Origin of the sequence: Enterococcus sp. LJL51, from assembly GCF_049894025.1 — a bacterium.
Classification (GTDB): Bacteria; Bacillota; Bacilli; order Lactobacillales; family Enterococcaceae; genus Enterococcus_L.
In genome coordinates, this window is the sequence record NZ_JBNEQE010000017.1 from 1 (window position 1) to 57,671 (window position 57,671).

General features: G+C 40.1%; 52 protein-coding genes and 1 pseudogene (1 of these 53 running past the window's edge). 16 read left to right on the top strand and 37 right to left on the bottom strand.

Going from position 1 to position 57,671, the window contains the following annotated elements; genetic code table 11:
* Positions 1–341: transposase (locus ACPWSO_RS14170; RefSeq protein ID WP_426084232.1), on the top strand; the 341-nt coding region annotated here is incomplete at its 5' end.
* 25 nt (positions 342–366) lie between these two features.
* On the opposite strand, the pseudogene ACPWSO_RS14175 reads toward ACPWSO_RS14170, so the two are convergent.
* Positions 367–909: pseudogene (locus ACPWSO_RS14175) on the bottom strand (peptidoglycan amidohydrolase family protein); the annotation flags it as partial.
* Between the two features lie 137 nt (positions 910–1,046).
* The gene (locus tag ACPWSO_RS14180) at positions 1,047–1,547 is read right to left on the bottom strand and encodes a hypothetical protein (RefSeq protein WP_426084233.1); all 501 of its coding nucleotides are present in this window, start codon (positions 1,545–1,547) and stop codon (positions 1,047–1,049) included.
* Positions 1,548–4,217: 2,670 nt separating this feature from the next.
* Here ACPWSO_RS14180 and ACPWSO_RS14185 point away from each other — a divergent pair.
* Positions 4,218–5,081 carry an RluA family pseudouridine synthase gene (locus tag ACPWSO_RS14185; RefSeq protein ID WP_426084234.1) on the top strand — a complete coding sequence of 288 codons (864 nt, stop codon included), beginning with the start codon at positions 4,218–4,220 and terminating at the stop codon, positions 5,079–5,081.
* Positions 5,082–5,409: 328 nt separating this feature from the next.
* Here the strand turns inward: ACPWSO_RS14185 and ACPWSO_RS14190 are convergent, their stop codons facing one another.
* From ACPWSO_RS14190 to ACPWSO_RS14260, 15 genes are all read right to left on the bottom strand, one after another.
* The gene (locus ACPWSO_RS14190) at positions 5,410–6,141 is read right to left on the bottom strand and encodes a hypothetical protein (RefSeq protein ID WP_426084235.1); all 732 of its coding nucleotides are present in this window, start codon (positions 6,139–6,141) and stop codon (positions 5,410–5,412) included.
* The gene (locus ACPWSO_RS14195) at positions 6,128–8,818 is read right to left on the bottom strand and encodes a YfhO family protein (protein WP_426084236.1); all 2,691 of its coding nucleotides are present in this window, start codon (positions 8,816–8,818) and stop codon (positions 6,128–6,130) included. Before ACPWSO_RS14195 ends, ACPWSO_RS14190 begins: the two co-directional genes overlap by 14 nt.
* Before the next feature lie 88 nt (positions 8,819–8,906).
* Positions 8,907–9,560, bottom strand: a complete 654-nt coding sequence (gene lepB, locus ACPWSO_RS14200) for a signal peptidase I (RefSeq protein ID WP_426084237.1) — start codon at positions 9,558–9,560, stop codon at positions 8,907–8,909.
* Between the two features lie 17 nt (positions 9,561–9,577).
* Positions 9,578–10,402, bottom strand: coding sequence for a signal peptidase I (gene lepB / locus ACPWSO_RS14205; protein WP_426084238.1), 825 nt, complete (start codon positions 10,400–10,402; stop codon positions 9,578–9,580).
* A gap of 12 nt (positions 10,403–10,414) precedes the next feature.
* Complete coding sequence (locus ACPWSO_RS14210) at positions 10,415–11,080, bottom strand: hypothetical protein (RefSeq protein ID WP_426084239.1); 666 nt, start codon at positions 11,078–11,080, stop codon at positions 10,415–10,417.
* A 23-nt stretch (positions 11,081–11,103) separates the two neighbouring features.
* The gene (locus ACPWSO_RS14215; RefSeq protein WP_426084240.1) at positions 11,104–12,204 is read right to left on the bottom strand and encodes a DUF916 and DUF3324 domain-containing protein; all 1,101 of its coding nucleotides are present in this window, start codon (positions 12,202–12,204) and stop codon (positions 11,104–11,106) included.
* 82 nt (positions 12,205–12,286) lie between these two features.
* Positions 12,287–13,024, bottom strand: coding sequence for a WxL domain-containing protein (locus ACPWSO_RS14220; RefSeq protein ID WP_426084241.1), 738 nt, complete (start codon positions 13,022–13,024; stop codon positions 12,287–12,289).
* A gap of 35 nt (positions 13,025–13,059) precedes the next feature.
* The gene (locus ACPWSO_RS14225; RefSeq protein WP_426084242.1) at positions 13,060–13,854 is read right to left on the bottom strand and encodes a WxL domain-containing protein; all 795 of its coding nucleotides are present in this window, start codon (positions 13,852–13,854) and stop codon (positions 13,060–13,062) included.
* Positions 13,851–14,207 (bottom strand): LPXTG cell wall anchor domain-containing protein, encoded by a 357-nt coding sequence (locus tag ACPWSO_RS14230; RefSeq protein WP_426084243.1) that lies wholly within the window; start codon positions 14,205–14,207, stop codon positions 13,851–13,853. Before ACPWSO_RS14230 ends, ACPWSO_RS14225 begins: the two co-directional genes overlap by 4 nt.
* A gap of 14 nt (positions 14,208–14,221) precedes the next feature.
* Positions 14,222–17,950, bottom strand: a complete 3,729-nt coding sequence (locus ACPWSO_RS14235) for a pectate lyase-like adhesive domain-containing protein (protein ID WP_426084244.1) — start codon at positions 17,948–17,950, stop codon at positions 14,222–14,224.
* Positions 17,951–18,177: 227 nt separating this feature from the next.
* Positions 18,178–18,897, bottom strand: a complete 720-nt coding sequence (locus ACPWSO_RS14240; protein WP_426084245.1) for a winged helix-turn-helix domain-containing protein — start codon at positions 18,895–18,897, stop codon at positions 18,178–18,180.
* An 810-nt stretch (positions 18,898–19,707) separates the two neighbouring features.
* Positions 19,708–21,222, bottom strand: a complete 1,515-nt coding sequence (locus ACPWSO_RS14245) for a phosphomannomutase/phosphoglucomutase (RefSeq protein WP_426084246.1) — start codon at positions 21,220–21,222, stop codon at positions 19,708–19,710.
* A 43-nt stretch (positions 21,223–21,265) separates the two neighbouring features.
* Complete coding sequence (gene argR / locus ACPWSO_RS14250) at positions 21,266–21,727, bottom strand: arginine repressor (protein WP_426084247.1); 462 nt, start codon at positions 21,725–21,727, stop codon at positions 21,266–21,268.
* A gap of 233 nt (positions 21,728–21,960) precedes the next feature.
* Positions 21,961–23,478: an ABC transporter permease/substrate-binding protein gene (locus ACPWSO_RS14255; RefSeq protein WP_426084248.1), complete on the bottom strand. Its 1,518-nt coding sequence runs from the start codon at positions 23,476–23,478 to the stop codon at positions 21,961–21,963.
* Entirely contained in the window at positions 23,471–24,433 is a 963-nt protein-coding gene (locus tag ACPWSO_RS14260; protein ID WP_426084249.1) for an ABC transporter ATP-binding protein, read from the bottom strand. Before ACPWSO_RS14260 ends, ACPWSO_RS14255 begins: the two co-directional genes overlap by 8 nt.
* 218 nt (positions 24,434–24,651) lie before the next feature.
* Here ACPWSO_RS14260 and ACPWSO_RS14265 point away from each other — a divergent pair, with 218 nt between their 5' ends.
* The 3 genes from ACPWSO_RS14265 to ACPWSO_RS14275 are packed head-to-tail and all read left to right on the top strand — an operon-like array spanning position 24,652 to position 26,493.
* Complete coding sequence (locus tag ACPWSO_RS14265) at positions 24,652–25,335, top strand: DUF1538 domain-containing protein (RefSeq protein ID WP_426084250.1); 684 nt, start codon at positions 24,652–24,654, stop codon at positions 25,333–25,335.
* Positions 25,332–26,108, top strand: a complete 777-nt coding sequence (locus ACPWSO_RS14270; protein ID WP_426084251.1) for a DUF1538 domain-containing protein — start codon at positions 25,332–25,334, stop codon at positions 26,106–26,108. The genes ACPWSO_RS14265 and ACPWSO_RS14270 overlap by 4 nt, the downstream gene beginning before the upstream one ends.
* A 4-nt stretch (positions 26,109–26,112) precedes the next feature.
* The gene (locus ACPWSO_RS14275; RefSeq protein WP_426084252.1) at positions 26,113–26,493 is read left to right on the top strand and encodes a P-II family nitrogen regulator; all 381 of its coding nucleotides are present in this window, start codon (positions 26,113–26,115) and stop codon (positions 26,491–26,493) included.
* Between the two features lie 247 nt (positions 26,494–26,740).
* Here ACPWSO_RS14275 and ACPWSO_RS14280 read toward each other — a convergent pair whose 3' ends face one another.
* Positions 26,741–27,142 carry a hypothetical protein gene (locus ACPWSO_RS14280; RefSeq protein ID WP_426084253.1) on the bottom strand — a complete coding sequence of 134 codons (402 nt, stop codon included), beginning with the start codon at positions 27,140–27,142 and terminating at the stop codon, positions 26,741–26,743.
* Positions 27,143–27,435: 293 nt separating this feature from the next.
* Positions 27,436–28,131: a DUF1963 domain-containing protein gene (locus tag ACPWSO_RS14285; protein ID WP_426084254.1), complete on the bottom strand. Its 696-nt coding sequence runs from the start codon at positions 28,129–28,131 to the stop codon at positions 27,436–27,438.
* Positions 28,132–28,440: 309 nt separating this feature from the next.
* Between ACPWSO_RS14285 and ACPWSO_RS14290 the strand changes: the two genes are divergently transcribed.
* Entirely contained in the window at positions 28,441–28,809 is a 369-nt protein-coding gene (locus tag ACPWSO_RS14290; protein ID WP_426084255.1) for an iron chaperone, read from the top strand.
* A 272-nt stretch (positions 28,810–29,081) separates the two neighbouring features.
* Here ACPWSO_RS14290 and ACPWSO_RS14295 read toward each other — a convergent pair whose 3' ends face one another.
* A complete protein-coding gene (locus ACPWSO_RS14295) occupies positions 29,082–29,975 on the bottom strand; it encodes a diacylglycerol/lipid kinase family protein (RefSeq protein WP_426084256.1) in 894 nt (297 codons plus the stop codon).
* 260 nt (positions 29,976–30,235) lie between these two features.
* On the opposite strand from ACPWSO_RS14295, the gene ACPWSO_RS14300 reads away from it, so the two are divergent.
* Positions 30,236–30,943, top strand: a complete 708-nt coding sequence (locus ACPWSO_RS14300; protein WP_426084257.1) for a GntR family transcriptional regulator — start codon at positions 30,236–30,238, stop codon at positions 30,941–30,943.
* Positions 30,944–30,977: 34 nt separating this feature from the next.
* On the opposite strand, the gene ACPWSO_RS14305 is transcribed toward ACPWSO_RS14300, so the two are convergent.
* Positions 30,978–32,177: an enolase C-terminal domain-like protein gene (locus ACPWSO_RS14305; RefSeq protein ID WP_426084258.1), complete on the bottom strand. Its 1,200-nt coding sequence runs from the start codon at positions 32,175–32,177 to the stop codon at positions 30,978–30,980.
* A gap of 270 nt (positions 32,178–32,447) precedes the next feature.
* Between ACPWSO_RS14305 and ACPWSO_RS14310 the strand changes: the two genes are divergently transcribed.
* Complete coding sequence (locus tag ACPWSO_RS14310) at positions 32,448–34,277, top strand: glucose PTS transporter subunit IIA (RefSeq protein ID WP_426084259.1); 1,830 nt, start codon at positions 32,448–32,450, stop codon at positions 34,275–34,277.
* A 192-nt stretch (positions 34,278–34,469) separates the two neighbouring features.
* On the opposite strand, the gene pepV is transcribed toward ACPWSO_RS14310, so the two are convergent.
* Positions 34,470–35,882 (bottom strand): dipeptidase PepV, encoded by a 1,413-nt coding sequence (pepV, locus tag ACPWSO_RS14315; RefSeq protein WP_426084260.1) that lies wholly within the window; start codon positions 35,880–35,882, stop codon positions 34,470–34,472.
* Between the two features lie 143 nt (positions 35,883–36,025).
* On the opposite strand from pepV, the gene ACPWSO_RS14320 reads away from it, so the two are divergent.
* Positions 36,026–36,865, top strand: coding sequence for an NAD(P)H-hydrate dehydratase (locus ACPWSO_RS14320; RefSeq protein ID WP_426084261.1), 840 nt, complete (start codon positions 36,026–36,028; stop codon positions 36,863–36,865).
* A 185-nt stretch (positions 36,866–37,050) separates the two neighbouring features.
* Here ACPWSO_RS14320 and ACPWSO_RS14325 read toward each other — a convergent pair whose 3' ends face one another.
* A complete protein-coding gene (locus ACPWSO_RS14325; protein WP_426084313.1) occupies positions 37,051–37,782 on the bottom strand; it encodes a pseudouridine synthase in 732 nt (243 codons plus the stop codon).
* Between the two features lie 94 nt (positions 37,783–37,876).
* Complete coding sequence (locus tag ACPWSO_RS14330; protein ID WP_426084262.1) at positions 37,877–39,526, bottom strand: putative polysaccharide biosynthesis protein; 1,650 nt, start codon at positions 39,524–39,526, stop codon at positions 37,877–37,879.
* 502 nt (positions 39,527–40,028) lie between these two features.
* On the opposite strand from ACPWSO_RS14330, the gene ACPWSO_RS14335 reads away from it, so the two are divergent.
* The 4 genes from ACPWSO_RS14335 to ACPWSO_RS14350 all read left to right on the top strand — a co-directional run bounded on the left by ACPWSO_RS14335 (position 40,029) and on the right by ACPWSO_RS14350 (position 43,961).
* Complete coding sequence (locus ACPWSO_RS14335) at positions 40,029–40,211, top strand: hypothetical protein (RefSeq protein ID WP_426084263.1); 183 nt, start codon at positions 40,029–40,031, stop codon at positions 40,209–40,211.
* Positions 40,212–40,698: 487 nt separating this feature from the next.
* Entirely contained in the window at positions 40,699–40,881 is a 183-nt protein-coding gene (locus ACPWSO_RS14340) for a hypothetical protein (RefSeq protein ID WP_426084264.1), read from the top strand.
* Positions 40,882–41,256: 375 nt separating this feature from the next.
* On the top strand, positions 41,257–41,940 hold the full coding sequence (locus ACPWSO_RS14345) for a DUF3862 domain-containing protein (protein ID WP_426084265.1): 684 nt from the start codon (positions 41,257–41,259) through the stop codon (positions 41,938–41,940).
* A gap of 500 nt (positions 41,941–42,440) precedes the next feature.
* On the top strand, positions 42,441–43,961 hold the full coding sequence (locus ACPWSO_RS14350; protein WP_426084266.1) for a UDP-N-acetylmuramoyl-L-alanyl-D-glutamate--L-lysine ligase: 1,521 nt from the start codon (positions 42,441–42,443) through the stop codon (positions 43,959–43,961).
* A 163-nt stretch (positions 43,962–44,124) separates the two neighbouring features.
* Here ACPWSO_RS14350 and ACPWSO_RS14355 read toward each other — a convergent pair whose 3' ends face one another.
* On the bottom strand, positions 44,125–44,700 hold the full coding sequence (locus tag ACPWSO_RS14355; RefSeq protein WP_426084267.1) for a DUF6434 domain-containing protein: 576 nt from the start codon (positions 44,698–44,700) through the stop codon (positions 44,125–44,127).
* A gap of 146 nt (positions 44,701–44,846) precedes the next feature.
* On the opposite strand from ACPWSO_RS14355, the gene ACPWSO_RS14360 reads away from it, so the two are divergent.
* Both ACPWSO_RS14360 and ACPWSO_RS14365 read left to right on the top strand, forming a co-directional pair.
* Entirely contained in the window at positions 44,847–45,263 is a 417-nt protein-coding gene (locus ACPWSO_RS14360) for a hypothetical protein (protein ID WP_426084268.1), read from the top strand.
* A gap of 34 nt (positions 45,264–45,297) precedes the next feature.
* A complete protein-coding gene (locus ACPWSO_RS14365) occupies positions 45,298–45,870 on the top strand; it encodes a GNAT family N-acetyltransferase (protein WP_426084269.1) in 573 nt (190 codons plus the stop codon).
* A 129-nt stretch (positions 45,871–45,999) separates the two neighbouring features.
* On the opposite strand, the gene ald is transcribed toward ACPWSO_RS14365, so the two are convergent.
* The 12 genes from ald to lacD (ACPWSO_RS14425) form a co-directional block, all read right to left on the bottom strand.
* Complete coding sequence (gene ald, locus ACPWSO_RS14370) at positions 46,000–47,115, bottom strand: alanine dehydrogenase (RefSeq protein WP_426084270.1); 1,116 nt, start codon at positions 47,113–47,115, stop codon at positions 46,000–46,002.
* 128 nt (positions 47,116–47,243) lie between these two features.
* Positions 47,244–48,182 carry a hexose kinase gene (locus ACPWSO_RS14375; protein WP_426084271.1) on the bottom strand — a complete coding sequence of 313 codons (939 nt, stop codon included), beginning with the start codon at positions 48,180–48,182 and terminating at the stop codon, positions 47,244–47,246.
* Between the two features lie 104 nt (positions 48,183–48,286).
* The gene (gene lacD / locus ACPWSO_RS14380; protein WP_426084272.1) at positions 48,287–49,285 is read right to left on the bottom strand and encodes a tagatose-bisphosphate aldolase; all 999 of its coding nucleotides are present in this window, start codon (positions 49,283–49,285) and stop codon (positions 48,287–48,289) included.
* A 26-nt stretch (positions 49,286–49,311) separates the two neighbouring features.
* The gene (gene nagA, locus ACPWSO_RS14385) at positions 49,312–50,463 is read right to left on the bottom strand and encodes an N-acetylglucosamine-6-phosphate deacetylase (RefSeq protein ID WP_426084273.1); all 1,152 of its coding nucleotides are present in this window, start codon (positions 50,461–50,463) and stop codon (positions 49,312–49,314) included.
* A gap of 179 nt (positions 50,464–50,642) precedes the next feature.
* Positions 50,643–51,806: an SIS domain-containing protein gene (gene agaS / locus ACPWSO_RS14390; RefSeq protein ID WP_426084274.1), complete on the bottom strand. Its 1,164-nt coding sequence runs from the start codon at positions 51,804–51,806 to the stop codon at positions 50,643–50,645.
* Positions 51,807–51,839: 33 nt separating this feature from the next.
* Positions 51,840–52,562, bottom strand: coding sequence for a GntR family transcriptional regulator (locus ACPWSO_RS14395; RefSeq protein WP_426084275.1), 723 nt, complete (start codon positions 52,560–52,562; stop codon positions 51,840–51,842).
* Positions 52,563–52,879: 317 nt separating this feature from the next.
* Positions 52,880–53,923 (bottom strand): PTS system mannose/fructose/sorbose family transporter subunit IID, encoded by a 1,044-nt coding sequence (locus ACPWSO_RS14400; protein ID WP_426084276.1) that lies wholly within the window; start codon positions 53,921–53,923, stop codon positions 52,880–52,882.
* Positions 53,913–54,716 carry a PTS mannose/fructose/sorbose/N-acetylgalactosamine transporter subunit IIC gene (locus tag ACPWSO_RS14405; protein WP_426084277.1) on the bottom strand — a complete coding sequence of 268 codons (804 nt, stop codon included), beginning with the start codon at positions 54,714–54,716 and terminating at the stop codon, positions 53,913–53,915. The genes ACPWSO_RS14400 and ACPWSO_RS14405 overlap by 11 nt, the downstream gene beginning before the upstream one ends.
* A 21-nt stretch (positions 54,717–54,737) precedes the next feature.
* Positions 54,738–55,214 carry a PTS N-acetylgalactosamine transporter subunit IIB gene (gene agaV, locus ACPWSO_RS14410; protein WP_426084278.1) on the bottom strand — a complete coding sequence of 159 codons (477 nt, stop codon included), beginning with the start codon at positions 55,212–55,214 and terminating at the stop codon, positions 54,738–54,740.
* 125 nt (positions 55,215–55,339) lie between these two features.
* Complete coding sequence (gene yajC / locus ACPWSO_RS14415) at positions 55,340–55,636, bottom strand: preprotein translocase subunit YajC (RefSeq protein ID WP_426084314.1); 297 nt, start codon at positions 55,634–55,636, stop codon at positions 55,340–55,342.
* 2 nt (positions 55,637–55,638) lie between these two features.
* Positions 55,639–56,079, bottom strand: a complete 441-nt coding sequence (locus ACPWSO_RS14420) for a PTS sugar transporter subunit IIA (protein ID WP_426084279.1) — start codon at positions 56,077–56,079, stop codon at positions 55,639–55,641.
* A gap of 391 nt (positions 56,080–56,470) precedes the next feature.
* Positions 56,471–57,457, bottom strand: coding sequence for a tagatose-bisphosphate aldolase (gene lacD, locus ACPWSO_RS14425; protein ID WP_426084280.1), 987 nt, complete (start codon positions 57,455–57,457; stop codon positions 56,471–56,473).
* Between the two features lie 155 nt (positions 57,458–57,612).
* Here lacD (ACPWSO_RS14425) and ACPWSO_RS14430 point away from each other — a divergent pair, with 155 nt between their 5' ends.
* Positions 57,613–57,671, top strand: the 5' portion of a protein-coding gene (locus tag ACPWSO_RS14430) for a hypothetical protein (RefSeq protein ID WP_426084281.1). The gene runs 223 nt beyond the window's last position; the window shows 59 of its 282 coding nt (coding positions 1–59); the start codon lies at positions 57,613–57,615; its stop codon lies off the right edge, out of view.

Consider the following 57,671-nt stretch of genomic DNA (forward strand, 5'->3'; position numbering starts at 1 on the left):
CAGAATGCAAGAAGAAGCTTTCAGATGAAAAAACAGGTTCGATTTATCGACAACGGAAAATCGATGTAGAACCAGTGTTTGGGCATCTAAAGGCTCATTTGGCGTTCCATCGTTTCCATTTACGTGGGAAACAAGGAGCGAAGATTGATGTTGGTTTGGCTCTCATGGCACTAAATCTAAGAAAATTAGGAAAATATATGGAGAGAAAGAGAAGGGAAGAAGAAAAAACAAGCCCGATTTTGACATTCATCATCAAAATCGAGCTTGTTTTCTTTTTGAGAGTGGATTATGTCCCAGTCTCTGTTCTATTTTCTAATTTTAGAGATTTTGAAAAGTACTAAAATAGATATTTCCTTCTATTTTCAATTATGTCAAGTCTTGCTCAAGAACCCAACTACTGATTTCCTTCAACAGATACGCCTTTTTAGAATTTGGATTATTTACATTTTTTACTTGCTGAACTGTATAGGTCTTATTCTTAACCCAAGACGGAATACGTTCTAAAGTTTGGTATTGTGTTGCGTGATTAAGTAGTTTCACTTTTTGCCCTACTTTAAAGCCTTCCGCAATTTCTCCAGTTGTGTTTCCTTGATACCAGTAAATTGTGTTAGCCGGTCCACCATTATATGACCAGATTTGATCATGGTTATTAACAGTTATCCCGTTATATCCGAAATTACAATGAATAATCTTCTCGGAATCTACAAAGACACCAGTATGTCCCGCAGCACCACTTGAAGCACCTCGGTTACCCCAAATAAAGATATCCCCTCGTTTTGCATCAATATAGCCATTTACTTCAGGAAGAGCTTTCCACCCATTTGCTTCAAGATGATTAAACAAACTATCTGTATTTCCCATTGTCCCCACTGGAAGAAATCCACCAGCCTGTAAAGCATAGTAACCGGCACTGGAACAGTCATCCTATTCTTAGTTTATTTCAATCCACAAGCGATAATCAGTTAAACATCAGCATGAAGCTTTCCTGTTTTGTGTGTCCTTCTCTGTGATGATTAACCTTCTATATGTTAGTGGGTTTTGGATAGTTAGCAGAAACTAAGCTGATACCCGACATTATTATATTCATCAATCTTAGTTTGGATACGCTTCTTGTAATACTTCACTGCTGATTTAGTCATATCAAGATATTCTGCTGTTAACTCTTCTGTGTTCTGTTCACCATAGATAGACATAAAAACATCTTTCTCCGCTGTATCCAATAACCCTATGGCTTCGGTCAAAACTCTTTTCTCTTCTTCATCAAGTTCTCTAATTTCTATATTCCCTGTAGACAGTTTATGAAATGATTCCATTTCTCGGATATCTCCCCATAGCTCTTCCCGCTGCTGCTCAGATAAATCAGTTACTTTGCTTGTATCATCAAACGTTCTTTCCCTTCCTTCAATCAGCCAGAAAAGAGCGTACTCACCAAAAGGAAAATTACTTAATTCAGCGGCTACAACTTCAGCCATCAGGCAGCCATCGGAATTTCGAACGCGGACTACTGTATATTCACCTAATACTTTACATAAATCTTTGAATTTCATCGCTTCGCTCTCCGTTCAAAGAAATTTCTGAACGGTTAGGACATTCAAATATAAAAACTACAATGGATATATATACCCATCTGTCAGACAATCAAAGAGAAAAGACTTTGGAAAAATTCATAAGTCATGTGAATTTTTAGTTGTACTGGGTCAAAAACTGGGTCAAAATTTATTTTTATATATTTGAAACAGGCTGGATGCCTTTAACGTAAGGATATTCAGCCTGTTTCTGGTTTCTGTGTAGAAATTATTAAGTTTTTGCTGTGATGTATTAATCCTCAATTCAGCTTACGATAAAATTCCATTTCCATATTTCGTAGGCTTCCTTCAATTTTTGCTTAAATATGTACTTTAACCTCTTTGCTCCAACTGCTCTCTTATAACAAAGAAATCATAGCATCCGTCCTTTCAGAATTTTATTTCCTTCCAATTTTTATGCTATATTTTGCTTACTCAAACTTCCTATCTAATAAATACAAACCATTCCGACAGCCATTCTTAGTTAATCATTCATTTAAAAATAAAAAACTTCCATCATAAATAATTTTAAAATTATCAAAGAATCCGTCATAGAAATTTCACAACTTCCTTGTATTATTAACTCATACCAATAAACAACCCTAACAAACACTTTTTCATTTTTAACTCCTTTTCCCGCCCTCCCCCAAAGGGCGGGTCCTTTTTTATTTTCACTTCAAAAATCATCTTAACCCTCTCTTAATTTTAAAACCTTACGGAATTTTGTGTACTCTTTCATTAACTGTGCTTATTTAAGTAGAACTAACTTGTAATGATATAAATTCTGATGCATCTAAAAGTCACTCCCTACAAAAGTAAATCACATACAAATAGACGGATATAACTACTTTTAACTTTATTTCAAATGCTCAATGGGAGGAAATTCAAAGAAAACAGCTTCTATTTTATAAGCCTTAATGTCTTCTTTACCTTTTTTTACATTTAAAGAAAGATTCCTACATAAAAAATTCATATTTCCCTTGTATTATTAACTCATACCAATAAACAAACCCTAACAAACACTTTTTCATTTTTAACTCCTTTTCCCGCTCTCCCCCAAAGAGCGGGTCTTTTTTTGTAGTTTATTAAACTAAAGGCTGTTTTTTCTAAAATAAACTACTCCTGATTTAAAGCTTCTATGAGCTTACCGTAGAAACTATTCCAAGGTTTGGCATTTGTGGAAAATGAGTGAGAGATAGTTTTTGCTGCTATCCTCAAATGAAATCCGCCTTTTTATCGATTCTGACTAGGTTCATCTTATTAAGTAGTTAGAGCAAACTCTTACTTAGTGTTTAACCATTTCCTAAAAACTTCTCTTCAATTCGAAAAAAAGATTTTGGCTGGAGGATAAATATATTTATAAATTTAAAACTTTTTTTAGTGAGAATCCGTAAATTGTAGCTTTACTACTTGAAGATGAAATAATCTTTATGGAGCATCGAAATAAATCCTTAGATTATATTCAACAACTTGGTATAAACCGCTATCCTCGGTAAAAAGAGCTGAAAGTGTTCATTATTACTACTAGAAAAAAATACAAAAAGCTAATCTTCTCTCTAATTCAGTTCAGAAAGCAGCCTAATTATTGCTATAATTTCAGAATAAAAGATACGCTATTTCTTTTACTTTTCATTGAATAGATTGGCTGTACAGCTATTTCTTATGTTTTCGTTAGTAAATCTTTTACACTTTTGAAAAGATTCCTACACAAAAAATTCACATTTTCCTTGTATTATTAGCTCATACCAATAAACAAACCCTAACAAACACTTTTTCATTTTTAACTCCTTTCCCGCTCTCCCCCAAAGAGCGGGTCTTTTTTTTTCTTTATTCAACATTAGTATGCTCAGTCCCTTAAACTCGGATAAACGGTGCTTCAGAAGTAACTACTAGCAGCGAGCTGCATCGATGTCCGCTCAACATCAGTGGTAAACCACTGTGTTTCAAGGCTCTTCGACAATAAGGCGGAAATTCGCAAAAATTTGGGAAACACCAGGTAGGAAGCAGTCAACATCGAATGGTTTACCTTCGTGTTTCCTGTCATTTTCGGAATTTCCGCCTTATTGCTTAGAATCACTGTAATTGCTCTTTTGAGCAGAACAGATGATGAAAAGTACCTACTTGGTGTTTGAAGCTAACCACTTCTGTCACAACCTTAGCTTTTAATCCAGCATGATTTTTTCTTATAGGACATATTTCCGCTTTCTATTAATTCAATTTGATGTCTTTTGTATTTATCTTAAAAGCCTGTTTCTTTTGTTCTAAAAGATAGACTGATTAATAATACTTAACCCGTTTAAAGGATTTCTTAATCATTCGTTAGTAAATTTTTTACACTTTTGAAAAGAAACATCCATAAAAAATTCATATTTAACTTGTACTATATAGACATACCAACAAAACAGTTTATTTGTTAAAAACATTTAAACTACTAACCCTAACACAACACTTTTTCATTTTTAACTCCTTTTCCCGTCCACCCCCAATGGACGGGTCTTTTTGTATGTTCCGAAAGGGTTCGAGGCAATACGCAGAAAATTTCTGCGTATTGCCTCGAACCCTTGATTTTGTATTGACCTTCTCTATGGATTTGTTACACTAAAAAAACAGAGTATTCATTTATTTTACTAACTACATAAAGGAGAACCTGCTATGGATATTTCAATTACTTTACCAGATAATTTTCAGTCTATGACCATTTCAGAGCTTCTGGACAAAGAGTGGCTAGTGCCCAGAAAAGTACGTCATTTTCTGCGTACTCGAAAAGGGGTGTCTATTAGTGGGCAGCCTGTGTCATTTCAGCATTCACCCCAAGCTGGCGATACCTTGATCCTACATTTTGAAGCAGAGGATTATCCTGCACCAAAGAGTCAGATTGGTGAAGCAGTTTCTTTAGATATCTTGTTTGAAGATGAACACTTAATTATTTTGAATAAGCCTGCCGGGCTTAAAACGCATCCTAATGAGCCAGATGAAACGGATACCCTATTGAATCACTTGGCGGCCTATCTTGCGCCTAAGGGAGATTTTCCCTTCGTTGTCCATCGCTTGGATAGAGAGACTAGCGGCTGTATTGTTTTCGCTAAAAATCAGTTTATTCTTCCGATTCTTAGCCGCATGCTGGAAAACAAACTAATCTATCGGCGTTATCAAGCAGTCGTTGCAGGTGAAATTCCTGAAAAGCACTGGATAATCCGAGATAAGATTGGCCGACATCGTCATGACCGACGCAAACGAGTGATTGACAATCGTAAAGGCGATTTTGCTGTCACTCATGTCGAGAAAGCTTTTTATAATACGAGAACGAATGAAACCTCAGTTTTTTGTACACTGGAAACAGGACGCACCCATCAGATTCGTGTTCACCTGAGCGGCAATGGTTATCCTATTATTGGCGATTCGCTTTATGGAGGAGCAGCGAATCAGCGGCTTATGCTTCATGCTTTTGAACTTCATTTGATTCACCCTTTTTCAAAAGAAGAAATCGTTGTTCAGACCGAGCCGGGCTTATGGTAGTATTTTCATAGAATATTTATATAAAAAACTAATCTCATAAAACAGCAGCAGCTCGTCACACTTGGTTGACAGTACAAAATTTGGAATATGCTCGTAAAGCTTGAGGGTCTGGAATAACAATAAATTCCAGACTCTTAGTATGCCTAAATTCGAATAAGCGGTGGTCGAGATTACGCTCTTCACAGCTTCTTTTCCCTTGTAATTAAGCTTTGACGACATATCTTCTTATTCCATCCTCATAATAATCCATTAAAAAACCCTAAGTTAGACTTTTAGTCCAACTTAGGGGCGCATCTCAATCTGTCTAATTTCTACATCCAAACTTTATCTATGTTCGATGATCAATGACATCGGCATAAATCTTTTCCGGCAGCCCTTCTTCTTTACTGAAAGTTACTCGGATACTACGACTAATGATGCTCGTTTCTTCCTCATCATTGTACAGTTCTATTAACTGTCCTTTTAATTTCTCTTTGTCCGCCAGCTTTTTTTCAAAGTCCGACATCACTTGGTCCAGTCCCTTAATCTCAAGAATTTCTCCAATTTTACGAACAGTTCCTTCCAATGATTTGCCATAATACTGACCCTCCCCTGTCCAGTTCACCAGCTCCAGCTGCTGACTCATTAGGCGAACCAATTTCTTTTCAGAGTCATAACTATAAACTGCCTGCAGGATACCTGAAGCTGCTAACTCTTCGGTACCCTTTTCGCGAAAACCTGTTCCGCTTACTAACGTCAGCTGATTTTCTTTTGCTGTAATCTGTTCTTCATTTAGCTCCATCGCTAAATTTTCCTTAGGAAACTCCTGTTGGATAACTGCCTGCAAGTCATGGAAGACAGGCGTTAACTCTACACTGAACCGCTCCGCTAAGTCCTGATCCAGTTCACTGGAAGGGATACTATATGTATACTCCCCCCAGTTTTTTTCACGTTTGGCTTGCCAGATAAAACCTGCTTCATCCTTAGGTACATCATTCAAGTCCTCTTTTGCTTTTTCCTGAGTACAGCCGCTTACTATGAATAGTGCCGCTAGGATAAGCCAGCTACTAATTTTCTTCATCTTTTATACCCTCTCCTTGTCCTTCTAATACATTCGGCTCTTGACCAGCCTCTATGCGTGTGCGCCTCCGATACAGCCAGAAACTGTACCCAAGAAACAGAAGCATACAGCCTACAAATAGGACCACACCCAGCACAAAGCCCTGAGGCATAAAGACAAACTCAATCGTGTGCTTGCCAGCTGTCAACGGCAACGTTAGCAAGGCCTCCTTAAATAAAGGAATTTCGACTTCCTCCCCATCTACATACGCCTTCCAGCCTTTATCATAGGGAATCGTAGTGAATAGCACCTGATCTTCTGAAAGATTTACTTCCCCGCTAACCTTTCGTCCTTCGGTTTTCAAGTTCACTCCCTTATCCTGCATCTTCTCCATCGCTTGACCAAAGACTTCTGTATCTAAAAAGACAATGTTCGGATTTAACATCTCTACATACCAGTTTTCTTCCTCTTCATACAATTGATTGAAGAATTCTGTTTTAAAGGTCACTGTGGTTTCTTCCTCATAGTAACCTAGGCGGTAAAATTGTCCAGTGACATTAATCGTTGACGTATAGTCCTGTCCGGCAACCTCCAACTTCACCTCTGTCGAGCCTAGCTCATCATGGTAAGTAGGATACAGACTAAAGTAAGCTTGTGTTTTTGCGGGAACCTTCACCTGCCAAGTAATTACCTGACTCTGATTTTTCTTTTTCGGTTTAAAAATGAAGGTTTCATTGCCTTTAATCTCACCTGTTGTTTGTTCAGAATTTTTTATACTCGTTATTTCAGGCTTGGTAAAATCAAAGTATTCGGTGGACTGACCAGATAATTGATTGAAGAGTAAGGTCTGATTTGCCACCGCATCTTCTTCATATATCGTATCATTTGTTAAAATCCCTAACGGCATAGCATACGCATTCTCATAAAGACCATATTCACCGCTGGTTGCTTGTAAAGTATAACCGTATTTTAGTGGGTCCTCTTTTGAAATATTGTACTTAATGCCGGTCAGCGCATCCATTAAAATCGTATTGTTATCATAGCGGACACTCAGCTGCGTTCCCCAAGAACGAAAGCCTAAATCGGCCATATAAATGGAGGAATGACGGTTCCGAATGGAGGAAAACATGGAAACTCCACTGTATCCAAAATTAAAGCTTTCATTTTCTGACAGCTTGTCCAGATTTTCCATACGATAAAAGCTGTCGTTTGCTTCCTTCGTCTGGTCGACTAGCTCCTTTAGTGGTGCATAGGGCTCTTCATATAGTGATGTCATGGGATAGCCCCACTCCTCTCCTAACCCGATAATCATATTCCGGGTATTGAGAAATAGCTCACCCATCGTTAGACCGACCAAGCCAACCGCAACTACTTTCTGCCAGCGGTTCTGCTTATAAAACAGAGTCAGCAGCACCAAATAGGCAATCAGAAAACCAAAGGTATAGATAAAGGAATCTTTATAGATATAGGTATAGCTACTGCCGCCAAACATCAGACGCCAAAAGTTAAAGGCTGCTAATAAGCCAATCCAGATAAAGAGCAGCATGGACAGTTTGTCTATATCTGCTTTTTCCACCTTTTCCCAAGCATAGCCAGCTAAAAGAATAACAAGAAACGAAAATAGGAAACTAAATCTAAAAAGCAGCATATTCGGCGAATGCATTCCATGCCAGAATAAGTTCAACGGTTCAATGTAGAAGCTGGCAACCAAGACCCCCAGCAGCCCGCCATAAGCTAGCTTTTCCCGTGAAGAAAACTTCTTGGAAACAAAATAGAAAAGAGCAAAAAGTAACGGCAATAGACCCGCATAGATAAAGGGAATCCCTTGATATTGCGTAGTATCATATACACCCACCATATTTTTTACAAGTAAATCCCACCAGCTAGTCGCATCTGTTTTTAATGTCCCAGCTTGGCTTAGGGCTTCTCCGTTGTTTTGCAAGTCCATAATGGTTGGTAAAATGACAACCATTGAAGCACCTCCTGCTAAAAAGGAGGTTACAAAATAGGAAAGGATACTTCCTTTGTATTCTCTGGGTTTGATAGAAAAGCGCGCCCAATAATAGAGAAATGAGAATACTCCCACAATAAAGGCCATGTAGAAATTCGATACAAACAACAGAAAATAAGAAACAAAAAGAAGCGTCGGTTTCTTTTGATCCATTAAACGATGAATTCCTAAAATAACTAAAGGCAGATACATGACCGCATCCAGCCACATCAAGACTTCTGAATAGACCAATGTAAAGGACATCAGCACATAACACTGACTTAGAATCAGTTGTACCCACCGAGGAACCTTGAAGGTTTGGCCTGCAAAAATCCAGGCTGAAAGACCGATACAGCCAAACTTCAACAGGGTTAATAAATAATATGTATCAGTCATTGACGCATTGTCAAAAAAGTACACTAGCGGGGTAAAAATCCCGCCCAGATAATAGGCCGCAAATGCCCAATAGTTTAATCCTAGCGAGCCATACCATGTATACAATAGGCTGCCTTCCCCTTTTAAAACATTGTGAAACCCAGCTAAAAAATGGGAATACTGTGTGAAGCTGTCACTAGTTAACACACTTCGTTCACTTCCAAGATAAATATCCGCCTGCCAATAGACAAAGGCTAAAATGAGCACCGGCAAGACGAAGCTCGCTACGCCGAACACTCCATTTACTTTTAATTGCTGCTTGATTTTTCCCATAGTACACCTCAATTTCTTTTGATAAAAAACGGCTGAAAATCAATCGATTCCAGCCTGTTCTTCTTTGTTTAGTTCTAGTTCTTTTTCTTTAGTTTACGCGGCCCAGCTTCGTAAAAGGATAATAACGATAAAGGACAACCCCTTCAAGCTGTTCTTCCTTAATAAAACCCAATGCTCGGCTGTCTTTGGAATGATTGCGGTTATCCCCCAAGACAAAATAGTGTCCCGCTGGTATAACTGACAGAGGTTGGATAGCACTAACTAAAGACTCCGACAGATTGACCTTCAAGGTACCATCCGGCATTTCCGTTGCCGAGCCATCTGTCAATACGGTTCCTTCAGTAATCTGTTGGTTGATAAACAGCGATGTTCCTTCCACCCAAATCGTATCTCCAGGCATGCCAATCACTCGCTTCACATAGGATTCCTTCTTATCTGCACCTGGCTGAAAGGTCACTAAGTCATAGCGATTCGGCAGTTGTTTCTTAAAAACAAAAATCCGATCCTGATTTTCCAATGTGGGAGACATTGACTGGCCATCTACTTGATGGGTTTTTATTCGTAAAAAAAAGAAGATGCAGCACAAAACAAACACTAGAAATAGGGCATTAGATACCCAATTTACCGACTGGTGTTGCTGCTCCGGGCGTTTGGGCCGTTTTCTATTTTTCTTTTTTTGTTGCAGCTGCAGCTGTTTGTTTGGTGGTCCGTTCTTTCTTCTTTGTTTTCCTTTTGATTCCATCTGCTGCACTACTTTCTTTAAAATTGTCGAAGCTTATGGAGTGGTAACAGACGCATGGTTACAACACCCACAATGTCTTTTGCCTGAATTACCCCATAATGCCGACTGTCTGTAGAAAACTGACGGTTATCCCCCATCACAAAGTATGATTTTTCGGGAATAATCCCTTCGGATAACTCAGGCAGCTCAGTGGTTGAAAAGTCATCTGTTAAAAAATAACCTTTTTCATTCGCAAGCTGTCGGGCATCGGCAAGAAAGAATTCAGATTTTAACTCTGTATTTATGTACAATTCATCCTCTTTGTAAGTAACCGTTTCCCCTGGAAGACCGATTATCCGGCGAATCGACAGCTCCTTTTTTTGAGGTTCTCGAAACAACACCAGGCTATAGCGACGCGGAACCCCCAATCGATTGACAAACAGCTGGTCTTTATCTCTAAGTGTTTGTGTCATAGAGTAGCCTTCTTGCTTATATACAGAAAACACTGTCAGACTGCCGATAAACAGCAATATCAAAAATACCGCTCCTGTAATTGTCAGCTCTTTCCTAAGATTCTTCCGCTTAGCACGCCTCTTCTTCTTTGAGAGGCCGATTTTTTTTGAGGAAAGCCTTTTCTTCGCTGGTACAGAACTGTCGTGTGCCTTCTTAGAAGCGGCTTCAGACCTTCTTTGATTCTTCTTTACGCGTTTTCTGCTCTGTCCACCACGTGCCGGCGGCTTTGCACCTGTATGTTTCTGCACTTTCTTGTGCGGAGTCTTCTTTTGGGGTTTAGCGGTAGATAGCGACTGGTTTTTATCAGTTCTCCTGCGTTTTTTCTTAGCCTGGGTCTCTGCTTCTACCATGATGATTCCACCTTATTTTTTCTGCTGTAATGCAGACTCGTTAATACCAAAGTAATCAATGACCTTCTTTTGCTGCTCCGTTATTTTTGTAATGTCCTTTAAAAATCCGTCATATGTTTCCTGATGCTGTAACGTATCCTTCGTCTGACTGTTTAAGTTCAACCCTAGCTCCTTGACAGAGGTATAGTAGCGATTTAACAAAAGCTGACCTTCCGTCGTAATCCGTGTACTGGAACGAATCCCGCCATAGCTTGCTAAGCGGGCTGCCAGTTCCCGTAAGGTTTTCTCAGCTTTGACCTGATTTTCCCCATCCTTTACCTGAGTCATAGCGCCTTCTGTTTCACTCATAAGATAGTATGCCTGCACCACATTTTCCGAGTCATAGTCACTTAGATTTGTTGCCTGATAATACTGGGCATAAAAGGCACCTCCGGCCAAGACACCGGCAGTCAAAAGTAATAGAATCCCGTTGCGAAGCTGCTTTTTCTTTTTCTTCTCTAAATGACGTATTTCCCGTTTCAGGCGTTTCCGTTTCCGCTTGTTCTTTGGTTTTCGTTGTTTTAACAGTTTGACTTTTTTTCCAGTTCCCATAGACAAAACTATCAAAAACAAAGTAACTAATAAACAGAGGATAGCGGCAGACAAGACGCCGACAAATAACCAATCCAATACTCCCATGTTTTCCTATCCTCCTCTAGTGATTAGGCCTTCTTCCGCCCATTTTTTTTCTTTCTTTTTTGTAGTTGCTTCTTCTGCTCTTTCTTCTTGTTCACTATACGTACGATGAGGAAAATAATCAGTAGTAATAGAAAAACACCGCCAGCGATTAAAACAATCAGCAGCCAGTTAATACCTCTTTCTTGGATCTGCCCTACATCTTGACTATTAAATTTTTCAGCTTCTTCATCAGTAATTGTAAATTTCTGGTCCCACTCCCAACGGCCTCCCGCTTTTGTCGTTACCAAAATATGTGCGTTATAGTCGCCCGCAATCATCGCTTCCCCATTTAATGAAACCGGAAAGTCAAACATCGAATTAGGTGCCATCCGCATATCTGCCTTCTTCGTATCATAAACAACTTCCTCTGACCCAGCTTTCATGATTTGAACTTCCGTAGTCATATCATCTGTATATACAGGCTGAATATTGGAATAATTAACAAAAATAGCATTTCGACCATTGTTCAGTTCAGGATAGACCTTATTCAGCTTCATATCCGGATCAATCACTGTATCAGTTTCACTCAACAGCATACCAATGACATAGGCATACTTATTGACCACCATTCCATCTTCCCTTGGTGCATCTTCACCTTCAATTTCCTGCAGTTGGATTCCACCAGCAATCACTCCATCAAAACCTGCCTCCGGCATTTTGATTGCTAAATCTACCATGATACTACTCTCAGCAGGAATGGTTACTTTTTCAGGACCAGTCACGATTTTCTCGAAATCATACTTCAAGGACGCATCGTTTTCGAGTTCATTGGGACCATATTCAATAACACCATTACTATTTGTTTTAGCACCGCTGAGATTTACAGCTACATCAATCGGATTTTTCCAAGGATTGCGTAATTCAATCTGAACGGTTTGTTCCTGCCCCGGCGTCATCCGTAAGTCAAAGTAGCTGGCATCGCTATGTTGGTTCTCTGGGAGAAGACTTTCATAGGAAAATCCAGACGCACGCTGGGTTGTTGAGGTACTGCTTTCCTCTGCCCACACCCGTAATCCGCCAAATACCCCAAAACTGATTATGTATAAAAATGCTATTAATTGTGTGATTCTCTTTGTGTTCTTCATGTATGTATCCTTTCTTAAAGAGGAAACGAGGTCTGCCGGCAGTTTAACCGACAGCCTCATTCCAGCTTACTCTTTTACTTAATTATCTAGCGTCTTCGATTTTCCAAGTAACTTCTGCTTGGTATTCGCCGTCACGTAAAATAACAGCACCTGGAATTTCCAATTGAACAGATTTATCTGCATTTGTTCCTAAATCACCAAATTGGATGTCATGTGTACCGAAACCTTTTCCAGCTTCTTTGTTTGTCAACACTGTAGATTCAGCACCATAAGTTAAAGCAAAGTTCGCAATTGCACCTGTAGGCATTGTTGCACCGTTTGTAGCAGATACTAATTTAGCATTTGAGTAGTTCAATTTTGCATTTGCCATTACATGACCAGATGTGTGTGTGAACTGTTTAGAAATTTCTGCTTTGATTGTGTAGTGGTTTTCCAAACCATCTGTACGGTGGTCTTGGAATTTCACGTAGTTAGGCATAGAAATTGCTGCACCGCTGCCATCTGCGCCTTCGTTTGTTTTGTATACATCTGCATCATAAGTTTTCAGATTTCCGTGAGTTAGCAACTCATTTTGTTTGAAATCTAAATGGCTAACAAAGATGATTTTCAAATCTTCATCGGCTGAGTTTACTGGTCCAGGGATAACTGGTCCTGTTGTTCCCGGAGGTGTATTAGTAGTACCTGTGTTGTTCTTCGTGAAGACGATTTTACCTTTACCTGTGTAGTCTCCTGGTGCTGCTTTTGTTGCGCTTGGCACTACAACTGCAACGCCTGCTGCTGCGATTAGTGCAGCTCCGATTAATTTGTGTGAAGTTTTCATTTGTGTTTCCTCCTAATAATATGTGTGTGTTTTATTTATGGCAACTCAGATAATATCCAAGTTAACACCGTTTGGTATTGGACCGGATCTTTTTTCGTTTTCCCCGGTACGAAGAGTGTTACTGCGCTGTTCTCATAAATTGGCTGGCCGCCGAAATCCGCATCTGAAATGGGATTGCCGTCTTTATCCAGCCTTGGACTCAAGGTATCTGCCTGACCGCTCTGGTTCTCAATTGAAGCCCCAAACTCGAGTGACCAAGTACCTTCCCCTGTTCCTTTTTTCGCTTCAGCCAGCGTATAAGTCTGACCGATATTATCAATACGGATGACATCCTTGGAAACTGCTGGTCCATTGGCCAAATCAAAGGTAGAGTTTACCCAAGATTTATCCATGGAAATCACTGCTCCTGTCAATTCCTTATTGGTTGTCGTTTCATTTTTAAATTGTGTTTCCTGCCGCAGCTGTAGTGTCCAGCCAGCACCTGTTCCCCGATAATCGGACACTTGAACAAAGTTTCCTCTCGGACCAGTATCACTGTGGAAAAGCTGAGCATTCGCTGCATACGTTTGATCTTCTGAAGAAATCTTATTGTTCCAGAAATTCAGTTGAGGAACAAATTCAATTCTCAACAGTCCATCGGTGCTGGGACTAGGTCCCGGATCAACGATATTCCCTGGATTTTCTGGGTCCAATACATCTTTTCCATACTCCCCGTCAAACGAAATCGTTCCATCACCCTGCCAGTTGCTTTCTGCCGAAACAGCGGTTGTACCAAACAGCAAACTACTGAATAAAACGAAAGGGACAGCGTATAAACAATGTTTTTTCATCGGCTGCCCTCCTCTTTCTCTTTCCTGCGCTTCCACAAGAAGAAAATCAGTACCAGCAGCACGAGTGCTGCTCCGCTAATGCCTAGGCTTTTCTGAATCAGCTCACCTGTCGACGGATATTTTCCCGGCGGCTTAGTAACTGAACTGGACGGGGTGGTACTAGATGACGGTGTTGTACTTGATGATGACGGTTCTGTCGTACTAGACGGCTCTGTACTGTCCTCATAAAATCCAACATTTCCGTTCGTTTGAACCGCGCCGCCTTCAGCCGCTAGAACCGGCTGTGTAAACAGCGTGAATGCCAGAGCAAGGAAAGAGACAATAAGCAAATGAAACCAAGTATTCTTTTTCATTGTGTTCCTCCTCATCAATTGGCATCCTGCAGTGTCCAAAGAATCTCTGCTTGATACTCACCCATTGCTTGAACACGGCCAGCCGGGATTTGTAATTTGAACCCATCTCCAGCCTCTGACCAGTTATCACTAATAACGAAGTCGCCGGCGGTCCCTGAACTATCTCGATAGATTTCTTGAGGAGAGCCGTTTAACGTCAATTCCGGCCTACTGCCGTATTTGTAGCGAAGTGCTCCCGGCAAGGTCTTACTTGTATCAGTTTGATGTGTTAAATCTTGTGTTACTTCAACCATCAGCTTCCAGCTATCGCGTTGTGCCCGTGTATCTGTAACAACCAACGGTTCTGTATACTCTGCTTTATTTACACGAGTATCTGTATTATTACTTCTTACCCCGAAGTTCAAAACTGATGGGCCGGAAGTAATTTCCAGTACACCAGCGATTGTTCCCGGTGTTTCCACTTGTGCTGTAGCAGTAATTTCTTCGTAGGTCGGAGTAGGATTTACACCTGGTACAAATGGATTATTGCTTTCCCGCGGCGAATAACCTAATGCTGTTGCTTCATTTTTCAGCTTAAAGCCAACTGCATTTCGATTGATGACTGCATCAAACGTAATAACTGCTTCAGTAGAAGATGCTAAACTGCCAGCGTTCACTGTCAGTGTCCGCGTACCTTCGTCATACGTTACAGCACCAGCAGCTGGGTCAGTATTATTAATTTTTAGATTAGCTGTTGCCAGTTCAAAATTAATACCTGTTGGTAAGACATCTGTAATTGCAACGTCTTTCCATGTGGTGTCTAAAGTTGCTGCTTTGGTATTTCTAACAGTCAGCGTATAACGGACTACATCATTTACCTGAATACCAGAAGTAATTTCTGTCCCTTTTCGGTAGAATTTTTGTTCCTTTGTCAAACTTGACTCTGGAATAGAATCGCTCACAGTATATACTGTTGCTTTTGTGAATGTTGCATCCCGATAGGACAAATCATTTGGCGAAGGATTAATGTTTCCGTTTGCGCTATTCGTTGATGGTGCGGCTGGATCAAATGGCAGTTCTCCAGCCTGACCCGCTGCAACACCTGCATTATCCTGCAGATAAATGGTTACAGTGTCACCTGTATTTAGGTAAGCAGACAGATTATGTGTCCATTTGCCATCTGCACCAACTGTTCCAGCCGGAATCATTGTTCCCGCATTAGCAGTTGTTCCAGTAATTGTCAGGAAGACTTTCGCGCCTGCCTCCAGATTTTCAGCAATCAGCTGCTTCGTCGCATTTGTTATTTTGTCATCGACAACTTTTGCCGGTTCCGGCGGAGTTACATCGATGACTGTTGTTGACTTATCATCACCAGTCCACTTATTCGGTTCAGCTGGACCTCGTTCAGCATGTGCAGTAACCTGCTGTCCAGCTTTCTGGAAGTCCACAGGAACACTCGCATATCCATTGGCGTCCGTTAAGATTGGTCCATAATTGTTGCCGTAAGTGTCTGTAAAGTACACTGAGGCTTCTCCTTGACCCGCATATACCGGCACCAAAATCGTATTCCCGTCCTGATCATAGCCTGTCGGTCTTTCACCTAAATAAACACGAACCTTCAACGTTTTATCGGCATCCGTTGTTGGATTCCAGATAACCTCCGGCGGTGTATTTCGTCCAGCAATTCTTTTGACAACTGGCGGATTAAATTTCCCTAAGGTTGTTGCAAAGTTAGCATCAGTTGCTACAGGATATGGATTGGTATTAGCTGCTGCATACGTATCTGAGTTTTGGCTGTTCATTTTAAACCCGCCAACCTTCACATATTCCTCTGAAGCTAAGCCGTCAATATCAACATTGCTTGACCCGCCTGCAGCACCATTCCGCCATAAACTGATATCTGAATTGATGATCTCAAAGCTGTTACTGTTTCTTCCATTTGCAACAGATAATCCATTGTACATATTGACTGCTCGATAACTACCATTATTACTAGCTGTATTATTGGTCGAGTTTCGAATGTCAAACGATTTTGGACTGTCCAATACAAAAGAATTATTAGTAGAGCTTGCTTGTGTTTCAATTGTTCCCGTGTTAGTACCTGTTTTCCCATAAGCAAAGAAACTTGCTTCTGGTTCTACAATAAAAGTATTACGGTGCGTAATAGCATTATAGCCATCTGCAAACGGACCAGGTCCGCCTCCATAAGTTAAAACTGCACCAGTCCCTCTACTAATCAAGTTAAGCGTTGCATCTTTTTTCACTCGAACAGTAGAATCATAGGTGTCAAAACGCCAGGCATTTCCCTGCATATCGATGTTTAATGTTGCTCCTTCATCAATTACTGCGTCGCCGTAATCCCCATAAAACCCAGGATATGAAGCACCTGTTGTTACGTTTTTCAGGTAGACAAATGAATCTTTACCTATTGTCAACTCGCCAGTTGCTCCGGTTGTCTTCTTATCAATTCGGTCTACAAACCAGACAACTGAATAATTAGAGTATTCAGTAATCCCTCTAAATGAGGTACCTGGCTCAACAATCAGACTTCCTAAATAGAACGGCTCACCTGTCACACTTAAGGTTACTTTTCCTGCCAGGGTTACTTCTGCTTGATAGCCTACAACTGCACGAGCTACACCTGTATAAGTTGCATTGTTATCATCGATATCCGTATTGACATTAGTAAAACGGAAATACCAATTTCGAGAATATGGTGCATTGGCATTTTCTCCAGCAACTGTTGTATCTACACCAGGAGCACCAACAAAACCATAGGAATATCCATTTTCTGCACCAGGTTGTGCAATACTCAAATCCTTCAAATGAATCATTGACCGAGTTTGTTGGCTGCCGTCAGCTGCGGTTTCGGTAAAGCCAGTTGGCGCATCACTTGTACGCAGCATTTTAGAACCTGAAAGTGTTAAGCCGTACTCCTTTTTAGCTCCAGTCCCATCTACATAACCTCCATCAATCACGACAGATGCTTTACGGTATTCATCTGCGTTATCTCCGAAAATTGTTGTTGATACACCATCTACTGAAATATTCTCACTGGCAATGCTTGCAGTCAGCTTAATTTTAGTTACAGCATTGTTCTTATACGCACGAACAAATTCTGTCCAGTTAGATACATAAGCTATATTGGCATCAGGATTAAAGTTGCCTTTTGCAGCATAGTAGGCTGCATCAGCCAAATCTAATTCTGAATCTGTTGAAGGAACATACGCCATTGGCGCAACTTCCAAACTTTTAGAATATTCTTGTCTTTCAAAATCTTCCTGTGTGGGTGGTGTCATCAGATTTTCTGTTAAATCAACTGATGAATCTGCAAATGCCAGCTTTGCTTCAGCAAGCGTTGTTTGCTTACTACTTACTAGTTTTAAATCTGCAGAAGCCGCTTCCTCAGATTTTTCAACTAAGAATGTTGTTTCAAAAGCTTCAGTTCCTTTTTTAATTTCTAGTTTTTTACTGCCTTCATTGATTGTTGATACGATAAGCTCACCATCAAAAGATTTGGATAAACCTTCTTGAATCACTTCCTCGCTGACATCTTTCAACCCGCTATAATTCAGAACTAATTCCTCATCTACAGGATTTTGAACCTTCAGCGTGACTGACTTCGTCGTTTCAGAAACATCTGATACTTCAAAACCATATTCTTCTTCTGAAGCTTTTATATAAGAAGCTCTAAAGACTGAACCTACAATCAAAATCGCGGAAAGCAGCACTAACCAAAAATAAGACTTTTTTCCGATTTTCATTTATTCATCTCCTCTCCCGTAATATTTTTATGTACTTGTCTTAAAAGAAGTACATATTTATTTCAATCTCCTTCAAATCATTAGTGAGCAAAGATTTCATATTGTGTTATCGCCCGCTTCTATTTTGTTGGAAAATGAAATACCGTATGTGTGTCACCGTCACTCCTGATAATCAGACAAAGCCGCCATGACAATCCCCATTCATATCTTCGACTTTCCTAAAATAATCATTCTTTGATAACCAGCATGTAGCCTTTCGAACGAACTGTTTTAATATAGACGAAAGGAGTAGACTTTCCTTCAAGCTTTTCTCTTAAATGGAAAATTAAGTTAGCAACTTTGTAATTGCTGTTTTTTTCATCGAATTCTCCATCCCAGACCTCTTCATACAGCTCTTTATAAGTAACAGCAGAGTTGATGTATTTATATAAGGTTTCCATCGCATGGTATTCTAAGCGTGTTAAAGGAATTTCTCCCTTACCTTTTACATTAATGCTGAAGTTTCGAGGAATCAGCTCTAGTGTTTTATCACTAGTCGGAGTAACAGATACTGATTTTTCAGTGCGTTTTCCCTCATTATTATCAGGATGTTCTTGTTTCCTATATAAGCTATTTGTAATGGTCAAGCGAAATTCTTCACTATCAGAGTCCTCAGGTATAATTCCTACCGCTCCCAACTGCAGGTAGACAGAGCGCATAATTTTAGCAGAATCAGATGAAAAAACCCAAACGAAAATCCCTGAATATTCTTTAAGCTTTAACAGTAAACTGCAAGTATTACTTACGTCTTCTGCCGGGTTCTCTCTAATTACGACTGCATCCAGACTATTGATATATGTATTAAAGTTTTCATCTGTCAAAGAAACAACGTTTATTTGATTCTTCTTAAGATTTTCTACATACTTATCTGATATATCCGCTGATAACGTTATTACTCCTAAATTCATAGGATTTTCCCCCTTCATTCAATTTACATCGCTCGTTTTTCTACAGATTTCTGTTTTCTTGAAATCCAATAGATTTATGTATTAAAAGTATTAAGTTTGAGAAACTAATTAAAAACATTGAATTTATACAGGTTAAAGACGCTTTTTTTGAAGCGACGGCTTAAATGACGGCTTAATATTTTCAACTAAATATGGATATAGCTGCCTTAAATTGTTGATAAATAGGGAGGAAAATCATTGAATATTTGTGACGGCATTTGCGACGGCTTAAACTGTTTATAAATTTCTGTTTTTTTTTTAAAAGGCTAGTTATACCTGTTGATTGTATGAAAAAAATTACTATTCATTGTTTTTTTATCATTTTTTTGCGAAAAAAATTAAAAAATTGATAAAAAACTAGCTAGACTATTCTTTGTTTTTAATTTAGAATTAACCAAGAAATGAATTTGATTTATTTTTTTGTATTTAAAATAAAAAAAGTTTCTCAAACTTAATACTTTTGAGAAATCTTTTTTTACTACAACAGCATGAATTCTTACGTTCATATATATTTTCGCTGAAAGAGTTTTGATTTTATTTTGTTCATGAAGACAAATTAACCATCATTAAACAAAAATAAATACTTCTTCACACGTTATCTTTTTTTCATCGTCTTATTTTTTTTAAAAAACAGTGAGATTTTTATTTTTGTTTTCACTTTTTTATTAAAAAATAATTTTATATTCAGTTTTTTAAACTTCTAACTAAAAAAACATCGGAAATAACGACTTTTGTCGTTTTCCGATGTTTTTCTATCGTATATATTCTTATTTATAGTAACTGATTTAAGCTTTTACAATCTAGAAAGCTATAATTCTTAAAAAACTCAGCTAATTTAATCAACACAGTCTGATTCTTACCTTTTAAATCGTTTTCTATCTGTAGAACGAGTAAAGGTTCATGGAGACTCATGCGAAGTAGAAACCACCCTGAGCCATACTTTTCTAAAACATCCACTCTAATTCCTTCATAATTCTCCTGATCAATAGCAAATCCTGCTGTGTTCTTGGCAAAAACCTGCATGTCGTAAATCACTTGGTTTCCATAAGTCTGAACATCTTCTGTCTGAATCTTAAAGCGCAGCTCTTGAGTCTCCACAGGTTGCTTTAAGGTCCCTATCAAGTCGCTCAGTGTCTTTCCTTCCTGCTTTAATCTCGGCAACAGCATCAGCAGCTTAGCGATGACATAGGCCCCGTCATCCAGATTGTAGTTCTCTTTAAACGCTGCATGACCACTAGTCTCTATTGCTAGTGGCGTTTCTATCCCTTCGCTGTTCAGTTCAAGCATCTTGTTAATAACATTGCGGTAGCCGGAAATATAGCGTACCTGTTTTCCGCTTTTTTCTTCAATAAATGTCTTCAAATGGCTGGAGGTCGGTGAGTTAGTGACAATATTGCTGCCTGGGTATTCTTCCAACACAATGGTTGCCAGCAGTGCAATTAAATTATTTCGATTAATGACTTCTCCACTTCCGTCAACAACTGCTGAACGATCGACATCTGTGTCAAAGATTACGCCTAAGTCTGCTTGATTATCCAGTACTGCCTGACGAATGCTTGCCATGGCTTCCTTATTATCAGGATTGGGGATATGATTTGGAAATGTTCCATCTGGTTCTAAAAACTGCGAACCCGAAATATCAGCTCCCAGTTCAGCTAATACTTGTTCTGCAAAAAATCCGCCAGCACCATTGCCGGCATCTACAACAATCCGAAAGCCTGCTAGCGGCTTAGCTTCCTCTGTTTTCATCCCTTTGCGAATTTTCAGCACCATATCCTTCGCATAGGTTTGGATAATCTCAGTTTTTTCTATTTTACCTGTTTCTTCTATTAAAGGCTGCTCACTGTGTTCAACAATATAAGCGATATCTTCTTTTTCTGCCCCGCCACTTCTTGTAAATAGCTTTAAGCCGTTAAAATAGTAAGGTAAGTGGCTAGCCGTAATCATAATTGCTGCATCGCAGTCATACTGAGGAAATTGTGTTGCCATAAACATTGCTGGCGTAGTAGCTAGTCCCAGGTCCAGCACTTGTATACCATGACAGACAAACGAGTCACTCAATGCCTGTTTCAAGATATCTGCAGTAATCCGGCTGTCATGACCAATCCCGATTTTTAATTGACCTGCTTCCTGTTTTTCTCGAAGCTCCTTCTTATCCCTTAACCAATGAATCATACCTACTCCGATTTTTTTCACTTGTTCAGGGGTTAAATTCGCCTGATATTCTTCTGTACTTACTGCAATCCCTCGAAAATCAGACCCATTTTGCAGCGCTTTCAAATCCATGTAGCAAAACTCCCTTCATTTGTTTGGTTATTGTTAAACTCTTTTATTCGTTTCTCATCATTGCTTCCAGCCGCTGAACAAGTATCTGTGCTTCCTGCTCTGACCTAGTAATGATAATAATCGTATCTACTCCTGCAACAGTTCCGGCCACTTCACTATAGTTCACCTCATCAAGAAGATTGGTTACCACATCCGCTCTGCCCATATCTGTGCTAACGATAACTGTAAACTGAACTCTTTCAATACGGATAACAGAATCCTTGACTGATTCCTTTAGCTTGCTTTCTAAGCTTTCCGTTTTCACCTGTGAAAAGATGGCATATTTTACTTTTCCATCTGAATCATGGGTTTTAACAATGCTCATTTCTCTAACATCTCTAGAGACGGTCGCCTGAGTCGCCTTAACGCCGGCAGCCTTCAAACGTTCAATTAGCTCTTCTTGTGTCTCTATTTCATTCTCAGTAATAATCTGACGAATCAAACGCTGACGATCTACTTTTTTCATGTTGCAACGCCCCTGTTTAGTATTTTCTTACATTATAACGAAAGTCTTAAAAAAAATCAGTTCTTTTTGGTAAATTTTACTCTTTTTACAGAAATGGATAAAAGTAAAGAACTGGAACAAGAGGTTCCAGTTCTTTACTTGTGCTCTGCCGCTGCTCCATATTTCAAATAATGGAGAGCGGGTATCGTCTAATCAACATGGTAGCTAGAGTACTCTGCTGATGAAGCAAAAAGCTATTCTTTAATCATTTGGTGCTTCACTAAATAATCATGGGCTACCTTTTGCGGGTCATGTCCTTCTACGTTTACTTGGTAGTTCATCTCACTCATTTCTTCTTCTGTGATTTTATCAGTCAGCGGAGACAGCCATTCTTCCAGTTCAGGATATTCCTTTAGCGTCTCTTCCCTCAGCAACGGAGCTCCCTGATAGGGAGGAAACAGCTGCTTGTTATCTTCCAAAGTAACCAAATCATATTGTTTCAGCTCACTGTCAGTGGAATAAGCATCCACAATATTCACATCACCATTATTGATTGCCTGATAGCGCAGAGAAGGCTCCATCGACTGAACCTCCATTGTCAATCCATAGACGCTTTGAAGTCCCTTATATCCGTCTTCACGGTCAATAAACTCAAGAGTAAAGCCTGCCTTTAGCTGTCCGCTGACCTTTTTCAAATCTTCTATCGTCTTCAAGCCGTTTTCTTCAGCAAAGCTTCTCTTAACAGCTACTGCATAAGTATTTTGATACTTCATCGGTGCCAAATAAGCCAGTTTGTCCTGTTTTGCGATTTCTTCTTTTGCATACGTATAGACCTTCTTCGGATCATTAGATGTATTTGTATTTTCCGGTAAAAATGTTTCCAGTACTGTACCAGTAAATTCAGGATAAATATCAATTTCACCAGATTTTAACGCATTATATAGGAACGTCGTTTTTCCGAAATTCGGTTTTAGCTCTACATGGACATCACTATTTTCTTCAATTAATTCTTTATACATGTTGATGATAATATCAGGTTCAGCACCTAATTTTCCTGCAATAGTTATTGTTTGCTGCTGACCGCCGGCATTAGAATAAATAAATGAACCTCCTAGCAGTGCAAATAATAGCACAAAGGAACCGACAATTCTTTTCACGCTGGACTTTTCCAACAGATGAATTCCGTAATTGAACAGCACTGCCAGAACCGCAGAAGATATTGCCCCAATCAGAATCAGCGAAACATTGTTTCGGTCAATCCCCAGAAGGATGAAGGTTCCCAAACCGCCGGCACCAATCAATGCCGCCAAGGTGGCCGTCCCAATAATCATTACCGCGGCTGTCCGAATCCCTGAAACAATATACGGCAGCGCCAACTGCAATTCAAATTTTATCAGCTTCTCTTTTTTGGTCATTCCAAAGGCTTCTGCCGCTTCTTCTAGAGAAGGGTCAATTTCCGTTAATCCTGTATACGTATTCTGGAGTACCGGAAACAACGCATAGATTACCAGTGCAATGATTGCCGGAGGAGTGCCGATACCAATCAAAGGAATTAGCAGACCTAAAAGAGCTAATGAAGGAATTGTTTGAAAGATTCCAGTAATCTGCAAAATAACTTCTGCAATTTTTTTGTATTTAGTCAGTAAAATTGCCAAAGGTATGGCAATCAAGATAGCAATTAACAAGGATAACAGCGATAGCTGAATATGCTCCAACAATGACTGGAGATACTGATCTTTACGGGATACGAATGTTTCAATCAAATTATTCATCTACCTGCTCACCTGCCTTCAGCCGTTTTTCAAGAAATGCAACAATTGTGTCGGAGGTAACTGCGCCAAGCACTGTTTGATCATTTTTCACAATCAGCCTGCCTTCAACAGCAAGCAGCTCAATTACATCAGTTAAGCTGGTGGCTCCATCAATTTGGCGGACACCAGAATTTCCGGCTGCTTCCAGCAAGCCCATCTCATGTAAATCTGTCGCATTGTAATCAGCTAGTCCCAATGTTCCGTTTTGGAAAAATTGTGCTACAAACTCATTTTCAGGCGCTTTTCTAATTTGTTCAGGCGTATCTACTTGAACAATCTTTCCATCCTTCATGATACAGATTCGATCGCCCAGCAGCATCGCTTCATTCATGTCATGGGTGACAAAAATAATGGTGCTAGCCAGTTCTTTATGCAGCTCCTTAATCAACAGCTGCAGCTGGCTTTTGGAAATGGGGTCCAGTGCACTAAAAGGTTCATCCATCAATATAATATCCGGCTTCGCTGCAATAGCACGTAAAATACCGATACGCTGCTGTTCTCCACCTGAAAGTTCTGCCGGTTTCCTATTCATATATTCTTCAGGAGGCAGTCCTACCTTTTCAAGGAGCTCCTTCGTCCGCTGCCGGCGCTCTTCTTTTTTCCATGCTTTTAGTTCAGGAATCAGTTCAATATTTTCAGCAACTGTCATATTAGGAAATAGAGCAATTTGCTGCAGCACGTAGCCAATACGCAGACGCAGCTCTCTTAAATCATAATCAATCAGCCGTTTTCCTTCAAAATAAATATTCCCATCTGTGGGTTCAATCAGTCGATTAAGCATTTTTAATGTTGTTGTTTTCCCGCTGCCGCTTGGTCCTACCAGGACAAAAAATTCACCGTCTTCAATAGACAGATTGTATTCTGTCAAAACCTGCTGACTACTGTATTCCTTTGATACCTGTTGAAATTCAATCATTCTTCCACCTCTTTTTTCAAAATCAGCTACTATACATTATTTAAGTATACGGCATCCTTTTTCATCTTACGAATATCTTGTTTTTAAAAAAAGAACGTACGTTCTTTTAATGGTCATTTCATTCTAACATTTGTACACAGTAGGATGTCAACCCTGAATTTTAATTTTTTTTTAGGTTATACTATATAAGTACACTGAAAAATAAAGGAGGAGGATACATGCGAAAATCTTTTCAAGATGTATTAATGGCCATTGCGCCTATGACACTGCTGATTATTATCCTGACCTTTGCTTTTGCCCCTTTACCGTGGGAAGATCTGGTCGTTTTTCTGATTGGTGCAGGTATTATGATTATTGGAATGGCACTATTTTTATTTGGAGCCGATCATTCTATGATGGCCGTTGGCGAATTGGTCGGAAAGTTTATGGTTAAGAAGCGAAAGTTGTGGATTATTGTCGGACTCGGCTTTGTCATTGGAATTGTTATCACAATCGCAGAACCATCCGTTCAGGTATTAGGACAACAGGTTAACGAAATTTCAGACGGAGCAATCTCACGCTCCCTGATATTAGCGGTTGTTAGTGTAGGAACAGGAATTTTCCTTGCACTGGCTCTACTACGGGTTGTTTTCAAATTTTCTTATTATAAAATGATGCTGATTGGCTATCTATTTGTTCTAATCGCTTCATTCTTCACCAGTCCGGAATTTATGCCGATTGCCTTTGATTCAGGCGGTGTTACAACCGGGCCCATCACTGTCCCGTTCATTCTTTCCCTAGCTATTGGCGTTACCTCTATGATTAAACAGAAACCACATGAGAATGACAGCTTTGGTATGGTGGGTGTCGCTTCATTAGGTCCCATTCTAGCTGTTATGGCTTTGGGGGTGATCTTCCGATGACGATTATCGAACGCCTATTTACAGGGCTGGATACAGTTATTTGGGAAGTACTGATGGCTGTATCGCCTATCATCATCATTTTTGTAGTATTGAACTTCACTAGTTTCAAACTGCGTAAAAAGCGTTTCGCTAAAATTATGATTGGTTTTCTAATTACGATTGTCGGACTTATTTTGTTCCTTCATGGCGTCAACATCGCATACGTACCTGTTGGACGACATTTAGGAGCATCCTTAGCTGCTTTAGACTACAACTATATTTTGATTCCTCTGGGCTTTTTCATGGGGTTCTTAGTTGGTTTTGCGGAACCGGCTATTCATGTGATGGTAAAAGAGATTGAGAATATCAGCGAGGGGCGAATTCGTAGCAAAATCATGCTGCTGTTTGTTTCCTTCGGCGTCGGTGCAGCCGTTGGTTTGTCTATGTGGCGTCTATTGGCTGGATTTTCTCTCTATTACTTTTTAATTCCAGGTTATATTTTAGTCTTTCTTTTGGGACGCAAAGTGGATAAAATGTTCTTAGCGATGGCCTTTGATAATGGGGGCGTGGCAACTGGACCTATGTGTTCTACGTTTATTTTGTCAATGTGTGTCGCAATCGCCTCTCAGATAGAAGGTCGAGATCCACTGGTTGACGGTTTTGGCGTGGTGGCAATGATTGCTCTGGCACCTATCTTGTCAACACTGGTTTTAGGGTATATTTACAAGAAAAAAGATGACCGTGACCATCAACTGAGACTGGAACGGCAAAGATTAGCAGAAGAAGAGGGGTAGTATAATGAAAAAATTAGTTGCTTTGAATCTTGAACTGATTGTCACGATTGTTGACGGAGGTAATGGTTCTGATGTCATCGACATCACTAAAGAAGCTGGCGCTACAGGAGGAACGATTCTCCATGGACGCGGTGCAGGTGTTCATGACGCCGGACGCTTTTTAGGTATTGATATTGAACCGGAAAAGGATATTGTTCTAACCCTGGTTCCCGAAGCGATGACCAACAAGGTATTAGATGCACTGAGTGTAGAGATGAAAATTTGTCAGCCTGGAAATGGGATTGCTTTTGTTGTTGATCTTGATAAAGTTATCGGAATTTCAAAAATTGCTGAATACAGTAAAGTTGTTGAACTGGACAATCTGCTGGATGAGGACAAAAAATAGCAGCTTAACAAATGCAGTATACAGTTTCAGCCACTTCTTGTGACGGCTGAATTCAGGAAGTCAAGATGAGATTGGGACAAGCTCTGCTGTTTCTCTCTAATTAAACAAAAGAACTGTTCGATACTTAGTTATCCCAGGTTTATCTTGATTTCTTTCATTCTATGGATAGTCTAAAAAAACAGCTGCTCCGTTAAGCGGAGCAGCTGTTTTTTGATTGGAGCTCATTAAAACTATCCATTTGGCGGTTTCAGTTAGATAACAGATAACGGCTGATCAGAAAGCTGAAATACTCTCTTATTCGAACCCTTAGGGAACGATATTCAATAAAGACAATTTTTACAAAAAAAAAGTTTTTATCCCGCTCTATTACCTTTAAATTCAACCCTTGGATTCGACAATAATTTTTTATGTACTTAAATACTTTGTTAAAGCCCTGCTCATTCAAATACTTAGCATCAATCCGCAGTATTGAAAATAAGTTATTGGATGCCAAACAAATGTAGCCGTCTCCGATAACTTCAGGGTCATCTAATTCTTTTGAAAGATAGTTGTCAAACTGCATATCTAGAATCCTTAACGCCTGCTGTAATGCTTTTTTCTCTCTTTCCTGAATATCATTTTTTATAGTTACTACCTTATTCTTAATCATGATTCGTTTAATAACCTTTCTTATTATCCAGATCTGAACATTAGCTATTAGTTTTTAGAGCCATTCCATATCTTGACAAAAATACTAGTCTATCTTTGACAGATACTTTAAATCTATTACATCTATTCTACGTTTTCAATCATAATGAATGTTTTTTAATTAATAAAATAGATAAATAAAACACAGTCATTAACTGACAAAATGATTAGAAGATAACCAGAATATTTTAAATAAACGTTATATAATTCAGCAAAACGCTACTATCCTTTCTCATACTTAACTTTTTACTGGCTTTAGAAAAAATCACAGTCTACATACCAAGCTCCTGAATTTGAATTTCTTGCAAAATAGAGACGCCCATTACTGACAATATTTAAATTAGCTTTTTCGTCGGAAGATATCTGAAAAGCAAAATCAAAGCCCTCGGGAAAACCTAAATGTCCTTGTATATAAGAACCGTAGCCGCCAACTTTTGTTTCATAATGATGCACTGCTATATCTTCTTCGTAATCAACTTCTTCTTGCTCTTCCAATAATAAAATTTCATCAGAAATATCAGTTGGTATATCAGCAGAATCCCACATAGGACGATCCTCTTCTACTAAATGAACAGACATTGGACAGGGCTTGATAAATGAATCTTCATTTTTATAATCAGTAAAAATCAACTTATTTAAGTATGCATATTCGCGAATACAAAAATAACTTATTAAATTCTCTCCAACTGGTTTAAAATTTAAAGAAATAAATACTGAAATCAGTTTAACTGCTTTCAGCGAGTCTGGTACATAGGGCAGTGCCTCGAGATTAATTTGCAGTAACGGAATCATTTTTATACCATTTTCATCCACCGGCAGCTGCTCCTGCTGTAAAGAATAAGGTACCGCACCTATCCAATGCTCTTCCAGCAAGTGTGTAGGTCTGAAGCCTCCCGTCTTGAACACCACAGCTTTTTTATTTAATTTTATTCTTATCTCTTCTACATTCATCTGTTTTAACCTCCTAATTCTTAATGAGAACCCAGCTAATATGTCCCTCTCCAAAAAAGATTAAAATGATATTTCTATTTTCTGTGTTTATCAGCGAGAAAAAACCAGGTATCGCACTTATAAATATGACCTCTGACAATTTCAAAGCTTCGCTTGTACAAACTACGTTACTTTCTCTATCAAAAGCAAGCTGTTGTCTCCCGAAGGATCTCCCTTCCTCTACAGCCATTGCTCCCCTATTTTCCGGATTATTTGAGCTTTATCCACGCAGCCACTATACTATCATTATAACAAGAAAGGAGAATATCTATGGCTATTTTAGAAGAGTACCTTAGCAAAATTGATCAGCCAAAAGAACGAGCTACAATGACTGTTCTTTTGGCTTGGATTACAAAGCAGTACCCAAGCCTGGTTCCTGTCATAAAATGGAATCAGCCAATGTTTACAGACCACGGAACCTTTATTATTGGATTCAGTATCTCTAAAAAACATTTTTCTATTTCTCCAGAAGTGAAAACCTTGAAGCAATTTAAAGAAGAAATTGAACAAGCTGGTTATGACCATACTGAAAATATCATTAGAGTCAACTGGGCTCAGGATATCAATTATGACTTATTAAAAAAATTGATTGATTTTAATATAGCTGACAAAGCAGACTTTACCAAGTTTTGGAGATAGCGTTCGCGACAGAAGAAAGTTGCTTTCAAAGCTAAAGTGTCCTGCATTTACTCCAAATCTGTTTTTTTAGATTCTTTATGTATAAATAACAGATTAAGCGTCAAATGAACAATCACTGGAATCATTTAAATAAAACAGAGAGCACGGACATAAATACATGTCCGACTCTCTGTTTTCGCTAATTTTCGAATAAATAATACTATGGAAACACTCGTCAGTATCCCACAGCGGCAAGTAACCGCAGAAACACATAGCCCAGCCTTTCAAATGATTTACTTGGAACCGCAATAAACCTCCAAATGCTGCGGAAGTACCTTAAAATGCAGGGGTAGCTCAGGTCCTTCATCTCCATCTACACTGGGATGCAGTTCAACTTCTTCTTTTACAAATAGACTACCTTCTGTAAAAGGCTGATAGCCAATTGTTTCACTAGTATGGTCAATCCCCTTTAAAATATCCGGTACACTTTTGATTGTGTCTGTAATTGTCTGATCTTTCAAATAAAGCAGATAAAGCTTACCGTCATTCGGCTTCGCTTCTGGCACAACACGTTCATAACCCCCAACTGTCTGGGTTAAAACAACGACAACCGTACTGCTTTCAATTAATTTCTTTTCACCGTCTATTTCCAATGAAAAATGATAGCTGTCATTATTTAGAACCTGCTTAAAGCCTGAAATGAAATAAGCCAATTTTCCAAGCTTCGTCTTTTCTTCAACATCTACATCACTGATTGCTTCTGGAATACTGCCGGCAGCAACAATATTGGTAAAATAGACATCATTGACCTTGCCAACATCTAATTGGATTCTATTTTTCAGATTTAGCTCTTTAATTGCTTCCTCCGGTTCCATCGAAATATTTAAAGAACGGGCTAAGTCATTTACTGTCCCTAAAGGAAAGAAACCGAACTTTGGCCGATAATCTTGTTCAGCTAAACCATTGATTACCTCATTCACGGTTCCATCACCACCCATGGCAAACACACTATCCGCTTTTTCCAGAACTGCCTGTCTGGCAAATTCCGTTGCGTCGCCGCTTCCTTCTGTATGCTGTACCTCAACATGATCAAACAAACTCGTCAGCTTCTCATAAGCCAATTGTTCATATTTCTTCGCCTCTTCATTACCAGAACTGGGATTTACAATTAATACAGCTTTTTTCATTTTCACACTCTCCATTTCTGTCTCTAGCTATTTTCAGTATAGCAGGAAGCAGAATGTTTCATGAATGAATATGCTTGAATTTTTGTGAGCTAAACATCCATTTTCTTCTAGATTGAATACCATATTTCTAATTGCTACATCGAATAAATGATGATACCATCAGAAGCATTAGAAGAAAATGAACTGAGACTAGAGAAACCTAAGCTATCTCAAATACAGAGCTGTATTTGAGATATTAAAAAACAACAAAGGATGAACTGATGAAAAAGAAGGAATTTATCGTACAGGATTTATTGAGCAAAATTTATCAAGATCATTTCGAGAGTGGTAAACTACCGAATCAGCGGACGCTTGCAGCTACTTATCAGGTTTCCCGTTTTACTATTCAGGAGGCTATTAAAAATCTGCAGGAAATTGGCGTAGTTTATACTGTGCAAGGTTCAGGAATTTATATTCAGGAACGCTTGAAGAAAAATCCGTTAATTTTTAATTCATTAACTAGAACACCTTATGACCGCATTAGCTCCAAGCTGCTTTCTCTTGAAAAGCGATTATCTACATCAGAAGAAGAACAAATATTTCAATTAGAGGAAACACAAGAAATCTGGGTGTTCGAAAGGGCTCGTATTGTCGACTATTCTTTTGAACAAATTGAGCTGTCAAAAATGCCGGCAGCTTTATTTCCTGACCTTTCAAGAAAACATGTAGAGCATTCCATTCAGGAATATGTGGAAAAGAAAGGTTTTCGCATCTCTCACTACATCACCAGCTATACACCGACAACTATTTCACGAAATCAGTCTGAGCTTTTACTATGTAAAAAAGGAACGCCGGCTATGCTGATTCAAAACCGCTGTCTGTTGGAGGACGGGCGTGTCTTCGAATATAGCGAGATTACTGCCATTGATTACACCTGTACTTATATCCGACCCTTTGACAGAGAAATTCATGAAGCAAGAAACAGCTGAGCCCGGTAATGACTCAGCTGTCTCTTCATTTTATTTACGGCGTCACAATCGTTCCATCCGGCGTGCGGCTCTGTGTCCATTCATGGGGACGATACTCCGCAGGATAATCCAGCGCTGCTGCCTCATCAAAAGAAACACCAATACCTGCTTCTTCGATTGGGTAGAAATAGCCTTTCTTAGCTGCAGGTGTCTTATCAAACAAACGCAGCGTGTTTTCAGGAACCGGAATATTTTCCTGTATTGCAGCATTATGAAGATGGATGTTCAAGTGCGTATTAACCGCCAACCCTACCGGAGTAATATCTGACGGTGTATGCCAAGCCATCCGAACACCCATCGCTTCACAAAAATGAGCTAGTTTTATTGCCGGGGTGATACCGCCTATCTGGGATACATGGACTCGCATAAAATCAATTTGGCGGTTGATAATCAGCTGCTTCCACTCCATCGGATTATTAAAGAGCTCGCCTGATGCAATCGGAGTGGTCGACTGACTGCGCAGCTGGGACAGCCATTCATTTTGAGTAGGCGGAAGAATGTCCTCCAGAAAGAATAATTGATATTCTTCAGCTGCCTTAGCAAACTGCAATGCCTGATTTGGGTGAAGACGTTCATGAACATCATGAAGCATCTGAAAGCTGTTTCCATAAGTCTCTCTGACTGCCTGGAACATTTTCAAAGTAGTATCCATATACTGCTGCTGATCAAAGTAGGAGCCTGACAGCGGACTGTCCGGCGTGTTCAACCTAGTCGGGCTGCCACCATAAAAGCCCAGCTGGCAGCGGATATATTGATACCCCTCCTGACGTATACGATTAATCTCTTCAAAAAGCGCCGGCAAATCCTCTGCAACAGCATGTGTATATGCTGGAATTGCTGTCCGTGCCTTTCCACCCAGCAGCTGGTATAGAGGCATTTCTGCCAGCTTTCCTTTAATATCCCACAAAGCCATGTCAACTCCGGAAATTGCATTATTGATAACCGGTCCATTGCGCCAATATGCGTTAACATGCATCACCTGCCACAGGTCTTCAATCTCATTGGCATCTCGTCCAATCAACAGGGGCTTCAAATACTCATCAATCATTGTTTTCACAGCCAGCGGACGAAACTGGAAGGTTGCACAGCCTAATCCGTGGATATCTTTATTGGTCTCAAGTTTTACAACAACAAGATTATGCCGGTCTGGTTTAATTGCAAAGCTTTTTACATCCGTAATAATTGTTGGTGTCATTTATCATCATCCTTGTCATCGTGTTTGTCTTACAGAAGCTATTGAACCACGCAGAAACAGCCTTTGTCAATTTGGACTGAATAATGTCCTGAAAACAACATAAAAACAGTCCAATTCACAATAAAACCAACCATAAACGCCTTTAAATAAGCATTTTTATACAATGAACTGTTTTTTAGGACTGGTTTTCAAAAATTAAATTCCATGCTATCATCAAATTTGTAAACGGAATCAATCGGCCGAAAGAAATCTAGTAAAAAGGATGATTAGATGAAATATGAACAAGCCATTACTCAAATAATTCAAGGGGTCGGCGGAAAAGAAAACATCAACAATGCTTGGCACTGTATGACTCGCCTCCGCTTCAATCTGAAAGACAAAGAAAAAATTGATTATGCCGCTCTGGAAAAAATTTCTGGTGTGGTTGGTACAAAATATCAAAGCGATCAGCTTCAAATTGTGATTGGCACAGCTGTTGCTGACTACTATCAGACTCTAGCCAAAATACTGGGCTTAGATAGCGAGCGGCAAGAAACAGCTAATGGTGAAAAAAAGGGACTAGTATCTCTGTTTATGGATACAGTCTCCGGTGTTTTCGGACCAATTGTTCCAGCTATCGCTGGTGCAGGTATGATTAAAGGGCTGATTGCTGGTTTAGCTGCACTTAATCTAATTTCAGCAGAATCACCTACTTACATCGTCATCAACATGTTAGCCAGTGGTGTTTTCACCTTTCTACCTTTTTTTGTAGCTGCTTCAGCTGCTAAGATTTTTAGAACAAATCAATACTTGGCTATTGCCATTGCTGCGACGCTTCAATTTCCAACGATGACTGAAGCATTGACGCAGGGAGATGTCTCCCAATTCCTTGTTTTTGGTTTTTTGCCTGTACCTGTTTTCAATTACGCTGGAACTGTAATCCCCATTATTTTTTCGATCTTATGTCTAAGTTATATCTATCGTTGGGTGGATAAAATATTGCCGGAAGTCCTTCGGACAGTTTTTACTCCTACACTCTCTCTTTTTGTTTCCGGATTGCTGGCACTCGTTGTTATTGGACCAGCCGGCATTCATTTAGGCAATCTTTTAGCTGACGGCGTCAGCTGGTTATTCTCCATTTCGCCAGTTCTTGCCGGAATCATTGTAGGTGCAATTCGCCCAATTGCCATTTTAACAGGTCTTCACCATGCAATGACGCCTATCGCCTTACAGAATTTTGCGAATCAAGGCTACGATATGCTGATGCCCATGATGTTTATGGCAAATATGGCAATCACAGGAGCTGCTGCGGCAATGTATACTAAAGTAAAATCCAAAGAAGAAAAATCAATTATTATTTCTTCTGCAGTATCTGGTTTATTAGGAATTACAGAGCCGGCCTTGTTTGGTGTTTTAACCAAGTATAAAAAAGCGTTTTTTGCAGCAACTATCGGCAGTTCCGTTGCTTCAGCATTTATCAGCTTCTTTGGCGTTCGAATTTACGGCTACATTTTATCCAGTATTTTCAGCCTGCCGGCATATATTGGAGAATATTTCATTTTTGCTGTATTAGGGATTGTGATTGCTTTGGGCACTTCTTTTGCCATCGCTTACTTCCTAGTACCGAAAGAAGCTGCTGACAACGGCAGCTTCACTAATGAAATTGAGTTGACTGCTGTTACAGATGGTCAGTACATTCCTTTAGAAGATGTTAATGATTCTGTTTTTTCAAGTAAAATGGTCGGCGACGGCTATGCCATGAAGTCTCTTTCAGGGGAAGTTTTCTCACCAGTTACTGGAAAAGTAACGTCCATCTTCCCAACTAAACACGCCATAGGTATTACCACAGATAATGGTCTTGACGTTCTGATTCATATGGGAATTGACACAGTCAGCCTAAACGGCAATGGCTTTCAGCTTTTCGTCACAGAAGGACAGCATGTAGCTGCCAACACAAAAATTGCCTATATGGATTTAGATATCCTGAATAAGAAAGCGAAGGATACCTCAATTATTGTTGTCGTAACCAACATGGACAAAGTCGCCCGTTTTGCTGGAGATTATCAGCTTGAAGGCCACCATCAGCCTGGTGCTCCGATGGAAAAGGTTGTTCTTATCTAAAAATAGGTATTGAAAATTTATACTCAATCAAAAAGGTCTCAGCGAACATGTTGCAATTCGCTGGGACCTTTTTAGATAATAATGGATTAGCTCTGTCGGCTCTTTCGTATATTTTTTATTCTAGTTACACTTCTCAAAAATTGTGTTCATAATTGGACTGCTTTGCTTAAATAACATGCCCTTTTCCGTACGCTATTTTGCCAGACGATACATTGCATCGGCATAAATTGCTGCTGCCCGGAACAAATCGTCCAGTTCCATAAATTCATTTGCCTGATGCATAGTATCAGTGTAGCCAGGGAACATCGCGCCATAGGCTACCCCGCGCTTCAGTAAACGGCCATATGTTCCGCCGCCAATAATCTTTTCTGAGCCTTTTTCTCCTGTATGATCTTCATAAACCTTCAACAGCGTTTCTACCAACGGATCGTCCACAGGAACATAATGAGGCTCTTGATTACGGTCATCCTGAACGATTTCAACACCGTCAACTCCAATTGATTGCTGCACACCGGATTTCAACTCTTCCACAGTTGTCCCTTTAGGATAGCGGAAGTTCAAGCTAATCTTGTTGCCTTCCGTGCTTTCTTCTTCAAAAACAAACAAGCCAGCGTTCATTGTCAGACGGCCCATCTTCTCATCCTCATAGGCTACTCCTAATTTTTCTCCATAAAAATCTTCATGGATGTGTGCTGCTGTATTAAGGAATGTTTTTCCATCACCTGCAAAATCATAGTCATTTAAAAATACAGCTAAAAAGGTTGCCGCATTAATTCCAGACTGAGGACTTGCCCCATGAGCACCTTTACCAACAATTGTAAGCCCAGCTGTATTTCCAGCTGCTGTAAATGAACCGCTAATCGGCTGTTTGTCAACAAACGCTTCAAATGCTTCTTTCATAGCAATCAACTCTTCAGCTGTTTCAGTTAAAATTGCCGCTTCAGCTGTTCCTGGAACCATGTTTATCCGTAAACCAGAATGGAAGCTGACCAGTTTCGTTTTTCCAGTATTGGAACCATTGAAATGCGCATACAAGGTTGCATTACCTTTTTCGCCATTGATAATTGGAAATTCAGCATCTGGAGAAAAACCAAAATCAGGTGCTTCTTCATGCTGGAAATAGTAATCCATATCTCCCCAGCCGCTTTCCTCATCGCTTCCTACAACAAAACGAATTTTCTTAGACAACGGCAGCCCAAGCTCTTTAATAATTTTCAAACCATAGTATGCTGCCATACTTGGTCCTTTGTCATCACTTGATCCACGGGCAAAGATTTTACCATCCTTAATCACTGGTTCGTAAGGATCTGTATCCCAGCCATCTCCAGCAGGCACAACGTCCATGTGTCCAAAGATACCTAAAGTTTCGTCTCCTTCACCATACTCAATATGTCCAGCATAATTATCGACGTTTTTAACAGTGAAGCCGTCCCGTACACCATAGTCCAGCATGTGTTCCAGAGCCGCTTTAGGTCCGGGACCAAAAGGAGCATCCTTCGTCACTTGATTGTCGTCTCTCTCACTGTTAATACGCAATAAGTTCTGTAAGTCTTCAAGAAGCGCTTCTTTGCGTTCTTCCACTTCTTTTTGCCAATTGATTGTCATCCTCAGTCACTCCTAATATAATATTCTACCTTCCCATCATACCATTATCCTTCATAAAAATAAAAAGGTGCCGCCGCATTTTATTTTTTTCTAATACTGTTTCTTTCGCTATAATAAACTTGTAAAAGAAAAGGAGGGAGCTTGTGAAACAGCTATCCAGAGAAATTTTGCCCCAAGTCATCCGGCAAAGACCAGAAGACAGCCATAAAGGAACCTACGGACGGGTTGTTTTAATCGGAGGAAACAGCCAATACGGCGGAGCCATCATCATGAGCGCACAGGCCGCAGTTGCCTCTGGTGCAGGTCTGACTACGGTCATTACTGAGGAAAAAAACCATGCACCCCTGCACGCCCGTTTGCCGGAAGCCATGGTTATCAACTGGTACGATCTTGAATTAGTTAAGACAGCTTTAGATACAGCCGATGTTGTATTAATCGGTCCTGGTCTAGGCTTAGAGAATCATAGTCGAAAGCTGTTGCGGTTTGTCTTGCGAAATCAGCTGGAAAATCAGTGGGTAATTATCGATGGTTCTGCTATTACGCTGCTTGCCGATATGGCAGTTTCTTTGAATCATCCGGAGCAGATTATCCTTACACCTCATCAAAAGGAGTGGGAAAGAATCAGCGGTCTTCCCCTTGCTAAACAAACTGATGAAAATAATCAGCTCACCCAGCAGAAGCTGCAAGCCTCAATCGTAGTTAAAAGTCATCGCACTCGAATTTACACGTCTCATAATTCATACTTAAATACAATCGGAACACCAGCAATGGCTACAGGCGGTATGGGAGATACTTTAGCTGGAATTATTGCCAGCTTTATTGCTCAGTTTGATGCCAAAGAGCACGCTCTTTGCGCGGCCGTTTATCTCCATAGCCTGATTGGAGAAGAGTTGGGAAAAGACAGCTATGTCGTCCTGCCAACAAGCATCTCCACACACCTGTCTTCCTATATGAAGCGATATGAACAAACTTCAGAGAAATAAAAAATGTGACAGTGCAGCCAAGATACAAGGCACACTGTCACATTTCAAAATCTAATAAACGGCAGCCAAATGCTGTAGCACTGATCCCATCTCGAAAATATCAGCTGTTAAAAAAGATTGTACTAAGAGTTGATGCTTTTGAAATTCGGTATTTTATCACAGCCCAGCTATTAGCTAAAATACTGCTATTTTCCCTCGAAATCCGGGTCTAAAAGCTGATATTCTTTATTTGTCAGCGGTCGGTAATTCCCTAAATCAAGGCTATCATCTAATATCAGCCGTCCCATTCTGAGACGTTTTAAATACACCACTTTTTTATCCACTGCTTCAAACATGCGCTTCACCTGATGAAATTTCCCTTCCTGAATGACTAGGCGAATCTCTGTTTCCCCTAATTTTTCATCCAGCTGATCGATAAACAGCTGACTAGGCTTCACTGCCTCGCCGTTTTTCAACTGAAAACCTTCTGCAAACTGTTTTACATCCGCTTCAGTGACGATTCCGGAAATACGGGCAAAATACTCTTTATCCACATGTTTTTTTGGCGATAGCAAACGATGTGCCAGCTGGCCATCGTTGGTCAAAACCAATAGTCCTTCTGTATCCTTGTCCAGACGTCCAACGGGAAAAATATCTTCCCTGAAATCTGCATCGGACAACAGGTCAACGACCGTTTCATCATATTTATCTTCTGTGGCTGAAATAACCCCTTGCGGCTTGTTCAGCATGTAGTAATAGTATTTCTGATAGTGCAGCTCTTCACCGTTGTATGCTACCTTATCCATAAGCTCATCGACCTTTAGCTTACCGTCCTTCACCATTTTCCCATCAACTGTAATCGCTCCTTGTTTTAACAGTTTTTTTACATCTTTTCGGCTGCCGCAGCCTGTATCTGATAAAAATTTATCCAAACGCATCATATCTTCTTTACCTCCTGCTTCATACAAACCGCCCTGCATTTTCTTAAAAAAATGTTGGTCCGGGAAATTACTCTCGAACCAACATGACTTTTTATTTTATTTTAACTTTGCTGCGCAAACCATTCACATTTTTTCCAAGCAGGCGATCTGCCAGCCGTATTTTCAAGGTTAGGTAGCCATATACAGCAACCCCTACCGCTGCTACCAGCAAGACAATAACAAAGGCCTGAACCTTACGATCCGGACTTAAAAATAAGTAGAGAACCTGTCTTGTAAGAAAGGCTGCCGCCACCATAATCAAGCTAATAATAAAGATCAGCAAGCTGCGACGCATAACTAAGCCTAAATTAAATCGGGACATCTCTTTGATTTTTCGAACAATCAGGAAAATTGATACGCTGAAACCAATCATTGTCGCAATTAGTGGGCCATAAACCTCAAATAGACGAATACAAGGATATTGAACCAACAGCTTCACGACAAAGCCAATACCAAAGAATTTAATTGCTGCCCGATTTCCATACATTCCCATCAGCATATTTGAAACCAGCATATATAAGCCTAAAAACAGCCCGGCGTAACAGGCTTGTACCAACACATTTGTTCCCAGATTATCTGTTCGGTAAAACAACGTATAAAGAGGGCGTGCCAAGACAATCATACCAAAAGTAGACGGCAGCATAACAAATGTAAACAGCTGGAGATTATTGCTGATTAGCTTAGATAACCCCCGATAGTTTTTCAAAGTTACTGCTTCGGTAATTAAAGGTAAACCAGTTGACGCGATAGATGTGGCCAGCGCAATCACGACCATCGTAAGCTTGTCAGGATTGGCATTAAAAATACCGAAAAGCTCTCTCAGCTGCGTATCAGAATAGGTTGTAAAGGAGCGCATAAAGTTTGAGAAGGTGAACTGGTCAACCAACTTGAAAACCGTGACTCCTGATCCAACAATAATAAACGGAATTGCCTCTTTAAACGTCTCAATTAAAAGATCCTGTGGTGATACTTTGTGCTTATTGGCACTATGCTCTTCCAGATAGTCGAACATCGGCTTTTGCTTATGCATATAAAAATACAGAACTAAGAAGCTGACAATCATTCCGATAAATGCGGCAAAAGTAGATTGTGTTACTGCATCCACATAATTGCCGTCCAACACCTTCATAATGATAAAGGCTGTTAGCAGCATGTAGAAGACCCGGGCAATTTGCTCTACAATTTGTGACAATGCAAAAGGCATCATGTCCTGATTTCCTTGGAAATAGCCTCTGATGACACTCATGGAAGGAAATACAAGTACTGCCAGACTAAGCGAACGCATTGTCGGTATCAGTTCTTCCCCGCCGCCAGACCATTTTGCTAAAAATGGAGAGGCAAGATACATCACTAGTGCAAAAACAGCGCCTAAAACAGCCATCATCTGCAGTGCTTTGTAAAAAAGCTGCCGGCTGATTTTGTATTCATTCATGGAATTGTAATGGGCTGTCTGCTTCGCTATTGCCGCCGGAATTCCAGCAGTGGAAATCAGCAGGAACAGAGAATAGACCGTATAGCCCATGGAAAACAGGCTGTTGGCCTCATCCCCATGCTCTCCCATCCAGGCGTACCATGGTATGATATAAACCGCTCCTAATAAGCGGGAAATGATATTGCTTGCTGTCATCCAGGCCGATCCCTTAACCATCTTCTCCTGATTGGTTAAAACCGGCTGTTCTACAGACCCTGGTTGATTAATCATTTACTCCTCCAACTTTCTTAGACATACTCCCTTTATTTTAATTGTAAAATCAAGGATATGCAATGAATTTATAGAATAATTCTTGGATGTCTTAGAATTCTCCCCCGAGAAAGTGACAACTGCGTCATTTTGCGCAGCTTCCAGTTATTTAAACAAACAAAAAATACAAATCTTTTATCTGTTGAATCCATATTTACTACCCAATACTAGTCAACCTGTTTTCACTAAAAACGTCAAGCTGTGTCCTTCATTATTACAACTATTTTAACGTTTCTCAACGAGAATTTTAGAGGTACAGCAGCTGCCGCAAATTAAGTTGATTCAATTTCATTTTAAATACCTTTCCTAAAGAAACTATAGTTTCCTCAAAAATAGTAAAAAGCACAACAGACAGGCTGCCCCTACATTGGCGAAAAGATATATTCCAAAGACGTTTTCCCTGCTTTTTTCTCTGTATAATCGATATACATTCAAAAATTTTAGAAAGGCTGGTGTGTACATTATGAAGCCCTCGTCTTTAGCAATAGTCGCCGGAATCTTATTGGCTCAGGGAGGTATCCACCTGTTGCCTAGACTATTTTCTCTTATTCAGCTAAGTGATTTGCTGGTAATCCTTTTTAATCTGCTGCTTTTTTACGTTATCATTTCTGCATTGAAGCCATTTAAAACAGCAACAAAAAAATAAGCAACGCTTTATCGACTTGATGGAGATAATAAGGTGAGAACATTTCTGCTTAATCCCTAGCTTGGAAATACCATCCAAATACGAGACAATCATCTATCCTTAAACTTTTAGTATATCTAAATCCGCAACTGAAACAAATGACTATACTGTACTGGTATAGTCCCCTCTACATAGGACGAGCAGCTGCAAGAACAACTTTTCCATCTCAAATTCAATCAAGAAGACTATCCGCTTTTTTTGATAGTTTCTTGTTTTTTTTAATAAAACTACTCATAGCTAGTTGATTATTTATATTTAAGCTTAAACACATCCTTTCATTTAAACTGAATCCCCTCTATATTAATGAAATTTTCTAATACAACTAGCGTTCATAAGACTATTATCAAAAATATAGTTTTTGTTTTTTATTAAATAAATATTTATTTCTGTTTGTTATAGCAGTATAATATTTGAAAAGAGCAATCTTTAGCTATGGAGGCGTTCAGCTATGGACCCATTAAGAATAGGAGCAGTTATTTTAATTCAGGTAAATGCTACAGAGAAAACCTGGGTTACAATAATCGATGTCTTGCCAAACAATAGATTTAGGGGCGCCCTCTTTCTTTATCCACTTACAAAAGACAATATTCTAACTTTCGGTGAAAGTGATATAATTGATATCGACCTTTAAACAAGGTATCCTTTTGTCTTGCTTATCTTTCCCTCTCTTGTTCCGAGCAGGAAAATGGCATTCCCTTATTCAGAGTCTTTCATAGCTCACAGCGTATCAATGTTATCCGTTTAAAAAAATAATTCTGTGCTGCTGTTGGAAATATCCTGACAGCAGTTTTTTATTTTTCAAAATTCCTGTTTAGTCTCCTTTTATCTTCTCTTTTTCAGCAAAAAATCCAGCTTGATTTATCTAGCTTAGACAACCACCCAATCCAAATAAAAATTTTGTTCTCTTTCTCTCAAATATTTAGAAAAACAGCTTGTATTTCTAAATAAAGATTTGTATGATTGAAATGCTGAATTAAATAATAAAGACTAGAAAAGAGGCATGATGATGGGAAGAAAAGAAGATAGAAGAGCAATGCAGAAAAAACCAGTAACAAAAAAATGGTGGTTCTGGTTTCTTCTGCTTTTATTACTTGGAGGCGGCGGCTTCGCAGCTGTGAAATTCATCCCGATAGAATTGCCTTTTGGAAATACAGCCAGTAAAGATTCTTCGGCAGAAACAACAGAAGAAACAACAAAAACAAGCACTCCAGCTGAACCAACCACAGATATCCTAGCGAAATATGCCAAAATCCAGCTAGGAGATCCTTTAGTAGAAGATGTGAAAGGCTCAAGCTTTGATGACGTTGTCGGCTTGTTGGGCGATCCTAGCTCAAATGTAGACTCTGAACTGAGCGGGGCGCAAACAAAAATGGCTATCTGGAATAAATTCAATGGGAAAACAACTATCAGTGTGAACTTTAAAGATAATTTTGCTACTGGTAAAAATGTTTCAAATCTAGTATCGGAAACGAAGGAAAAACCTGCCGGGAGCAAATTTGAAGGGATTGCTACTGACGGAAGCTACACTTATGAACAGGCTGTCAAAGATCTTGGCACGCCGGACTCGTTGACAGATGCTCTTGTCAACGGTGTAACAGCTGTTACTGCATTTTGGACAACAGACAACGGGCAGAGCTGGACGATTCATTTTGACGATGGTGCAGCGGTTTCTGTTGAACAAGTAAACTAGTTCATTCGTTTACGAAGAAGAGCAGGTAAGACAAGCTGCAGCTCAGATAGTTAGCCGGTATTGATGACTATCCGTTCACGTTGCTCAATTTAGTTTCCAAGGGGCAGCTACTGGGGATTTATCCTTTAGTATGACTCCGCCGTGATGCTCAAAATATAGAAGACTATCGAAACATTTTTTGATTTAAAGAGGGCGGTTGTGCCAGAAGGGTTCAGCTTCAAGCACCTACCTGGTGTTCCACAAATTTTTGCGAATTTTCTTCTTATTGTCGAAGAAGTTACTTCTAAAACACCGTTTATCTAGGTTTAAGGGACTGAGGCATACTAATGTCACAGCCCCTCTTTAATTTTTTCTATTCCTGATAACTAGAACAGTCCAGCCTTAGTAGTGCTGGATTGCCGTTGTCTTGATGTTTTTGACTTGAAACTGTATGATAATGAATGAAATGATAAAAAGGGGGTGAAGCTTTGCGACGCCCACTAACTTGGAGGCTTATAAATATGAGTATCTCGTTAACCAACATACGCCAATGCTTATTGGACGAAGGGCTTTTAAAAGAGCTGACGACAATGACTACCTGGTCGCTTACCATATCAGAATCCTTTTCTGACACAGTAGTTGATACACTTTCCTATGATTCCAGAAAGGTTTCTGCTGAAACGCTTTTTTTCTGTAAAGGATTAAACTTCAAAGAAGAATATTTAAAAGCTGCCGTCACTGAAGGTCTGCAGTTTTATGTATCCGAAACACCTTACGATGTACCCGCAAAGCTGGGCTTTATTGTTACTGATATAAAAAAAGCTATGGCTGTACTGAGTATGCTGTTTTATGACTATCCACAAAAGAAAATGACCTTAATTGGATTTACTGGTACAAAGGGCAAAACTACAGCGGCCTATTTTACAAAATTCATTTTAGATTTGTCAACAAGCCATAAAACCGCCATGCTATCGACAATGAACTCTACTTTAGACGGTGTTACTTTTTTTAAGTCTCATTTAACGACACCTGAATCATTAGACCTTTACCGAATGATGGCGGAAGCTGCTGCAAATGGGATGTCTCATTTCGTCATGGAGGTTTCTTCTCAGGCCTATAAAACACATCGGGTCTATGGTCTAAACTTTGATATCGGACTTTTCCTGAATATTTCACCTGATCATATCAGTCCAATTGAGCATCCGACGTTTGATGACTATTTCTACTGTAAGAGACAGCTGATCCATCATTCTAAAAGAATTATTATCAATCGGGATGCAGACTATTTCCAACTATTGAAGGAAACAGCGGAAATGGCAGAAACACCCATGATTACGTATGGCAGTGGAAAAGCCGCTGATACAGACTATGTTTATACAAAAGATGCTCAGCATTCATTAGCGTTCTCTGTACAAGCTGCCAATGATTCCCTTAACCTCTCTGGAAACTATCAGCTGCGTTTAGGTGGAGATTTCAATATAGGAAATGCGCTTAGTGCAGCAATCGCCAGTCGTCTGGCAGGTGCTTCCAAAGAAGATTGCCGGCAAGGAATTGCTGCCGCTACTGTACCAGGCCGTATGGAGCAGCTAACACACGTGAATGGTGCCCAGGTTTATGTGGATTACGCCCATAATTATGATAGTTTGAAAAACCTGCTCAGCTTTGTAAAAGAAGAGCATTCAAATGGAAAAATCATTGTCGTGATTGGCAGCACTGGAGACAAGGCAATTTCACGAAGAAAAGATTTTGGAGATGTTTTGTCTCAGCTGGCAGATATCGCTATTCTAACAACAGATGATCCAGCCTCTGAAGATCCTCAGGTAATTGCTGAGCAGATTGCGGCGCATATTCTTCCTGCTGTTGATGTCCAAATCATTATCGACCGGGCAAGCGCCATCAAAGCTGCTTTGAATGCCAGTGCACCAGAGGATGCTGTTGTACTAGCTGGAAAAGGTGCTGATCTATATCAAAAAGTCGGTAAGGAAGATGTTCCTTATGAGGGAGACTACCTTCTGGCAAAGCAGTTTATTGAAAAATACTAAACAATGGATTGACTACGTACCGTATTCTAAAAGAAGCTGTGGTATTACGAGGTACTCCTCAAAAGCTGTTTTCAAGTGCAGCTTTTGGGGAGTGCCTCGTTAGTCTGTCTTGATTTCATAAAACCTGATCACCGGTGTCCCTAAAGCTGCTTTTCTAGTCAGACTAATTTTTATTAAGAATCATCGTATCCTTTTTTTCATACTTATTATGACCACTTTTCGCCTTCTTATTTTTCCAGCATTTTATAGCCTCCTGCAGCGTCCGCTCCTGATTATCTGCAAAAAAATCCCGAATATAAGTATTGTATTCAAATTGATTCTCTATTTTTGTCGTATTTTGCTTTTTATCTTCCATAATTTGCTTATACGCTTGAATAGATTCCTCATATGTTTTACCTGCATGCTGCTTTAACCAGTTTTGAAATTGAACATTGAAGGTGAAGCCCTTTCCAATCTGTTCCTTATAAAAAGCCCGATGAATTTCTGAACAAACAAAATTCTCCTCGATTTTTTTATCCAACGTAATTTCATGTATAACAGGTTTCTGTTTTGGAGAACTACTGACTCTGATTTTTTCACCAGTTGCTAAATAGTGTGCGATTCGCTTTGTCAGCGCTTCTTTGTTCCCTGTAGTCTGCAAACCTTCCTCTCTACAGAATGCCGCCAGCTCTTCTTTCAAATAATAAAAATCTAAAAATACTGCTGAATCCATTGTCTTGCTAAGTATCGGTCTTTCCATAGTCACAGCTCCTGTCTTTATACTTGTTTTATTTCTCCATTTTATCATTAGAAACACGCTTTTTTCTGATAAATCATGCTGTAGTCTCATTTTTTTCTTCCTTCCTCATGCTATACTTTTTCTAAACAAACAGAGGAGGAAAAATTATGTTTTATTGGGTGCTTATTGGATTGAATTGTCTTATGGGGCTTGGGGCAGCAAGCGGAAGCTTTCTCGCTCTAAATGCAGGTGCCAGAGAAGCAGTTGGCATCGACAATAGCATGCTGGTTAATTCCCCATTTACCTCGTTCTTGATCCCAGGTCTGTTTTTGCTGCTGGTACTTAGCGGCGGAAATATTCTAGTTGGTATTCTTTCAATAAAAAAATTACCTGAATTTCCATATTATCAGGCAGCTATCGGTTGCATTCTCTGCTTATGGATAGTCATTCAATGCATCATGCTATGGGAAATTGTAGCCTTACATCTTATCTTCTTTATTATAGGTTTTATACAGTTGCTGCTGGGTGTTGTTTTGATTCGAAAAAGACATAGCCCTTTTCCGTTTATCGCTCATCAAAATTAGAGCATGATTAACAACCAGAAAGGAGTACCATGCTATGGATTTAATCCATGTAGGAACCACAACGATTGAGACTCCCCGTCTAAAACTGCGGCCATTTACAAGCGCTGACAACCATGCGATGCGTAAGAATTGGATTAGCGACCCAGCTATTCAAAAAATGTATTCTGAACCTACCTATCATACAACTACAGAGGTTGCAGACTTGTTAAAAAAATGGATCGATAGTTATCAAAGCAATACCTACTATCGGTGGGCGGTCTGCTTAAAAGAAACAAATGAATGCATTGGTCAAATAGCCTATTTCCTAATTGATGATGCCAATCATTTTGGCGAACTGGAATACTGTATTGGATCAGCTTTTCAAAATAAGGGCTATATGACAGAAGCTGTACACGCAGTTTTAGCCTTTGGCTTTGAAACGGTTCAGCTAAACAAAGTACAAATTTGCCATAAATCCACAAACATGCCGTCAAAACGGGGAATTGAAAAAAGCGGCTTTACTTATGAAGGTGCTTTACGAGAATATTTCTACATAGATGGTGAATATGTAGACCGGCTTTATTATTCAATGCTGAAAAACGAATGGGCGACCATCTCGTTGGACTAAAATCCAACGAATTTCTGTGAACCAAAAAAATGAACCGATGATCCAAAGTTAGGTTTTGGGTCTAACTTTAGAGATATCGGTTCAAGCTTACAGAAATTTTTTTGCAGCTAAACAAAGAAACAAAAATTTTTAATTAATAAAAGTAGAAACCGCTGTATACGGCAAGTTCAAATCAGCTGCAACTGCAGGATTAGTCATCGCTCCGCCAATCGTATTGACCCCCATCTTCAACGCTTCGTTTTCCTTCAAGCTGCCTTCAAAGCCTTTATTCGCCAGCTCTAATACATACGGCAATGTCGCGTTCGCCAGTGCAAATGCAGAGGTCTGCGGCACAGCTCCCGGCATATTTGCCACCGCATAATGAATCACACCATGCTTCACATACGTAGGATTTTCATGAGTGGTTACCTGATCAATCGTCTCAAAAATCCCGCCTTGATCAATTGCAATATCTACAATAACCGAATGCTCCGGCATTGATTTCACCATATCTTCAGTTACCAGTACAGGGGCTTTATGTCCCGGCAGTAAAACCGCTCCGATTACTAAATCGGAAGTTTTAACCTCTTCCTGAATATTGAACTGATTGGACATCAGTGTTTTGATTCCACCGTTGAACTGATTATCCAGCTCCTGCAGGCGTTTTGTACTTACATCTAAAATCGTAACATCTGCTCCCATGCCTAATGCGACCTTCGCTGCATTCATTCCCGATATACCGCCGCCGATAATCGTTACTTTACCTTTGCGGACGCCAGAAACACCACCTAATAAAATACCCTTCCCGTCAGGTACTTTTTCTAAACAGCGGGCACCAATCTGAGTTGCTAATCTGCCGGCAACTTCACTCATAGGCGTCAATAACGGTAGTGAGCCGTCTGCCAACTGAACACTTTCATAAGCAATTGTTTTTATTTTTCTTTTCATCAATTCTTCTGCTAATGGTTTATTCGCAGCTAAATGAAGGTACGTAAACAGGATTAAATCCTCTCTCAAAAATTGATATTCCTCAGCCAGCGGTTCTTTTACTTTAAGCACCATTTCCTGTTCCCAGGCTTCTTCGGCTGTTTTTACGATTACTGCACCTACCGCTGTATACTCCTCATCCTTGATTGAAGCACCTGCACCAGCATTTGTTTCCACAAATACTTCATGACCCGCATTGATTAAATCAAGTACGCCAGAGGCTGGCAGTGCAACCCTGTTTTCGCCAATTTTGATTTCTTTAGGAATCCCTATTCTCATACTTTCTACCTTCTTTTCCATTCGATTTTTATTTTCTCACATATCTATGTAAAAATTATAAGGTAAGAAAAAATGATGTGCAAGGTCGTTTTACGTATTTGTGATAATTTTAACGAACGATTGTTTTCTTATTCTTCGATTTTCGTTACGGTTATCTTGTTAAAATGTATCTCTACATTTTCCGGATTAATACAGCCTGTCTTTTCTTCAAGTGTATTCAAGATTCCCGTTGTCATGCCCCATTTTAGAATGTCTTCATCAGAATAACCCCCGTCTATTGCCGCTGCTAATCCTGCCAGTGTAGCATCTCCGGAGCCTACAGGATTCACTACATTTATTTTAGGAATCGTCACTTGATAAAGAATATCCCCATGCTTCGCTACAGCTCCTTCAGCCCCCAGTGATACGACCACCCAATCAATTTCTTTAAAAACAGGATTTCTCAGCTGCTCTGCAAGCGTCTCTTTTCCTGCCCTGTCAACCTCAAGTAGCTCAGCTATTTCTGTTTCATTCGGTTTAATCAAAAACGGCTTATTCTCAGAAAATACGGCTTGTTTTAGTGTTGCCCCTGACGTATCCAGCAAAACCGGAATTCCTTTTTCAGCAGCAAGACCTATCAACACTTCATAAAAATCTGAACATAAGCCGCCAGCCAGACTACCAGATATGGTTACTAAAGAAGTATGTTCAAGCAGCTCCGTGTAGTGGGCTAAAAACTGCTCCTCTTCTACGCGGGAGACTGTTGGGCCTTTCTCTAAAATTTCTGTTTGCTGCCCATGGTCATGAAGGATAGCAATCGAGTTCCGTGATTCCTCTTGAATCATCGTAAAGCTGTGGTTGATTCCCTCCTCAGTCAGCTTTTCTTTTATATAAGCACCTAAATATCCCCCTAACACGCCTGTAGCCAACAGCTCTTTCCCAAGCTGAGAAAGAACCCGTGAGACATTTAATCCCTTGCCGCCAGCTGTTTTTGATACCTTTTCCACCCGGTTTACTGTATCCAGTTTGAAGCTTGCCAACGGGTAGGACATATCGACAGATGGATTCATCGTAATTGTTAAAATCATTATTTGATCTTCCTTTCATAAAAGCTGCTTTACAAAAAAGCTGAGGTGATTGGCGTCACCAGTCATCTCAGCTCATTTTTTTATTTTACATATCCGATAGCGGATTATTCTCCTACCTCTACCTTATCGTGCCAAGAGGAGGCGGTACGGTTAACTACCTCATTTAAAGATTCAATGTTTGCTCTACCTTCAGAAAGCAGCCAGCTGCTGGCAGCTTCTTCTCCTGCTTCCACAAACGGCTGTACCCCATTTTTCCATGTTGCTCTACCACATAGAACACCATTAAACGTAGAACCGGCTTCTTTCGCAAATTCAAGGGTTTCCTGGAATAATTCCGCAGAAACGCCAGCGCTCAAAAAGATAAACGGCAAGTGCGTTGCATCGCTTTGTTCTTTGAAGTAACCTAAGGCTTCTTCACGAGAATAAACGATATTCGTACCGTCCTCCGCAAATCCTTCCACATAATTCATATTCACCGGCACTTCCACCTTTAACACATCAACCTTGTATTGAGGCTTAGAAAATTCCTTCATCATTTCAATAACCTTGTGTGCTTTTACCTTCGCATATTCTTCAGAGGATGCATCAGTAATTCCAGCATCATAGGAAACCAGTTCAAGATAGAAAGGAATGTCTTCGCCAAAGCACTCACTGCCCAAGCGTTCCGTAAATACATGCTTTAGATGGTTAATTTCCGCTGACTCATCCACATCATAATATAATAGGAACTTAATTGCATCGGCTCCCTGGTCTTTTAAACGACGTACAGACCAGTCTTCCAGCAAGTCCGGCAATCGTCCCGGTGTAGAGGCATCGTATCCGGTTTTTTCATAAGCCAACAGCAATCCGGCATCAGTGGCCCTTGCTTTGGCACCCGTTAAACCATATTCAGGATCCAGCAAAATTGATGAAGCAAACGGTGTTAATTCCGCAGAAACCAGCTTCTTAAAATCACTAATCTGTTCATCTGTAGCCTCTTCACCAAATGCTCCAATCATTTTCTTCAATGCACCGCGCTGATCAATTGCCAGCGCTTCAATCAGACCGTTTTCTGTAGATAATCTATCCATCGCTTCTTTTTTTGCTTTACTTATTTTCAGCATACTTTCTTCTCCTTTATTCTGCAAAATTAATCTTTTTTATATAGTGACCGACCGTCTACATAGGTTTCCAGCAGCTCTATCTGTGGACTAATAACTAGAAAATCAGCAGGCAGTCCCCCTTCAATACTTCCACAGCGATCCTCAATATGGACACTCTGTGCTGGAACTAGCGAAGCCATCTTCAAGGCTTCTTCAACCGTTGCTATATCCCAATCAACAACGTTTTTCACCCCATCAAAGAGCTGCAGAACACTGCCGGCCAAGCTGCCGTTTGACTGCAGCCGGGCAGCCCCATCCTTCACATCAACTGGGAATTCACCTAATGTATACTCTCCGTCAGGCATACCGCCTGCACGCATACAGTCTGTAATCAAAGCGACCTTTTCAGGTGTCTTTACCGTAATCAGTACTTCAGCCGCTGCCGGATGCACATGATGCCCATCACAGATTAGCTCCGCAGTGGTCTCTTTGGTATTCATTGCTCCGCCTACCATGCCAGGTTCTCGATGACTTAGTCCGCTCATTCCGTTATACGTATGCACAAATACCGATGCTCCGGCAAGAACTGCAGCCTGTGCTTGTTCATAACTCGCTGCACTATGACCGAGAGCGACAGTCACTCCCTGCTTCGTCACGGTTTGAATAAATTCAACTGCTCCCTCACGTTCTGGAGCAAGGGCAATTTTCCGAATAAGCCCATGACTCAGTTCCTGCCAATGATTAAATACCTCAATATTAGGATTGGAAAAATAACTGGGGTTTTGCGCACCTTTATGCTCAGCCGTAAAGAAGGGACCTTCAAAAAAGATTCCCTGAATTTTTGCTCCCTCGACCTCTTGATAGTGTTCGCCGATAGAAGCCGTTACTTCATTCAAGGTTTCTACTGCAGCTGTCAATGTTGTCGGCAAAAACGACGTCACACCGCAGCTTAGCAGCCCCTTAGACATTTCTCTAATACCGTCAAAATTGTTGTCCATTACGTCATGACCTAAAAAACCGTGAATATGTGTGTCAACCAGTCCGGGAGCTATCCAGCTGCCGCTATAATCAAGAATTGTTCCCAAAGGCTGCTCCTTCGTATAGCGTCCAAATTTTCCATCAGTTACTTCTAAATAGCCCGCTGCAGCTGTACCGCTCTTCAGAAAAAAACGGTCTGCCTTAATAAAATACTCTGCCATTTCTCTTACTTCCTTTCGTCACTAAAAAGCCAAAGAGCATCCAACGGATAGCCTCTCCAGTTCTTCCACTATTCAGTTCTCACATTCACGATGCATACTATTCTGCAAAAAAAGCACTGAACTCCTTTTGTTAGACTGTTTTCACTCAACAACCGGATTCAGTGCTTTCTATTTTCAAACTAAAGCTCATAAATTGTTACACCTTGAACGACACGGTTAACCGTTCCGGTTGGAGACGGTGTATCTGGTGTATTACCGACTTTAATTGAACTGTTCAATGCCACAGTTTGAGCAAACATCACATCTGGAAGTGCCAGATAGGCATCTGGCAACAGCTCTTTATTCGTAAAAGTAAACTGTGTTCCAGAGAAAGCTGTTTCTCCGGCCTGACCTATCCCGATAACTTCGGCAGCAATTTTATCCCCTTGAACCTCTTCTAAAATATCCAAATCATATTGCCGTGTATAAGGATCGTTATTTACAAAAACAAAGACTAGTGTATGCTCATTAACAAAAGATTTTGGCCCATGACGGAAGCCTAATGATGAATCAAAAACAGTGGCAATTTTTCCAGCTGTCAGCTCTAAAACCTTTAGCTGAGATTCTCTCGTTAGTCCTGCAAGAGCCCCAGAGCCTAAGTAAACAAGCCGTTGAAAATCAGATTTTAACAGCGCCTGAATCTCCGCTTCACGCTGAATCACTTCCTGACCCATTTCACTCATTGCCTCTACATATTTCACCTTCTGCTCCAGAGAAGTCAAATCAAATATCAATAGGCCCATCAATGTCATACAAGTAAAGCTGCCTGTCATCGCAAAGCCCTTATCATTTGATCGCTCAGGCATCAGCAACAGCTGAATCCGTTCATTTCCTGCAGCTGCCGCAGCCAGCTGACCATCAGGCGCACAGGTAATCGTAATATGAAAAATATTCTTTACGATTTTATTCGCGGCCGTCACTGCCGCTAAGCTCTCCGGTGAATTTCCGCTGCGGGCAAATGAAACTAAAATGGTTACCTCGTCCGGCAGCAGATAATCATACGGAGCTGCTACAATATTGGTTGTTCCGATGCTTTCAAAGGAGAATTTCTTGCTATCTCCGTTCCGGGTTAAGTAGGGGACTAAAGTATCTCCCACATATTGAGAGGTCCCGGCACCCGTAAAAATCACGCGTATTTTATCATTGGTTTCCTGTTTAATTTGTGCAAGAAAATCTGAAACAGCAGCTTCATTTTTACGATAGATAGCGACTGTTTCCTGCCATAATTCCGGCTGTTGTCTGATTTCACGAGTTGTAATCTCAGCGCCCATTTTCTCTAAAGTCTCTGCCTCTTGTTCGAACATTCAGCATGCGCCTCCTTGGTCTTAGTAAACTAGTCAGCGAACATGGCGTACCTTATAACGGAATTTATCTGCACGTGCGACACTCAGCGTAAATTCAATGACCTCATTTTTGATATTATAGGTCGTTCGAACTAAATTTAAGCTGGGGGCACTATAAGGCACTTCCAATAATTTCGCATCATTATCACTTACAATACTTGCATAAAACTCTTCTTCCGCCAGCTTGATTGTTTCACTATAATCTTCAGCAAAAATGTCATACAGCGGTTTTTTCTCTAAATCTTCTTTTTTCATTCTCATAAATTTTTTATAGGGTAAATACGAGCGTTCAACCATCATAGGCATGCCATCGGCACTTCTCAAGCGTTTAATTTTGATAATTTTTTCACCGAGCGAAAGATTTAAATGCTCAGCAAAGAATTTATTAGCTTCTACTATTCGGTATTCTAGAATAGCGGTATTCGGCTCTTTGCCCAGCTGTCTCATCTGCTCAGTAAAGCTGTAGCCGCCAGTTAAGTTTGTTACTTCCTGACTTATGGATGAAACAAAGGTGCCTTTTCCATGCTGGCGATAAATATAGCCCATTTTCTCCAGCTCCTGCAGTGCCAAACGCACTGTTGTACGGCTTAATCCATATTTATCTGACAGCTCCCGTTCAGACGGCAGCATAGCATGGGGCTCCAAATCTGTTTCAATCTGTTCTTTCAATAAATCAACCAGCTGATCATACAGTGGTTGTCTTCTCTTTCTTTCCAAAGTCTTCCCCTCCCGAATCAAGTGGTCGTAACCACATGATAAGTTTATCATTCTTTCATCGAATTTCAACGATTTTAGAAAGCAGCAGACAAACTAAGGTGATTTACTTACTCTAGAGATCGAAAGAAAAGACTGCAGACACTGAGGTTGCGACAGAATGATTCTACCTACCTCTACGGTTCCCGCTTCGCTCCATTCTCGAAGTATAGTGGATTGGAACGAAACACCGTTTATTCAAGTTTAGAGAATAGGGTTATATCAATGTCACACCCCTTCCGCCTGCAGTCACACTTTAATTACTATAGTCAGCGGCTCATTTATGGCCAGATAGACGGCCATAGTCCAAATCCAGAACCAACTAAGCCAAGGATAAGAATCAGCCCAATACATCTGAGAGGCGTCCAGCCGCGCTTAGCCAGGAAGAAGTAAAGCATCATGGTAACGGCCAGTGGAATCATCTGAGGCAGAATCCCGTCCAGAATTTCTTGAATATTGATTGTTACATCTTTTGTTTCATTCTGGTTGTAAGTAACTTCAAATTCGCCAGTCGCCAATTCTTTTACACCTAACGCTTTTTGATCTGTACCTGCATCCTGAATTTCATCTGTCAGATTGCCGTCGTCATCTTTTTTGTAGATATACTCATCAAATTTGCTTACTTCAGCTGCCGGAACAACTTCAGTTACAGAGTAAAGAGCATTGGTTGTTCCGTTTGGAATCTTAACATCTACTTTTGTTGCCCCATATACACAGGTCAGAGCCCCTACTACAAAAATCCCTAAAATACTTGCTGCTCTAGTAAATTCTTTAGCATTTTCCGTCAGAACACCGATTGCATCTGTTCCCAGCTTATAAGACCAGTTCATCAGGAAGAAACGAAGAGCGAACTGAGCAACGTTAAATACCAACAGGAAGATGAATGGCGCAGCAATATTACCGTCAATTGCCATATTAGACGTAATTCCCGCAGTAATCGGCACCAGCGTAAACCAGAATAATGCATCGCCGATACCGCCTAAAGGTCCCATTGCTGCAACCCGAACTGCACGAATCGTTGGAATGTCTGTCTTATTTTGTTCAAGAGATAGAACAATCCCCATAACAAACGTTACTAAAAACGGGTGTGTATTAAAAAATTCCAGGTTGTGGCTCATTGAAGCAGATAAATCATCTTTGTTATCCCCGTGAATTTTTTTCAACCCGGGAAGGATAGAGTAAAGCCAGCCGCCAGCCTGCATCCGTTCATAGTTAAAAGAGGCCTGCAGGAATAACGAACGCCAAACCATTTTGTTTAAGGTCTTTTTATCCAGCTGAGCTGCTGGTGTTGTATTTTGATAGTTATCTGGAATATTATATGCCATCTTCGTCACCTCCGAAGTTATTCGCAGAAGCCGTTTGCTTGAATTTCGTTTGAATTTGATAATCCCAGAACGCCAGAGCAAAACCGATAAACGCCAGGATAATCAACGCTGGTCCGCTTAAGCTTGGTGCTGCCATTACGATGACTGCTAAGGCAAACCCGAAGAAGTAGAAACCCCACATATCTCTGGAAACCATTACTTTCAGCAGGATAGCAAACCCAACATAGCGCATCATTCCACCAGCTGCACTTAAGCCGCCCATCAGCCATTCAGGAATAGCATCAACCACGGTTTGACCGAATGCTTGTCCGCCGATAAAGAATAATACGACGATAATGCCAAAAATTGAACCCAAAGCCAACATCGCTAAATAGTTAATCCGGTCAATTCCCTTAGTATTTCCTTCATGAGCATAGTTGTCTGCCACTGTCATTACTGGAGACATTAAAGAGAAAATTAAAGTAACACCGTATTGTCCTAACAGAGAAAATGGAATCGCAGTTGCTACTGCTACTGTTGGCTCCAGCTTCAAAGTAATTGCCAGAACAGCAGCCATAATTCCCCCAATTACCGCATTTGGCGGCTGTGCTCCGCCGACCGGCATATTCCCGATAGTCATCAGCTGGTAGGTTCCCCCTACTATCAGCCCTGTTTGTAAGTCACCTAAAATCAGCCCAATCACCATACCAGTTACAATTGGCTGGTATAAGGATTCAAGGAAGCTGAATTGATCAATCGCTGCAATAAATGTCACTAAAAATACTAATAAGATCTGTAAAATATTGTAATCCATTTTTTTATCTCCTTCCTAGTTTTAACTAAAAAGTTTGCCCGTGTCTTCTACTGGTGTTGTCGGTACCCGGCGAATTTCCAGCTCAACACCTAATTCCTGCAACTTTCTGAATGCGGCAACATCTGCCTCATCCACTGCAACTGTTGTTGCTACTTGACGCTTCCCTTCCGCCATATGCATGTTTCCAATGTTCACTTTTTTAATTGGCACTCCTCCTTCTACTAAAGTCAATGCATCCTCAGGACTTTCAACAATGATAAAGATTTTCTGATTTGCTGATGCCTTGCCAATAATGTCAATTGTCTTTTGCAGGCTGAAATAACGTGTTGCTACTCCGTTTGGAGCTGCCATGTCCATCAATCCCTGCCGAACTTTATCACCTGCTACCTTATCATTTGCTACTAGAATCAGATTAGAACCGATAGAACCATTCCACTGTGTTGCTACTTGTCCGTGGATTAAACGATTATCAATACGTGTTAATAAAATATTGGGCATTGTTCCTATCTCCTTCCTATATAATTTCCGCAAAAGATTTCAAATGCAGTTCAATCGCCTTTTCTTTACACTACAGACTAAGCGTGACTTCCCGTACAGAGAATCTTTTACAGAATTTACAACGATTATTTATTATCAGAACTAGCTGATTTAACAATCTCTGTAACGGCAAATCTTGATATTTCCATCACAGCATTCGACTTCACCTTAACGTCAACAGTCTCGTCACCGACTCTCATCAAGGTTCCATAAACGCCGTTTAAAAAAATAATCTGCTGTCCCACTGCCAAATCCTGATGAAGCTTCCGATAGTGATCCTTTTGTCTTTTTACATTTTTATAATTGAGAAGATAATAGCCGACTGCCATAACCAGTAAAAAAACAATCATAACAACAGATGATGCCAGTATACTTTGCCACATCACTAAATCCCCTCTTCCTCAGATTCAGTTTCTTCATTCTCAGACAAATCCAGCTTCGCATGGACCAAACCAGATTTCCCGATTTCGATGATTGCCTCCAAAAATTCATCTGCTGAACTAAATGTATAGCGTAGACCGCTTCCTTCAATCAGCAAAGGAAGATTTGTCCCTGCTACAACCTCTACCTGCTCCTTGTCTGCTGCTAAAAGCATCGCTGTCCGAAATGGCGTACCACCCATCAAATCAGAGAAAACCGCTACACCATCTGTTTCTTCCAAAAGCTTTGTCAGCGTTCGTTTCATCTCTTCTTCAAACACTTCCAACGGCTGTTCTTCATGAAAAGGTACCACTTCAAACATTTCCTGTGGACCAGCAATCATTTCTACTGCTCCCATCATTCCCGGAGCAAAGCTGCCATGTCCTGTCACAATGCATCCAATCATGTTTTCACTTCCTTTCACTGGTATTAAAAACTCAACTGGTAGTAACCACAATATCAGTATAATACCAAAACGCTTACAAAGTCAATTTTTTTCTAAAGAAAACTGTTAAAAAATAGGAAAAAGGATCAGTAAACAAACAAAAAGAGGTTATATTATTAATACCAGTTAATCATCAGTAAATCCCACTACTTATAACAAAAAAAGGACTATACCACTAGTCAAACTGACTGTAGTACGTCCTTCAGGCCTTAATAAGCATTGTTTCAGAGGCTGCCTATTCAAAAGCAAATCGTTTTATACTAAAAAAAGGAGTGGTTGTTTCCTTGTATCACTTCTATGATTTGAGATAAAACACTTTTGATGTAGTCGCCTTTCTCTGTTATCTAATTTTTTATTTCATTACTTTATCCCGCCAAGAACGGGCGCTTTGCTCTACTACTGAATTTAATGTTTCGATATTTTGTCTTCCCTGTGTATTAAACCACTCTCGTCCAGCTTCATCACCTTTTATTACATAAGGCTCTACTCCATCCCGCCAGGTTGCCCGGCCGCAAAGAACACCATTAAATGTTGATCCAGCTTCTTTTGCAAACTGGATAGTTTTTTGAAACAGCTCCATAGTTACTCCAGCACTTAAGAAAATAAACGGCAGCTCTGTTGCATCGCTCTGCGCCTTAAAGTAGCCTAATGCTTCCTCCCGGCTATACAAAGGTTCTTTATCGGAAAATCCTTCAACGTAATTCATATTTACAGGAACTTCTAGTTTTAGAACATCTACATGATATTGAGGTTTTGAGAATTCCTTGGTTGATTCAATCACTTTTCTCGGCTTGATTTGAGCAAACTCCGGAGAATGATCATCAGCAACCTCTGTATCATAGGTCACTATCTCTAAGAAGAACGGGATATCTTCCCCTAGACATTCACTTCCCAAGCGTTCAATAAATACATGCTTCAAATGATTAATTTTTTTATCATCATCAGGATTGTAGTAAAGTAAAAACTTAATAGCATCTGCTCCTTCTTCTTTCAACCGATGCACGGACCAGTCCTCCAGAATATCAGGCAGTCTACCCGGCGTATTTGCATCATAACCAGTTTTTTCATACGCTAAGAGCAATCCAGAATTGTCAGCCCGCTTTTTAGCAGCTGACAATCCATATTCAGGATCCAGCAGAATAGCTGATGCATACTTTGTCAGTTCCTCTGAAGCCGCTTCTTTAAAATCAACAATTTTTTCCTCAGGGTTCAACTCGCCAAAACCAGCCATCATTTTTTTTAACGAACCTCTTTGATCAATCGCCAGCGCTTCAATCACCCCGGCTTCCGTAGACAATCGTTCCAGAGCCGCTTTTTTTCCTTCACTCAATTTCAACATAGAGATTGTTCCCCCTTTAGTAATTTTTGCAGTACTCAACTTGAGTATATGCCGGAAAAAAGAATTTTACAAAAAGAAGACCTTTCCTGATTTTTACCCTTGACCTGTTACGCGTTTCATAACGTATAGTAGAAAAAACAAGGAGGGGAACTTTTATGATTCAAACCATTTTAGAACTGCACGACACCTTAGGAACTGAGTACTATTTTGTTTC

Bases quoted from the DNA above. Each gene is read 5' to 3' on its own strand.
- yajC (WP_426084314.1), bottom strand. From the start codon at position 55,636: ATGTGGCAAAGTATACTGGCATCATCTGTTGTTATGATTGTTTTTTTA.
- ACPWSO_RS14420 (WP_426084279.1), bottom strand. From the start codon at position 56,079: ATGATTGGATGCATTGTGACAGGACATGGCAGCTTTGCTCCGGGAATG.
- ACPWSO_RS14195 (WP_426084236.1), bottom strand. From the start codon at position 8,818: ATGGGAAAAATCAAGCAGCAATTAAAAGTAAATGGAGTGTTCGGCGTA.
- ACPWSO_RS14275 (WP_426084252.1), top strand. From the start codon at position 26,113: ATGAAAAAATTAGTTGCTTTGAATCTTGAACTGATTGTCACGATTGTT.
- ACPWSO_RS14185 (WP_426084234.1), top strand. From the start codon at position 4,218: ATGGATATTTCAATTACTTTACCAGATAATTTTCAGTCTATGACCATT.
- ACPWSO_RS14300 (WP_426084257.1), top strand. From the start codon at position 30,236: ATGAAAAAGAAGGAATTTATCGTACAGGATTTATTGAGCAAAATTTAT.
- ACPWSO_RS14325 (WP_426084313.1), bottom strand. From the start codon at position 37,782: ATGCGTTTGGATAAATTTTTATCAGATACAGGCTGCGGCAGCCGAAAA.
- ACPWSO_RS14405 (WP_426084277.1), bottom strand. From the start codon at position 54,716: ATGGATTACAATATTTTACAGATCTTATTAGTATTTTTAGTGACATTT.
- ACPWSO_RS14260 (WP_426084249.1), bottom strand. From the start codon at position 24,433: ATGATTGAATTTCAACAGGTATCAAAGGAATACAGTAGTCAGCAGGTT.
- ACPWSO_RS14240 (WP_426084245.1), bottom strand. From the start codon at position 18,897: ATGAATTTAGGAGTAATAACGTTATCAGCGGATATATCAGATAAGTAT.
- ACPWSO_RS14270 (WP_426084251.1), top strand. From the start codon at position 25,332: ATGACGATTATCGAACGCCTATTTACAGGGCTGGATACAGTTATTTGG.
- ACPWSO_RS14375 (WP_426084271.1), bottom strand. From the start codon at position 48,182: ATGATTTTAACAATTACGATGAATCCATCTGTCGATATGTCCTACCCG.
- ACPWSO_RS14215 (WP_426084240.1), bottom strand. From the start codon at position 12,204: ATGAAGAACACAAAGAGAATCACACAATTAATAGCATTTTTATACATA.
- lepB (WP_426084237.1), bottom strand. From the start codon at position 9,560: ATGGAATCAAAAGGAAAACAAAGAAGAAAGAACGGACCACCAAACAAA.
- nagA (WP_426084273.1), bottom strand. From the start codon at position 50,463: ATGGCAGAGTATTTTATTAAGGCAGACCGTTTTTTTCTGAAGAGCGGT.
- ACPWSO_RS14350 (WP_426084266.1), top strand. From the start codon at position 42,441: ATGAGTATCTCGTTAACCAACATACGCCAATGCTTATTGGACGAAGGG.
- ACPWSO_RS14355 (WP_426084267.1), bottom strand. From the start codon at position 44,700: ATGGAAAGACCGATACTTAGCAAGACAATGGATTCAGCAGTATTTTTA.
- ACPWSO_RS14255 (WP_426084248.1), bottom strand. From the start codon at position 23,478: ATGAATAATTTGATTGAAACATTCGTATCCCGTAAAGATCAGTATCTC.
- ACPWSO_RS14335 (WP_426084263.1), top strand. From the start codon at position 40,029: ATGAAGCCCTCGTCTTTAGCAATAGTCGCCGGAATCTTATTGGCTCAG.
- agaS (WP_426084274.1), bottom strand. From the start codon at position 51,806: ATGTTCGAACAAGAGGCAGAGACTTTAGAGAAAATGGGCGCTGAGATT.
- ACPWSO_RS14365 (WP_426084269.1), top strand. From the start codon at position 45,298: ATGGATTTAATCCATGTAGGAACCACAACGATTGAGACTCCCCGTCTA.
- ACPWSO_RS14305 (WP_426084258.1), bottom strand. From the start codon at position 32,177: ATGACACCAACAATTATTACGGATGTAAAAAGCTTTGCAATTAAACCA.
- ACPWSO_RS14245 (WP_426084246.1), bottom strand. From the start codon at position 21,222: ATGGATTTGAAAGCGCTGCAAAATGGGTCTGATTTTCGAGGGATTGCA.
- ACPWSO_RS14190 (WP_426084235.1), bottom strand. From the start codon at position 6,141: ATGAAGAAAATTAGTAGCTGGCTTATCCTAGCGGCACTATTCATAGTA.
- ACPWSO_RS14345 (WP_426084265.1), top strand. From the start codon at position 41,257: ATGGGAAGAAAAGAAGATAGAAGAGCAATGCAGAAAAAACCAGTAACA.
- ACPWSO_RS14340 (WP_426084264.1), top strand. From the start codon at position 40,699: ATGGACCCATTAAGAATAGGAGCAGTTATTTTAATTCAGGTAAATGCT.
- ACPWSO_RS14310 (WP_426084259.1), top strand. From the start codon at position 32,448: ATGAAATATGAACAAGCCATTACTCAAATAATTCAAGGGGTCGGCGGA.
- ACPWSO_RS14285 (WP_426084254.1), bottom strand. From the start codon at position 28,131: ATGAATGTAGAAGAGATAAGAATAAAATTAAATAAAAAAGCTGTGGTG.
- lepB (WP_426084238.1), bottom strand. From the start codon at position 10,402: ATGGTAGAAGCAGAGACCCAGGCTAAGAAAAAACGCAGGAGAACTGAT.
- ACPWSO_RS14210 (WP_426084239.1), bottom strand. From the start codon at position 11,080: ATGGGAGTATTGGATTGGTTATTTGTCGGCGTCTTGTCTGCCGCTATC.
- ACPWSO_RS14235 (WP_426084244.1), bottom strand. From the start codon at position 17,950: ATGAAAATCGGAAAAAAGTCTTATTTTTGGTTAGTGCTGCTTTCCGCG.
- ACPWSO_RS14265 (WP_426084250.1), top strand. From the start codon at position 24,652: ATGCGAAAATCTTTTCAAGATGTATTAATGGCCATTGCGCCTATGACA.
- lacD (WP_426084272.1), bottom strand. From the start codon at position 49,285: ATGCTGAAAATAAGTAAAGCAAAAAAAGAAGCGATGGATAGATTATCT.
- ACPWSO_RS14290 (WP_426084255.1), top strand. From the start codon at position 28,441: ATGGCTATTTTAGAAGAGTACCTTAGCAAAATTGATCAGCCAAAAGAA.
- ACPWSO_RS14400 (WP_426084276.1), bottom strand. From the start codon at position 53,923: ATGGCATATAATATTCCAGATAACTATCAAAATACAACACCAGCAGCT.
- ACPWSO_RS14360 (WP_426084268.1), top strand. From the start codon at position 44,847: ATGTTTTATTGGGTGCTTATTGGATTGAATTGTCTTATGGGGCTTGGG.
- ACPWSO_RS14225 (WP_426084242.1), bottom strand. From the start codon at position 13,854: ATGAAAAAACATTGTTTATACGCTGTCCCTTTCGTTTTATTCAGTAGT.
- argR (WP_426084247.1), bottom strand. From the start codon at position 21,727: ATGAAAAAAGTAGATCGTCAGCGTTTGATTCGTCAGATTATTACTGAG.
- ACPWSO_RS14230 (WP_426084243.1), bottom strand. From the start codon at position 14,207: ATGAAAAAGAATACTTGGTTTCATTTGCTTATTGTCTCTTTCCTTGCT.
- ACPWSO_RS14180 (WP_426084233.1), bottom strand. From the start codon at position 1,547: ATGAAATTCAAAGATTTATGTAAAGTATTAGGTGAATATACAGTAGTC.
- ald (WP_426084270.1), bottom strand. From the start codon at position 47,115: ATGAGAATAGGGATTCCTAAAGAAATCAAAATTGGCGAAAACAGGGTT.
- pepV (WP_426084260.1), bottom strand. From the start codon at position 35,882: ATGACAATCAATTGGCAAAAAGAAGTGGAAGAACGCAAAGAAGCGCTT.
- ACPWSO_RS14280 (WP_426084253.1), bottom strand. From the start codon at position 27,142: ATGATTAAGAATAAGGTAGTAACTATAAAAAATGATATTCAGGAAAGA.
- ACPWSO_RS14295 (WP_426084256.1), bottom strand. From the start codon at position 29,975: ATGAAAAAAGCTGTATTAATTGTAAATCCCAGTTCTGGTAATGAAGAG.
- ACPWSO_RS14330 (WP_426084262.1), bottom strand. From the start codon at position 39,526: ATGATTAATCAACCAGGGTCTGTAGAACAGCCGGTTTTAACCAATCAG.
- ACPWSO_RS14220 (WP_426084241.1), bottom strand. From the start codon at position 13,024: ATGAAAACTTCACACAAATTAATCGGAGCTGCACTAATCGCAGCAGCA.
- lacD (WP_426084280.1), bottom strand. From the start codon at position 57,457: ATGTTGAAATTGAGTGAAGGAAAAAAAGCGGCTCTGGAACGATTGTCT.
- agaV (WP_426084278.1), bottom strand. From the start codon at position 55,214: ATGCCCAATATTTTATTAACACGTATTGATAATCGTTTAATCCACGGA.